The organism is Pseudomonas sp. P65(2024), assembly GCF_057480955.1.
Genome location: NZ_JBLIYX010000004.1, coordinates 227,509 through 284,079, shown reverse-complemented (window position 1 = coordinate 284,079; position 56,571 = coordinate 227,509). Strand labels below are relative to the sequence as shown.

At 64.7% G+C, this 56,571-nt stretch carries 48 protein-coding genes (2 of these 48 cut by a window edge); 20 read left to right on the top strand and 28 right to left on the bottom strand.

Going from position 1 to position 56,571, the window contains the following annotated elements; all coding sequences use genetic code 11:
- The 4 genes in view from tauD to tauA are tightly spaced (at most 45 nt apart) and all read right to left on the bottom strand, a layout consistent with a single transcriptional unit that may run on beyond the window.
- On the bottom strand, window positions 1–532 hold the 5' portion of the coding sequence (gene tauD, locus AC25MA_RS08780) for a taurine dioxygenase (RefSeq protein ID WP_028689224.1). It extends 302 nt beyond the left edge of the window; the window shows 532 of its 834 coding nt (coding positions 1–532); its start codon is at window positions 530–532; its stop codon lies off the left edge, out of view.
- A 45-nt stretch (window positions 533–577) separates the two neighbouring features.
- The gene (tauC, locus tag AC25MA_RS08775; protein ID WP_247283787.1) at window positions 578–1,420 is read right to left on the bottom strand and encodes a taurine ABC transporter permease TauC; all 843 of its coding nucleotides are present in this window, start codon (window positions 1,418–1,420) and stop codon (window positions 578–580) included.
- On the bottom strand, window positions 1,417–2,196 hold the full coding sequence (gene tauB / locus AC25MA_RS08770; RefSeq protein ID WP_279153206.1) for a taurine ABC transporter ATP-binding subunit: 780 nt from the start codon (window positions 2,194–2,196) through the stop codon (window positions 1,417–1,419). Before tauB ends, tauC begins: the two co-directional genes overlap by 4 nt.
- A gap of 13 nt (window positions 2,197–2,209) precedes the next feature.
- On the bottom strand, window positions 2,210–3,181 hold the full coding sequence (gene tauA, locus AC25MA_RS08765) for a taurine ABC transporter substrate-binding protein (RefSeq protein ID WP_349738206.1): 972 nt from the start codon (window positions 3,179–3,181) through the stop codon (window positions 2,210–2,212).
- 539 nt (window positions 3,182–3,720) lie between these two features.
- Here tauA and AC25MA_RS08760 point away from each other — a divergent pair.
- The 8 genes from AC25MA_RS08760 (at window position 3,721) to AC25MA_RS08725 (ending at window position 11,010) form a co-directional block, all read left to right on the top strand.
- Window positions 3,721–5,049: an OprD family porin gene (locus AC25MA_RS08760; protein ID WP_236180570.1), complete on the top strand. Its 1,329-nt coding sequence runs from the start codon at window positions 3,721–3,723 to the stop codon at window positions 5,047–5,049.
- A gap of 164 nt (window positions 5,050–5,213) precedes the next feature.
- Complete coding sequence (locus tag AC25MA_RS08755) at window positions 5,214–5,852, top strand: peroxiredoxin (protein ID WP_028689219.1); 639 nt, start codon at window positions 5,214–5,216, stop codon at window positions 5,850–5,852.
- A gap of 429 nt (window positions 5,853–6,281) precedes the next feature.
- The gene (gene ssuE, locus AC25MA_RS08750) at window positions 6,282–6,875 is read left to right on the top strand and encodes an NADPH-dependent FMN reductase (RefSeq protein ID WP_028689218.1); all 594 of its coding nucleotides are present in this window, start codon (window positions 6,282–6,284) and stop codon (window positions 6,873–6,875) included.
- Between the two features lie 94 nt (window positions 6,876–6,969).
- Window positions 6,970–7,935 (top strand): sulfonate ABC transporter substrate-binding protein, encoded by a 966-nt coding sequence (locus tag AC25MA_RS08745; protein WP_028689217.1) that lies wholly within the window; start codon window positions 6,970–6,972, stop codon window positions 7,933–7,935.
- 60 nt (window positions 7,936–7,995) lie between these two features.
- Window positions 7,996–9,144: an FMNH2-dependent alkanesulfonate monooxygenase gene (gene ssuD / locus AC25MA_RS08740; RefSeq protein WP_028689216.1), complete on the top strand. Its 1,149-nt coding sequence runs from the start codon at window positions 7,996–7,998 to the stop codon at window positions 9,142–9,144.
- An 11-nt stretch (window positions 9,145–9,155) separates the two neighbouring features.
- Window positions 9,156–9,953 carry an aliphatic sulfonate ABC transporter permease SsuC gene (gene ssuC, locus AC25MA_RS08735; RefSeq protein ID WP_028689215.1) on the top strand — a complete coding sequence of 266 codons (798 nt, stop codon included), beginning with the start codon at window positions 9,156–9,158 and terminating at the stop codon, window positions 9,951–9,953.
- Window positions 9,953–10,765 carry an aliphatic sulfonates ABC transporter ATP-binding protein gene (gene ssuB / locus AC25MA_RS08730; RefSeq protein ID WP_028689214.1) on the top strand — a complete coding sequence of 271 codons (813 nt, stop codon included), beginning with the start codon at window positions 9,953–9,955 and terminating at the stop codon, window positions 10,763–10,765. The genes ssuC and ssuB overlap by 1 nt, the downstream gene beginning before the upstream one ends.
- Window positions 10,766–10,794: 29 nt before the next feature.
- Entirely contained in the window at window positions 10,795–11,010 is a 216-nt protein-coding gene (locus AC25MA_RS08725) for a TOBE domain-containing protein (RefSeq protein ID WP_008095172.1), read from the top strand.
- A 51-nt stretch (window positions 11,011–11,061) separates the two neighbouring features.
- On the opposite strand, the gene AC25MA_RS08720 is transcribed toward AC25MA_RS08725, so the two are convergent.
- From AC25MA_RS08720 to AC25MA_RS08700, 5 genes are all read right to left on the bottom strand, one after another.
- Entirely contained in the window at window positions 11,062–16,188 is a 5,127-nt protein-coding gene (locus tag AC25MA_RS08720; protein ID WP_486971960.1) for a dermonecrotic toxin domain-containing protein, read from the bottom strand.
- 71 nt (window positions 16,189–16,259) lie between these two features.
- On the bottom strand, window positions 16,260–16,901 hold the full coding sequence (locus tag AC25MA_RS08715) for a TetR/AcrR family transcriptional regulator (protein ID WP_028689212.1): 642 nt from the start codon (window positions 16,899–16,901) through the stop codon (window positions 16,260–16,262).
- A complete protein-coding gene (gene gshA / locus AC25MA_RS08710; protein ID WP_236180573.1) occupies window positions 16,901–18,478 on the bottom strand; it encodes a glutamate--cysteine ligase in 1,578 nt (525 codons plus the stop codon). The genes AC25MA_RS08715 and gshA overlap by 1 nt, the downstream gene beginning before the upstream one ends.
- Window positions 18,479–18,718: 240 nt before the next feature.
- A complete protein-coding gene (locus AC25MA_RS08705) occupies window positions 18,719–19,102 on the bottom strand; it encodes a PaaI family thioesterase (RefSeq protein WP_186594824.1) in 384 nt (127 codons plus the stop codon).
- Window positions 19,102–21,426 carry a Tex family protein gene (locus AC25MA_RS08700; protein WP_062362703.1) on the bottom strand — a complete coding sequence of 775 codons (2,325 nt, stop codon included), beginning with the start codon at window positions 21,424–21,426 and terminating at the stop codon, window positions 19,102–19,104. The genes AC25MA_RS08705 and AC25MA_RS08700 overlap by 1 nt, the downstream gene beginning before the upstream one ends.
- 229 nt (window positions 21,427–21,655) lie before the next feature.
- Between AC25MA_RS08700 and ompR the strand changes: the two genes are divergently transcribed.
- Both ompR and AC25MA_RS08690 read left to right on the top strand, forming a co-directional pair.
- Window positions 21,656–22,396 carry an osmolarity response regulator transcription factor OmpR gene (gene ompR / locus AC25MA_RS08695; RefSeq protein WP_028689209.1) on the top strand — a complete coding sequence of 247 codons (741 nt, stop codon included), beginning with the start codon at window positions 21,656–21,658 and terminating at the stop codon, window positions 22,394–22,396.
- Between the two features lie 94 nt (window positions 22,397–22,490).
- Complete coding sequence (locus tag AC25MA_RS08690; RefSeq protein WP_028689208.1) at window positions 22,491–23,804, top strand: ATP-binding protein; 1,314 nt, start codon at window positions 22,491–22,493, stop codon at window positions 23,802–23,804.
- Between the two features lie 44 nt (window positions 23,805–23,848).
- Here the strand turns inward: AC25MA_RS08690 and rimK are convergent, their stop codons facing one another.
- Together rimK and rimB are read right to left on the bottom strand one after the other, a co-directional pair.
- On the bottom strand, window positions 23,849–24,754 hold the full coding sequence (gene rimK, locus AC25MA_RS08685) for a 30S ribosomal protein S6--L-glutamate ligase (RefSeq protein ID WP_011531656.1): 906 nt from the start codon (window positions 24,752–24,754) through the stop codon (window positions 23,849–23,851).
- Window positions 24,751–25,233 (bottom strand): retropepsin-like aspartic endopeptidase RimB, encoded by a 483-nt coding sequence (gene rimB, locus AC25MA_RS08680; protein ID WP_028689207.1) that lies wholly within the window; start codon window positions 25,231–25,233, stop codon window positions 24,751–24,753. Before rimB ends, rimK begins: the two co-directional genes overlap by 4 nt.
- 109 nt (window positions 25,234–25,342) lie before the next feature.
- Between rimB and AC25MA_RS08675 the strand changes: the two genes are divergently transcribed.
- Complete coding sequence (locus tag AC25MA_RS08675) at window positions 25,343–25,744, top strand: RNA-binding S4 domain-containing protein (RefSeq protein ID WP_028689206.1); 402 nt, start codon at window positions 25,343–25,345, stop codon at window positions 25,742–25,744.
- A 30-nt stretch (window positions 25,745–25,774) separates the two neighbouring features.
- Here AC25MA_RS08675 and AC25MA_RS08670 read toward each other — a convergent pair whose 3' ends face one another.
- Entirely contained in the window at window positions 25,775–26,575 is an 801-nt protein-coding gene (locus AC25MA_RS08670) for a phosphatase PAP2 family protein (protein ID WP_182322361.1), read from the bottom strand.
- Window positions 26,576–26,683: 108 nt separating this feature from the next.
- Between AC25MA_RS08670 and hslO the strand changes: the two genes are divergently transcribed.
- From hslO to AC25MA_RS08655, 3 genes are all read left to right on the top strand, one after another.
- The gene (gene hslO / locus AC25MA_RS08665) at window positions 26,684–27,586 is read left to right on the top strand and encodes an Hsp33 family molecular chaperone HslO (protein ID WP_028689204.1); all 903 of its coding nucleotides are present in this window, start codon (window positions 26,684–26,686) and stop codon (window positions 27,584–27,586) included.
- 179 nt (window positions 27,587–27,765) lie between these two features.
- Complete coding sequence (locus AC25MA_RS08660) at window positions 27,766–29,307, top strand: phosphoenolpyruvate carboxykinase (protein ID WP_028689203.1); 1,542 nt, start codon at window positions 27,766–27,768, stop codon at window positions 29,305–29,307.
- A 216-nt stretch (window positions 29,308–29,523) separates the two neighbouring features.
- Window positions 29,524–29,958 (top strand): acyl-CoA thioesterase, encoded by a 435-nt coding sequence (locus tag AC25MA_RS08655; RefSeq protein ID WP_028689202.1) that lies wholly within the window; start codon window positions 29,524–29,526, stop codon window positions 29,956–29,958.
- Here the strand turns inward: AC25MA_RS08655 and AC25MA_RS08650 are convergent.
- From AC25MA_RS08650 to fdhD, 5 genes are all read right to left on the bottom strand, one after another.
- Window positions 29,948–30,604 (bottom strand): response regulator, encoded by a 657-nt coding sequence (locus AC25MA_RS08650; RefSeq protein ID WP_028689201.1) that lies wholly within the window; start codon window positions 30,602–30,604, stop codon window positions 29,948–29,950. The two genes, AC25MA_RS08655 and AC25MA_RS08650, sit on opposite strands and share 11 nt — an antisense overlap.
- 118 nt (window positions 30,605–30,722) lie before the next feature.
- Window positions 30,723–31,532, bottom strand: a complete 810-nt coding sequence (locus AC25MA_RS08645; RefSeq protein ID WP_186594820.1) for a CheR family methyltransferase — start codon at window positions 31,530–31,532, stop codon at window positions 30,723–30,725.
- A gap of 209 nt (window positions 31,533–31,741) precedes the next feature.
- Window positions 31,742–32,221, bottom strand: coding sequence for a glycine zipper domain-containing protein (locus AC25MA_RS08640; RefSeq protein WP_028689199.1), 480 nt, complete (start codon window positions 32,219–32,221; stop codon window positions 31,742–31,744).
- 253 nt (window positions 32,222–32,474) lie between these two features.
- Complete coding sequence (locus tag AC25MA_RS08635) at window positions 32,475–34,820, bottom strand: FdhF/YdeP family oxidoreductase (RefSeq protein WP_486971959.1); 2,346 nt, start codon at window positions 34,818–34,820, stop codon at window positions 32,475–32,477.
- An 8-nt stretch (window positions 34,821–34,828) separates the two neighbouring features.
- The gene (gene fdhD, locus AC25MA_RS08630) at window positions 34,829–35,656 is read right to left on the bottom strand and encodes a formate dehydrogenase accessory sulfurtransferase FdhD (protein ID WP_486971958.1); all 828 of its coding nucleotides are present in this window, start codon (window positions 35,654–35,656) and stop codon (window positions 34,829–34,831) included.
- A gap of 175 nt (window positions 35,657–35,831) precedes the next feature.
- On the opposite strand from fdhD, the gene lysM reads away from it, so the two are divergent.
- Window positions 35,832–36,272 (top strand): peptidoglycan-binding protein LysM, encoded by a 441-nt coding sequence (gene lysM, locus AC25MA_RS08625; RefSeq protein ID WP_028689196.1) that lies wholly within the window; start codon window positions 35,832–35,834, stop codon window positions 36,270–36,272.
- 44 nt (window positions 36,273–36,316) lie between these two features.
- Here lysM and yrfG read toward each other — a convergent pair whose 3' ends face one another.
- A complete protein-coding gene (gene yrfG / locus AC25MA_RS08620; RefSeq protein ID WP_036985805.1) occupies window positions 36,317–36,979 on the bottom strand; it encodes a GMP/IMP nucleotidase in 663 nt (220 codons plus the stop codon).
- A 64-nt stretch (window positions 36,980–37,043) separates the two neighbouring features.
- Here yrfG and nudE point away from each other — a divergent pair, with 64 nt between their 5' ends.
- Window positions 37,044–37,610, top strand: coding sequence for an ADP compounds hydrolase NudE (gene nudE, locus AC25MA_RS08615; RefSeq protein WP_028689194.1), 567 nt, complete (start codon window positions 37,044–37,046; stop codon window positions 37,608–37,610).
- A complete protein-coding gene (cysQ, locus tag AC25MA_RS08610) occupies window positions 37,607–38,440 on the top strand; it encodes a 3'(2'),5'-bisphosphate nucleotidase CysQ (protein WP_186594799.1) in 834 nt (277 codons plus the stop codon). Before nudE ends, cysQ begins: the two co-directional genes overlap by 4 nt.
- Before the next feature lie 131 nt (window positions 38,441–38,571).
- Here the strand turns inward: cysQ and AC25MA_RS08605 are convergent, their stop codons facing one another.
- From AC25MA_RS08605 to rfbB, 7 genes are read right to left on the bottom strand one after another with little or no spacing between them, the layout of a single operon-like run.
- Window positions 38,572–39,027, bottom strand: a complete 456-nt coding sequence (locus AC25MA_RS08605; protein WP_182322355.1) for a thioesterase domain-containing protein — start codon at window positions 39,025–39,027, stop codon at window positions 38,572–38,574.
- Window positions 39,024–40,430 carry a sigma-54-dependent transcriptional regulator gene (locus tag AC25MA_RS08600; RefSeq protein ID WP_028689191.1) on the bottom strand — a complete coding sequence of 469 codons (1,407 nt, stop codon included), beginning with the start codon at window positions 40,428–40,430 and terminating at the stop codon, window positions 39,024–39,026. The genes AC25MA_RS08605 and AC25MA_RS08600 overlap by 4 nt, the downstream gene beginning before the upstream one ends.
- Window positions 40,427–42,241, bottom strand: a complete 1,815-nt coding sequence (locus AC25MA_RS08595) for a sensor histidine kinase (RefSeq protein ID WP_062362721.1) — start codon at window positions 42,239–42,241, stop codon at window positions 40,427–40,429. The genes AC25MA_RS08600 and AC25MA_RS08595 overlap by 4 nt, the downstream gene beginning before the upstream one ends.
- A 39-nt stretch (window positions 42,242–42,280) precedes the next feature.
- On the bottom strand, window positions 42,281–43,141 hold the full coding sequence (gene rfbD / locus AC25MA_RS08590; RefSeq protein ID WP_486971957.1) for a dTDP-4-dehydrorhamnose reductase: 861 nt from the start codon (window positions 43,139–43,141) through the stop codon (window positions 42,281–42,283).
- Complete coding sequence (rfbC, locus tag AC25MA_RS08585) at window positions 43,138–43,686, bottom strand: dTDP-4-dehydrorhamnose 3,5-epimerase (protein WP_486971956.1); 549 nt, start codon at window positions 43,684–43,686, stop codon at window positions 43,138–43,140. The genes rfbD and rfbC overlap by 4 nt, the downstream gene beginning before the upstream one ends.
- Window positions 43,683–44,558, bottom strand: coding sequence for a glucose-1-phosphate thymidylyltransferase RfbA (gene rfbA / locus AC25MA_RS08580; protein ID WP_028689187.1), 876 nt, complete (start codon window positions 44,556–44,558; stop codon window positions 43,683–43,685). Before rfbA ends, rfbC begins: the two co-directional genes overlap by 4 nt.
- Window positions 44,555–45,637: a dTDP-glucose 4,6-dehydratase gene (gene rfbB / locus AC25MA_RS08575; RefSeq protein WP_236179343.1), complete on the bottom strand. Its 1,083-nt coding sequence runs from the start codon at window positions 45,635–45,637 to the stop codon at window positions 44,555–44,557. The genes rfbA and rfbB overlap by 4 nt, the downstream gene beginning before the upstream one ends.
- A 167-nt stretch (window positions 45,638–45,804) precedes the next feature.
- Between rfbB and AC25MA_RS08570 the strand changes: the two genes are divergently transcribed.
- Together AC25MA_RS08570 and aguA are read left to right on the top strand one after the other, a co-directional pair.
- Window positions 45,805–48,705 (top strand): aminotransferase, encoded by a 2,901-nt coding sequence (locus AC25MA_RS08570; RefSeq protein WP_486971955.1) that lies wholly within the window; start codon window positions 45,805–45,807, stop codon window positions 48,703–48,705.
- Window positions 48,706–48,947: 242 nt separating this feature from the next.
- Window positions 48,948–50,054, top strand: a complete 1,107-nt coding sequence (gene aguA / locus AC25MA_RS08565) for an agmatine deiminase (RefSeq protein WP_028689184.1) — start codon at window positions 48,948–48,950, stop codon at window positions 50,052–50,054.
- A gap of 473 nt (window positions 50,055–50,527) precedes the next feature.
- Here the strand turns inward: aguA and AC25MA_RS08560 are convergent, their stop codons facing one another.
- On the bottom strand, window positions 50,528–52,618 hold the full coding sequence (locus tag AC25MA_RS08560) for a TonB-dependent receptor (protein WP_486971954.1): 2,091 nt from the start codon (window positions 52,616–52,618) through the stop codon (window positions 50,528–50,530).
- 524 nt (window positions 52,619–53,142) lie between these two features.
- On the opposite strand from AC25MA_RS08560, the gene AC25MA_RS08555 reads away from it, so the two are divergent.
- The gene (locus AC25MA_RS08555; RefSeq protein WP_307943229.1) at window positions 53,143–54,447 is read left to right on the top strand and encodes an OprD family porin; all 1,305 of its coding nucleotides are present in this window, start codon (window positions 53,143–53,145) and stop codon (window positions 54,445–54,447) included.
- A 30-nt stretch (window positions 54,448–54,477) separates the two neighbouring features.
- On the opposite strand, the gene AC25MA_RS08550 is transcribed toward AC25MA_RS08555, so the two are convergent.
- Entirely contained in the window at window positions 54,478–56,145 is a 1,668-nt protein-coding gene (locus AC25MA_RS08550) for an FMN-binding glutamate synthase family protein (RefSeq protein WP_486971953.1), read from the bottom strand.
- A gap of 153 nt (window positions 56,146–56,298) precedes the next feature.
- Window positions 56,299–56,571 carry the final stretch of a type VI secretion system Vgr family protein gene (locus AC25MA_RS08545; protein WP_280092224.1) on the bottom strand. It continues 1,656 nt past the right edge of the window, so 273 of the gene's 1,929 nt are visible here — the last part of the coding sequence; its start codon lies off the right edge, out of view — the gene reads right to left on this strand; it ends in the stop codon at window positions 56,299–56,301.

Below are 56,571 nucleotides of genomic sequence, written 5' to 3'. Positions count from 1 at the left end.
TGCGCCGGGTCGCCTCCCAGCGTGCCAGGTCCTCGGGCGTGGTGCCGAAGCGCTCCAGCGGGAACGACTTGGTGAAATCGTGGGTGGCGGTCAGGCCGTCGAGCATCGTGCGCAGCGGCGCCGACAGCGCCTCGAACGCGGCGATGCCGCTGGCCCACAGGGTGTCGCCGCCAAAGGCCGGCAGTTGCTTGGCGCTGAGCACCGCGCCCAGCGCCGGGGTCGGCAGGAAGGTCACGTCGGTGTGCCAGACGGCGTTGTCGCGCACATCGGTGACCGCGGTGTCGAGGATCAACACCTGCGGCGTCTGCGGCACATTGGGGTAGATCGGGTGGATGTGCAGGTCGCCGAAGCGGGCGGCGAAACGGGCCTGCTGTTCGGGGGTGAGCGGCTGGTCGCGGAAGAACAGCACCTGGTGTTCGAGCAGCGCCTGCTCGATGGCGTCACGCTGTTCGAGGGTGATGTCGTGGCTGATGTCCACGCCGCTGATCTGCGCGCCAAGGGCTGGGCTCAAGGGGGTAACTGTCAGGCTCATGTCTTTTCTCGTTCCAGGTGCCGGGTTGCCGGCGTGGTCATTTGGTCAATGGCTCTGGCCATGCCAGGGCACCAGCTTGCGCTGCAGGGCGCGCAGGCCCATCTCCAGGGCGAAGGCGATCAGGGCGATCAGCAGGATCCCCAGCACCACCACGTCGGTGACCAGGAACTGCGCCGCTGACTGCACCATGAAGCCCAGGCCGCTGGTGGCGGCTATCAGCTCGGCGGCGACCAGGGTCGACCAGCCCACGCCGAGGCCGATGCGAATGCCGGTGAGGATGTCGGGCAGGGCGCTGGGCAGGATCACATGGCGGATCAGTTGCGCCCGGGTTGCCCCCAGCGACTGCGCGGCGCGCAGCTTGGCCGGGTCGACGGTGCGCACGCCGGTGGCGGTGGCGATGGCGATCGGGGCGAAGATCGCCAGGTAGATCAGCAGCACCTTCGACAGCTCGCCAATGCCGCACCAGATGACGATCAGCGGCAGGTAGGCCAGTGGCGGGATCGGCCGGTAGAACTCGATCAGTGGGTCGAGGATGCCGCGGGCCACGCGGTTGTAGCCGATGGCCAGGCCGACGGGGATGGCGGTCAGGGTCGCCGCTACCAGCGCCAGGCCGATACGGCCCAGGCTTGCGCCCAGGTGCTGCCAAAGGCTGGCGTCCATGTAGCCCTGGGTGAGCAGTGTCCAGCCCTTGGCCAGGATGTCGGCGGGCGAGGGCAGGAACAGCGGTTCGATCCAGCCGGCCGCGGTCACTAGCCACCACGCCAGCAACAGGGTGGCCAGGGTGAGGGTGCTGATCCAGCGGGTCGACAAGGGCTTGCGGGGCTTCACCGCAGGAGGTGTGCGTTGTGCCTGCTTGGTGGTGGTGGCCGGCAATTCGATGCTGCTCATGCGGACTCCTGACGTTGCGAGAATACCCGCGCCAACACGTGCTCGCGGGTTTCGATGAAACGTGGATCGGACTTGATCGCCCTGGCCGACTCGCCAGCGGCGTAGCGCTGGCCGAAGTCCAGCTGCAGACTTTCGACCACGCGCCCCGGATTGGGCGCCAGCAGCACCAGTTCGGTGGCGAGGAACACCGCTTCCTCGATGTCGTGGGTGATCAGGAACACCGGCTTGGCGGTGCGCTGCCAGACTTGCAGCAGCAGCTCCTGCATCTGTTCGCGGGTAAAGGCATCGAGGGCACCGAACGGCTCGTCCATCAACAGCACCCGTGGGTCGGCGGCCAGCGCCCGGGCCAGACCCACGCGCTGCTTCTGCCCGCCGGACAACTGCCAGATACGCCGCTCGCCGAAGCCGGCCAGGTCGACCAGCGCCAGCATCTCGCGGGCCTTGGCTTCACGCTGGGCACGGGACACGCCGGCCAACTCGAGGCCGAAGGCGACGTTGCCGAGCACGTCCTGCCAGGGCAGCAGGGCATCGTCCTGGAACACCACGCCACGTTCGGCGCCCGGACCTTGCACCGGCGCGCCGTCGAGGCTGATGCGCCCGCCGCTGGGGGCGACGAAGCCGGCGATCAGGTTGAGCAACGAGGTCTTGCCGCTGCCGGACGGCCCGAGGGCCACCAGCAGCTGGCGCGGGCCCAGGCTCAGGTTGATGTCGGCCAGCACCGGGGTAGCGGCGCCGGGGTACTGTGCGCTGATGCGCTCCAGTTCGAGCAAGGCCATGACGGGCTCCGGATCAGTTGGGCAGGTATTGGGCACTGACGTAGGGCGAGTAGTCGGGCAGCACGGCGTCGACCTTGCCTTGTTGCTTGAGGAAGGTGGCGGTGTCGGTCAGCGCCTGGGTGGTCGGCGCGCCCAGTGCGCTGGCCTGGTCGGCAGCCAGCGGGTAGACGTTACCCTGCAGCAGTACCGGGATATCGGCGGGCTTGGCGCCGGACAGCTTGACCAGTTTGGCGACGTTCTCCTTTTCGGCCAGCCAGGCTTTCGGGTCCTTGCGGTAGTCGGCGTAGGCGTCGAGGGTGACCTTGGCGAACGACTTGACGATTTCCGGGTGCTTGGCGGCGAAGTCCTTGCGCACGATCCAGGCATCGAAGGTCGGCGCGCCTTTCTCGGCCAGCTCGCCCGAGGTGATCAGCACCTTGCCGTTCTCCTTGGCCACGCCCAGAGCCGGGTCCCAGACGTAGGTGGCATCGATGTCGCCGCGTTTCCAGGCGGCGATGATCGCTGGCGGGGCGAGGTTGAGGATCTGTACTTTCGATGGGTCGATGTTCCAGCTCTTCAGTGCGGCCAGCAGGCTGTAGTGGCCGGTGGAAACGAACGGCACGGCGACCTTCTTGCCCACCAGGTCCTGCGGGGTCTTGATGCTGTCGCGGGCGACCAGGGCCTCGCCGGCACCGATCTGGGTGGCGATCAGGAAGGTCTCGACCGGCAGCTTGCGGGTGGCGGCGGCGGCCAGCGGGCTGGAGCCGAGGTAGCCGATCTGCACGTCGCCCGAGGCGACCGCGGTGATCACGTCGGCGCCATTGTCGAACTTGCGCCAGTCGATGCTGGCCTTGCTGTCCTTTTCATAGGTGCCATCGACCTGGGCCACCTTGGCCGGGTCGACGGTGGTCTGGTAGGCGACGGTCAGGTCGGCGGCCTGGGCCAGCCAGCTGGCACTGGCGAGGGTCAGGGCGGCGAACAGGCGCAGCGGAGCGTGCGGGATCATGATTGAACCTCTCGTCAGGCATTCTGGGATGGATGGCGAGAAGACTAGATGATCTAAGAAATAGTAAATAAATAACTTTTTAGAATTAGCTTAAAAGCCAAACGCTCTGAACCTGCGCGGGATGCAGGCTCGTCGTGATCCCTGGCTTGGTTCGTTTCGACAGGACGGTGCGAAGCTGGCGCAATCGCTGAAGACAGCTAGTCTTTATCGATTTCTGCGGGGGGACTGCTGGTCGACAGCTCGGCAAACGTTTGCACATAACCTAAAGGTATGATTGACGGCGTCGATACAACGTTTTGTAGGAATGGTTCCGATGTTATTCCGTAAAAATCTTACAGATTCATAAAACGGTCATTTTGGATTTATAGGATTGTCATTATCCTGTAGCGCAGGTCAGCGGGTTAGACCAAAGTCGCAGATCGACCGTTAGCGATTGACTTGGCGGTCACGCATTGGTGCTAAATCGCCAATCCGGGCGAGTGGGGCAGCAGATCCCGCCGCTTGAGACGCACAAAAATTAGAACGTAGAGGAGCAAAACATGTACAAGTCCAGCCTGGCCCTGGCCGTGGCACTGGGGGTTCTCGCCCAACAAGCAGGCGCTGCCGGTTTCATCGAGGACAGCAAGCTGTCCCTGAGCTCGCGCACCATGTACTTCAACAACGACAACCGTGAAGCGCCTGGTAGCAAGCCACGTCCTGACGTGCGTGAGTCCGGTCAAGGTTTCAAGCTTGACTACATCTCCGGCTTCACCGAAGGCACCGTTGGCTTTGGTGTGGACGCTCAAGCCCTGTGGGGTATTCACCTGGATGGCGGCAAGGGCTACCACCAGAACGGCAGCAGCTTCTTCCCTAGTGACTCCGACGGCTCTGCCGAGAAGCAGTGGGCACGTCTGGGCGCCAATGCAAAGGCTCGTTTCTCCAAGACCGAGGCGCACTTCGGTAGCGCACTGGCACCTAACCTGCCAATCCTCGTGTCCAACGATGGTCGTCTGCTGCCACAAACCTTTGAAGGTGGCACCATCTCTTCGAAAGAGATCGACAACCTGACCCTTAATGCCGGTCAGCTGACCCACGCTATGGGTCGTTCGTCGAGCAACCGCACTGGTCTGTCGGTGCAGGGCGCTACGCAGGAAAGCAACAAGTTCCGCTACGCCGGTGCTGACTGGAAGGTCACCAAGGACCTGACCCTGCAGTACTACTACTCGAACCTGGAAGACTTCTACAAGCAGCACTTCCTGGGCGCGACTCACGTGTTCCAGATCGCTGACGACCAGTCGTTCAAGACTGACCTGCGCTACTTCAAGAGCAGCAAGGACGGCAAGAACGGTGAAGCCGGTTACGAGTTCAAGAACAACAACGGCTACGCCAAGAACCCAGGCGAGGTCGACAACAAGACCTGGTCGGCCATGTTCACTTACACCCTTGGTGGCCATGCACTGATGCTGGGCCACCAGCAGGTCAGCGATGATGGTGGTTTCGTCTGGCTGAACCAAGGCAGCCTGGTCGACGAAGGTGCTGGCGGCGCAAGCTTCTATCTGTTCACCGACAGTATGATCAACCAGTTCGCCAAGGCCGGTGAAAACACCACCTTCGGTCAGTACTCCTACGACTTCGCTCGCCTGGGTGTGCCGGGCCTGAAAGCCTCCGTCGCCTACCTGCGCGGTGAAGATGGCCGTGCCACCAATGGCCATGGCACCTTCAGCGAATGGGAGCGTGACGCACGTGTTGATTACGTTCTGCAAAGCGGCGCCCTCAAAGGACTGGGCTTCAGCCTGCGCCAGGGTGTCTACCGTGGTACTGGTTCGGGTTCCGCAGCCGACCAGGACCAGACTCGCTTCATCGTCAACTACACTTACGCCTTCATGTAAGTCGTAGCGGCATCAAGAAAGCCTCGTCTAGTGCGAGGCTTTTTTGTGTCTGCGAATCCGTATGCTTAATGGTTATAAATAAATCGATATTTATTCTTTTTGTTTTTATTCGGAAGCAGGCACATTGAACCCACAAGGCCAGACACAGCACAGGAGCCGCTTCCATGAGCCTCAAACTCGGCGATATCGCCCCCGATTTCGAACAGGATTCCAGCGCCGGCAAGATCCGCTTCCACGAATGGCTGGGCGACAGCTGGGGCGTGCTGTTCTCCCACCCGGCCGACTTCACCCCGGTGTGCACCACCGAGCTGGGCCTGACCGCCAAGCTCAAGGAAGACTTCGCCAAGCGCGGCGTGAAAGCCATCGCCCTGTCGGTGGATCCGGTCGACTCGCACCACAAGTGGATCGATGACATCAACGAGACCCAGAACACCGTGGTCAACTTCCCGATCATCGCCGACGCCGACCGCAAGGTCTCCGACCTGTACGACCTGATCCACCCCAACGCCAGCGACACCCTGACGGTGCGCTCGCTGTTCGTCATCGACCCGAACAAGAAGGTGCGCCTGACCATCACCTATCCGGCCAGTACCGGGCGCAACTTCAACGAGATCCTGCGGGTGATCGACTCGTTGCAACTGACCGACAACTACAAGGTCGCCACCCCAGGCAACTGGCAGGACGGCGACGAGGTAGTGATCGTGCCTTCGCTCAAGGACGAGGACGAAATCAAACGCCGCTTCCCGAAAGGGTACCGGGCGGTGAAACCCTATCTGCGACTGACTCCGCAACCGAATCGATGAGGTATTCCTCGTTGCATTGCTCTTAGCCAAGCAGGGATCTTCGGGCCGTTTCGACGGCCCTTTTTTATGTCTGGCAGAAAGGCAGGTATTGCCAAATTGAGCCTTGCGCGATCCCTGTGGGAGCGGCCTTGTGTCGCGAAAGGGCTGCTCAGCAGCCCCAGCAATGTCGATGGTGGCTCGGAATCTGGGGCCGCTGCGCGCCCCTTTCGCGACACAAGGCCGCTCCCACAGGGGGATAGTTGCCTGCGCGACAGCGTAGCCCGAAGGGCTGGGTGATCTCTTACAGAGATAAGAATTAATATCTATTTATGGAATAAACAAATGCAAAAATATGATTTATAGGTATATATGACGAACTGTTAATGTCACTTCCATCCAGCGGGGACACCCCCTCGCGGCCCTGCAATCGAATCGAAGGAAGCGCTTTCAATGCTGGTTGTTTCTGTCGGTGGTAGCCCCAGTCTTCGTTCACGCTCCGGCGTGCTGCTAGAACGCTCGCGCGACTGGCTGCAGGAGCGCGGCGTCGAGGTGGTGACCTTCCAGGTGCGGGAATTCCCCGCCGAGGACCTGCTCCACGCGCGCTTCGACAGCCCGCAGGTGCGTCACTTCAACGAACTGGTGGCCCAGGCCGATGGCCTGGTGGTCGCCACGCCGGTGTACAAGGCATCGTTCGCCGGTGCCCTGAAGACCTTGCTCGACCTGCTGCCTGAGCGTGCCCTGGAACACAAGGTGGTCCTGCCGATCGCCACCGGCGGCAGCATCGCCCACATGTTGGCCGTGGACTACGCCCTCAAGCCGGTGCTGTCGGCGCTCAAGGCGCAGGAGACCCTGCAGGGGATCTTCGCCGACGACAGCCAGGTCGCCTACGGCGAAGGCACCCGGCCCGCGCAACTGGCCGCTGCCCTGGAGCAACGCCTGCAGGATTCGCTGGAAACGTTCCACAGCGCCCTGGCGCGCCGGCCTCGGCCGGTGGTGCCGGGCGAGCTCAACGAACGCCTGATCAGTGCCCGTTGGAGCATCTGATTCCTCGCTATACCGCTTGACCGTTGTCCCACCTTACTCGCCCGTCAACGAGGCAAGCAGGTGCTACCCGAACCCACTCGCACAGGAGAGCGCCATGCGCACAATCTTCTTGCGTCGCGGTCTGGTCGCCCTGTTTGCGGCGGCTGTGTCCTTCGGCGCCATCACTCAAGCCCAGGCCGAAAGCCTGCGCATCGGTTACCAGAAGTACGGCACCCTGGTGCTGCTCAAGGCCAAGGGCTCGCTGGAAAAGCGCCTGAAGGAACAGGGCATTGACGTGCAGTGGACCGAGTTCCCGGGCGGTCCGCAACTGCTCGAGGGCCTCAATGTCGGCTCCATCGACTTCGGCGTGACCGGTGAAACTCCACCAGTGTTTGCCCAGGCCGCGGGTGCCGACCTGCTGTACGTCGCCTATGAGCCGCCAGCCCCGCACAGCGAGGCGATCCTGGTGCCGAAGGGATCGACGATCCAGTCGGTGAAGGAACTCAAGGGCAAGAAAGTCGCCCTCAACAAGGGCTCCAACGTGCACTACCTGCTGGTGCGCGCCCTGGAAGACGCCGGCCTCAAGTACACCGATATCCAGCCCGTCTACCTGCCACCGGCCGATGCCCGCGCCGCCTTCGAGCGCGGCAGCGTCGACGCCTGGGTGATCTGGGACCCGTACCAGGCCGCCGCCGAGCAGCAGCTGCAGGCACGCACCCTGCGTGACGGCAAGGACCTGGTCGATAACCACCAGTTCTACCTGGCCACCCGCAGCTATGCCACCCAGCACCCGGCGGTGATCAACACCCTGGTCGAGGAGGTGCGTGCCGTGGGCGAATGGTCCCAGGCCAACCCACAGCAGGTCACCGACCAGGTCGCGCCGCTGCTCGGCCTGCCCGCCGACATCACCCTGACCTCGGTGAAACGCCAGGGCTACGGCGCCGCGCCGCTGACCCCGGAAGTGATCGCCGCGCAGCAGAAGATCGCCGACACCTTCCAGGCCCTGAAGCTGATTCCCAAGCCCTTGAGCATCAAGGACGTGATCTGGACACCCCCGGCCAAGGTCGCCAGCGCGCCTTGAACGATTCGCCTGCGCCGGGGTGCCGCCCCGGCATGAGCCACCCTTGAGGAGACAACTCCAATGAGCCTTAACATCTTCTGGTTCCTTCCCACCCACGGTGACGGCAAGTACCTGGGCACCAGCGAGGGCGCCCGCGCCGTCGATCACGGCTACCTGAGCCAGATCGCCCAGGCTGCCGACCGCCTTGGCTTCGGCGGCGTGCTGATCCCCACCGGACGTTCCTGCGAGGACTCCTGGCTGGTGGCGGCGTCGCTGATTCCGCTGACAGAGCGCCTGAAGTTCCTGGTGGCCCTGCGCCCGGGGATCATTTCGCCGACCGTGGCCGCGCGCCAGGCCGCCACCCTCGATCGCCTGTCCAACGGCCGTGCGCTGTTCAACCTGGTGACCGGTGGTGATCCGGACGAACTGGCCGGCGATGGCCTGCACCTGAACCACCAGGAACGCTACGAGGCGTCGGTGGAATTCACCCGCATCTGGCGCAAGGTGCTTGAAGGCGAAACGGTCGACTACGACGGCAAGCACATCCAGGTGAAGGGCGCCAAGCTGCTTTACCCGCCGATCCAGCAACCGCGTCCGCCGCTGTACTTCGGTGGTTCCTCCGAGGCCGCCCAGGACCTGGCCGCCGAGCAGGTCGAGCTGTACCTGACCTGGGGCGAGCCGCCGGCGGCCGTCGCCGAGAAAATCGCCCAGGTGCGCGAGAAGGCAGCTGCCCAAGGCCGTGAAGTGCGCTTCGGCATCCGCTTGCACGTGATCGTGCGGGAAACCAATGAAGAGGCCTGGACCGCCGCCGACAGGCTGATCTCGCACCTGGACGACGACACCATCGCCCGCGCCCAGGCATCGCTGGCGCGCTTCGACTCGGTCGGTCAGCAGCGCATGGCCGCGCTGCACGGCGGCAAGCGCGACAAGCTGGAAGTGGCGCCGAACCTGTGGGCCGGTGTCGGCCTGGTGCGTGGCGGTGCCGGCACCGCGCTGGTGGGTGATGGCCCGACCGTTGCGGCGCGGGTCAAGGAATACGCCGATCTTGGCATCGACACGTTCATCTTCTCCGGTTATCCACACCTGGAGGAGTCGTACCGAGTCGCCGAGCTGCTGTTCCCGCACCTTGACGTGCAGCGCCCGGAGCAGCCGAAGACCGGTGGCTACGTGAGCCCGTTCGGTGAAATGGTCGCCAACGACATCCTGCCCAAGTCCGTGTCGCAGAGCTGAGGACCGGGGTCATGAGTCGTGCATCCACCACCACCTGGTCCAAGCGCCTGGCGCCCTGGGCCCTGCCGATCCTGCTGCTGGCGATATGGCAACTGGCGGTCAGCGCGGGCTGGCTGTCGACCCGCATCCTGCCGGCGCCGAGCGCGGTGGTCAGTGCCGGTGTCGAGCTGGTGCGTAGCGGCCAGATCTGGACCCACCTGGCCATCAGCGGCTGGCGTGCCGGCCTGGGCTTCGTGATCGGCGGCAGCATCGGCCTGTTGCTGGGCTTCATCACCGGCCTGTCGAACTGGGGCGAGCGCCTGCTCGACAGCTCGGTGCAGATGATCCGCAACGTGCCGCACCTGGCGCTGATCCCGCTGGTGATCCTGTGGTTCGGCATCGACGAGTCGGCAAAGATCTTCCTGGTGGCGCTGGGGACGTTGTTCCCTATCTACCTGAACACCTACCACGGGATCCGCAACGTCGATCCGGCACTGGTGGAGATGGCGCGCAGCTACGGGCTGTCGGGCTTCGCGCTGTTCCGCCAGGTGATCCTGCCGGGGGCGCTGCCCTCGATCCTGGTCGGCGTGCGCTTCGCCCTGGGCTTCATGTGGCTGACGCTGATCGTCGCCGAGACCATCTCGGCCAACGCCGGCATCGGCTACCTGGCGATGAACGCCCGCGAGTTCCTGCAGACCGATGTGGTGGTGCTGGCCATCGTCCTGTACGCGGTGCTCGGCAAGCTGGCCGACCTGGCTGCCCGGGGCCTGGAGCGGGTATGGCTGCGCTGGCACCCGGCGTACCAGGTGGCGAAGAAGGAGGGCGCATGATGACCGTGCTCAAGGAACAGCCGCCACGCCTGCTGCGTGGCATCCCCCTGGCGGCCCGCGATCTGCGTCGCACCTTTGGCCAGCGTGAAGTGCTGCGCGGCATCGACCTGCACATTCCGGCCGGCCAGTTCGTCGCCATCGTCGGTCGCAGTGGCTGCGGCAAGAGCACCTTGCTGCGCCTGCTGGCCGGGCTCGACCAACCCAGCGCCGGCCAACTGCTGGCGGGGGCCGCACCGCTGGCCGAGGCCCGCGAGGATACCCGCCTGATGTTCCAGGACGCGCGTCTGCTGCCCTGGAAGAAGGTGATCGACAACGTGGGCCTGGGCTTGTCCGGCAACTGGCGGCCCCGTGCCCTGGAGGCACTGGAGGCGGTCGGCCTGGTCGATCGCGCCAACGACTGGCCGGCGGCGTTGTCCGGCGGCCAGAAACAGCGGGTGGCCCTGGCCCGGGCGCTCATTCACCAGCCGCGCCTGCTGCTGCTGGACGAGCCATTGGGTGCGCTGGATGCCCTGACCCGCATTGAAATGCAGCAATTGATCGAGCGCCTGTGGCGCCAGCACGGTTTCACCGTGTTGCTGGTCACCCACGACGTCAGCGAAGCCGTCGCCGTGGCCGACCGTGTGATCCTGATCGAAGACGGCGCCGTCGGCCTGGACCTGGTCGTCGACCTGCCCCGGCCACGGGTGCGGGGTTCGCACCGCCTGGCGGCGCTGGAAAGCGAAGTGCTCAACCGTGTTCTGTCCGTCCCGGGCACCCCGCCCGATCCGGAACCTGTAGCCCCCTTGCCCACGCAGTTGCGTTGGGCCCACTGAATCCTCGAAGCCCCAAAAGGAATGACGCCATGACCATCAAAGCCATCAACGTTCGCAACCAATTCAAAGGCACCGTGAAGGAAATCCTCGAAGGCCCGGTACTGTCGGAAATCGACGTGCAGACCGCCTCCGGTATCGTCACTTCGGTGATCACCACCCGCTCCGTGAAGGAGCTGGAGCTGCAGGTGGGCAGTGAAGTGATCGCGTTCGTGAAATCCACCGAAGTGTCCATCGCCAAGCTGTGATGGCTGCAGGGCGCCGTGCGGCCCATCGCAGGCTTGCCCCGCAGTAGCGGTTCAACCCTCGGTCGGTCTCAACCCGCCGAATAACGCGCTGGCCTGGCTTTCGTTGAGGGAGCCTCGCCACGCGTTGGCCCGCTGGTTGCGCTCGCTGGCCAACTTCAAGTGTCCGGCCTCCAGACGGGCGAAGCTGTTGCCGGGCCGTTTCTTGAAGTGGAAGTGGGCGTACCAGAGCGGCTCGCCGGTGCGTGCGTCATCGATGCGGTATTCCTCCAGGTATTCGATCGCCTGCCCCTGTTTGTTCTTCGCCGGCTCGAGCTGGCGGGACCACTTGATATCCACCTCCTCTTGCGCGTGCAGGTACTCCAAGTGGCCGGCTAGCGGCTGCGGCGTGGCTTTCGTCTGCTCGATACGCAGTTGCTTGCCCAGCGTTTGTAGGCCCGTGGCCGCTTGCTCAAGGTTGCGCGCCACGGCGCGTTGCGCCTCGCTCAGGGTGTCGCCGCCCTTGCGCAGGATGTCCTGGGCCAGGTCCTTGAGCGTGGTGGCATAGCCGTCTGCCAGATCCTGCAGGCTGGCCGGTGCCATGTTCAGGTTTTTGTATCGGCGCAGCTTGGCCTGCTGGTTGGCGACATTGCCCAGGCGTGTCCTGGCCGTCGCCATCAGGGACTGCAGGCTCGCCGTCGGCACCGGTGGTGTGGCGCGGGGCGATTGCCAGCGGTTTTCGGGTGTGCGCGAGAAGGTGGTCTGTGACTCCGAAGCCAGCTGGTTGCCGATCTGCATCCGCGGTTGCCCGTCGATGGTGACCTCGCGGCCAATCAGCAGTTGCTGGTCGACGGTTTCGAACAGGCGGGGCCTGCTCGCGCCTCGGTTGATGCGAGCAGGCGTCCTGACCGGTGCCGATGCAGAGAGGGCGGCGTCGACCTCGGCCATCAACGTGGTCAACTCCGCGCGCATCGCTTGGGTGCTCTGCGCAGTGACGAAGTCGGGGAAGGTGTCCTGCCAACTGGTCATCTGGTTGTCGAAGCGCTGATAGCGTGCTTTCACCTGTTGTAGGAAACGGTGCTCCTGCGCCCGACTCAGCCCGGCGGAGGTCATGTCCTGATGGCTGAACAGCATGTTGCGCAGATGGGTGAGCTCCCGGTTTATCTGGCGCAACGCGAGCAAGAAGTCGTAGCCGGCCGTTGCTGGCAACCTGATCACATTGGCCGCCTGGATCGAAAGGCGCACGACCCGGTAGCCGTTCGGGTCCAGCGGCATGCCCAGCTTGTCGAGTTTCAACTGGTAGGTGGTGAGCTGTGGGCCCTGGACGGTGTTCCTGAGGGTGGCTGCGCGGCGGAACTCTGTTTCCAGCTTTTCCAGCGAGTGCGCCATGCGGCCTTGCTCGGCGCGTAGCGCCTTCAACTGCGCAAGCGGGTCGGTGGGGTTGCTGTCCAGCGCATGCTGCAGTCGCCTGACCTCATCGAAATGTCCTTGCATCTGGAACTGGTATTGGCGAATCAGGCTGGGGTGCTGGTGCACCAGGTTGAACGCCAGGCCGTCGCGGAATTGCCTCGGCATCTGGCCCCACAGGGCCCGGCTGCTGCGCAGGCGCGCCAGGCTTTGCTCGTGGAAGATGACGAAGGTTTGCAACTGCTCCGTATAGGCGTGCTGGGCTTGGAGGACTGCCCTGGATTGGGTGATGGGCGCCGCCGAGCTGGCCGTGTGATCGGCGATGGCGCGTTTCAGCTTGTCCAGGCTGGCGGTTACCTTGCCCTGCTGAGTGAGGCGCCCTTGGTCGATATCCAGCGCCACTTGTTGCGGCGAACGCAGCGCAGGCTGGCGGCCAAGGTAGCCACGCAAATTCTCCCAACCCTGCTGGTAGAGGCGGCCGATGAAGGCGCCGCCACCGGCCAGGCCGCCGTCCACCAGGCGCCCGCTCAAGCCCCCATGAGGCTGCCAGCCCCCCAGCTCGTCGAGCCGCACGGGCTGTTTGTAGGTCCGCGATGCGCTGCCCTTGAGACGCCAGGTCAGGTAGGTGGTGTCCCATTCCACGGGGTAATGCGCACCTTGGTGCAGGATATAGTCGTACCCGCTCTCGACATGCCGGTACACGCCTCGGCCGTGGGCATCAGGGTGAGTTGTCCAGCGCCCGACAGGGGCTTCGCTGGCGTATCCCTGGAAGGGCTGGGGGCGCCCTTGGCGGGTCACGGTCGTGGCGCGCAGGCCGGCAAGCTGCTGGCGACTGCGCGTGCGTGCCAGGACCTGGGGGTTGCTGGCCAGGACGCTGGGCGTGAGGTCGAAAACGGCATCGATCAGTGACTGGAACACGCTGTTCAGGTGTTCGACACCCTCGCCAGGGTCACCTCGCAGGAACGCCTCCACGCTGGCATTGGCGGCGTGCCAGCCGTCGTACAGGGCCACCAGCGCACCGACCCCAGGCAGGAAGCCCAGGGCCAGCTTGATGTAGTCGTAGACTCGCCCGTGGCTAATGGCTGCGTTTTCCAGGAACAGGTCCGTTTGGCTGCGGGATGAGGCGCGATGCTCCATGATCAGGCGGCCCATCAACAGGCTGGCCTGCACCTCGGCGATGGGTTCGGAGCGCACGGTGCCCGCCGCGATGAACCCGGAGAACGACTTGAGCAGGGCCTGGTTGATGTAGGACAGGTGGGTTTGGCTGTCCCCGTCGAGGGGGCGGCTGGCGAGGAAGTTGCGCATGGCATCGTCGATGGCCTGCTCTTCCAGGGCCAGGCACGCAGCCTCACGGCTGGCGTGCTGGCTGACGACCCTGCCGTTCGGGGCATCCGGCATCAGCAACAGCACGGGCCCACTGGCCGCTTCGAGGAGGAACAGACCGGCCAGCGGCACGTTGCGGGCGCTGCCGTCGGCCGCAACGCCTGGCCGCAGGTCCAAGCCCAGGTGGCTGACCGTTTTGGTCACGGTAGCGTCGAGCTGTTCCCGGCAGAAGCGCTGGAACATGTCTGCGCCTTCTTCATCGAGGGCCGCAGGCTGGCTGAGGGCCAGGATCTGCAATTGGTGCTCGAACGGTGCGCGCAGGGTTTCCTGACGCCACTGCGCTTCCCAGTCAGACTGCTGCTGGTCACCCTTGAAGGCGCGGAGTATCTGCTTTTCGTAGGCGCCGGCCAGGTCCAGGGTCTTCACCAGGTCGGCGATGTCGGTGTGGGTCAGCGCTTGCAGAGTGGGGGCGAGGGCAGGGGGGGCGAACACGATCCTGGCGTTGCCCAGGCGCCGGCGCAGGCCTTCATCCAGTGCCCAGAGTAGGAAGCGCTCCAGCGCGACGTCGCTGCGCTCGGCGCTGAAGGTGACGACTTCCTTGTAGGCGTTGCTGAAGCCGGATTCGGGCAGCGGCACACGCTGTATGTCCGTGCGATCGGCGATGTTCAGGGTGATCTTGGGGACGATGGTGAGTGCGCAGGTCGTGCGCAGGTGGGCGTACAGTCGGTCATGCGCGAACCGCTCGCGCTCGGGCAGGTCCTTGGCCAGCAGCGCACTGGAGGCGCGCATGGCGGTGCGCAGGGCGTCCAACGCTGCCGCCAGCGCGGCGCGTTGGGGGGCATCGAGGTGCTTCAGGGTTTGCAGGCGTGCGTTCAGGTGGGCGGTGCGGTTGCGTTCGGCGAGCCGTTCGAACGCTTGCGTCCTGGCGGTATTGCTGCTGGCACCGAGCTTCCAGCGCAATTGCAATTGCGTGGTGGTATCGGCCTGGGTGAGCAGGACCAGGTGGGTTTGCACCAGGTAGTCGAAGGCATGGTTGGTGATGGGTGGGTTGACCAGCTTCGGCGTCAGGTCGGGGTCGTCCAAACGCTGGACCAACGCGTTGGTGTCTTGCGGCCAGGCGCTTTCCAGCAGCGTTTCAGGCCAGGCGCCTTGGGCGGTGTTCAGCAGTTGGCGGAACAGTTGCGCCTCATCCTCGAAGCGCATCAGGCCGCCCTCGTGGCCCGGCTTGTAGAGCAGCACCGAGGTGTCGGGCTCGCTTGCGTTGTCTTCGGCGCGGGCCCTGAGGGTGAGGTAGCCGGTCAGGTGCCATGTACGGTCGCCCACCACCAGCTTCAAGGCGCCTGGCACGATGGGGCGCTGCAGGCTGGGTTCAGGCCGCTCCAGCAATGCGTGAACCCACGCCAGGTGCGGCGTGCCAAGCTCGCCCAGCGTGTGCTGAAACTCGGCTTCCTGCAATAAGAGGTTGGCGAAGTGCTGGCTGAGGTGCTCGAAGCGGTTGGCCTCGCCCCAGGTTTGTTCCGTCTGTGTCTCTGGGAGCTTGGCCAGCAGTTTTTGCAGGGCGTTGTCCAGTTCGTCCAGCTTGGCCTGGTGCGTGCGCAAGGTCGCCATGCGTGGGGACTTGGGCTCGGTGTCGCCTCCCAGGTAGGAGGCCAGCAACTGTTCCTGACGGTCGATTCGCTGCTTGCGCCAGCCGAGCGGCAAGCGTTCGTCCAGCACGTCGAAATGAACCTCTTCGAGCGCCAGGGCGTCGTCGTCGCTGACCCGTTGCGTCAGGTCCTGGCTCAATGCCACCGGGAGTTCCGCCTTGAACTCAAGCGGGTGTGCCTGAACGGCCAACAGGCTGTCCAGCAGATCGGTAAAGCCGTCTGCGGACCCGGCGATCACCTCGATGCTGCCGCTGTCGTCCATCAGTGCCACGGGTGGGTTGCGCCACAGGCGCTGGCGGTGCTCGTGCGCCCATTGCTTGAGCGACGCTTCGTCCTGGAAGGCGCGAATGGGGTTGTTGGCATCGGGGCGGTAGAGAACCCAGGGGTTGCCTGGCGCCGTCGGGCGGATCAGCAAGGCCCCTGGGCAGGCGCCGATCGGTGGACCCGGCTGCTGCCAGTGCAGTTGGGCGTACTGGGTGCTGTCACTCAGTTGGCACTGCTCCAGTGCCTTGGCCTGGAGGCGATCGAGGCCGTGGTTGAGCTCGAGCGCGCTCTGGAAATGCACGCGCAGTTGCCGCTGCGCGAACGCCCGGCGCGCGATCGACTGGCCGGGCATGCGGCTGTCCCAATGCTGCTGGAGCGACTGTGCACCTGTCGAAGGGGCTTGCTCGAACAGGCTCTGCAATGCCTTGGCGGCCTGGCGTCGGCGTTGATCCGCCTCGGTCAGGGCGTTACCTCGCCCGGCGGCGATCCAGGTGCTGGGCGGCGTAACGGACTCGGCGAATTCGCCTGGGTTGGTATGAAGGAAAGCAGTGGCTTGCGTCATGGTCGTGGTCCACGTTGGCCTGAGTGCTGATAGAGGCGCTCATTTCAACGTCCGACCTCGGATGGTCTGCGTTACATGTTGCTGCTGTGGCGTTTTGCCAAGAACGGCGGCAAGTACAGCCCCAGGTACGCCTCGAACACCCGCATGCCTTCCTCGGCCATGCGCGCGGTGATTTGCTCGTGCAACTGCATCGAGCGGGCATAGACACGGTCGCTGAGCTCCATGGCCAAGGCGAACACGTCCACCTCGGTGGGCATCGGCGGGAGTTGGAAATGCTGGTCGAACAGCGTGTGCATCAGTTTGCCCAGTTCCAGGTCATGCTGACGGTCGGCCTGGACCACTTCGCTCAACCCGTGCTGGGCGAGGATCAGCTGCCGGGCGGCGGCGTCCTCGTGGTAGATGTCGAGCATGCGCTGCTCGATCAGCCGCGACAGTTGCGGCCAGGTACTGAACGCTGCGCTGTCGATGGGCGCGCTCAGGGCCTCGCGAAAAGCCCGGTGCACGTCGGCGGTCAGCGCCTCCAGCAAGGCCGGCACACTGGCGAAGAAGTGATACACCGACGACGGCGGAATCTGCGCCCGCTCGGCCACGCTGTAGATCGACAGGCCTGCCACCCCGTGCTCGGCCAGCAGCTCGCGGGCCGCGGCCTGGATCGTTTCGATCCTGGCCTGGCTGCTGGCGCGTGGCTTGCGCGGGGAGGCGGGTCGGGTCATCAGTTGCTGATCGCCAGGATGCTGGCTTGGTAGGCCCCGACGAACAGGTCGAAATCACCCACTTCCTGCTGCTCCAGGCGCGACTGCTCGGCCAGGGATTCACGGGCGAGGGTTTCGAAGGCCTGCTGGCGCTCGGCGGGCAGCGGCTGCTCGCGGAAGCTCTCGGCGTGCAGGTGGCTTTGGCGCAGGGAGAACTTGACGAAGCTCTCGTCGTGTTCGGTCATGCGCGCCAGCACCTGGGCCGAAGGCGTCAGCTCGGGGTCGTCGACCTTGGCCTGCTGCGCTTCCAGGGCCTTGGCGTGTGCGTTGCCGCCCTGGGCGCGGTCAAGCAGCCCGGCCAGCTGGCCGATGCGTTCGATCAGTTCGCTCGCCCATGTCTTCAGCGCGACCGGCTGGCCGTCACGGCGTAGCTCAAGGCCAGGGCGCCGGCCCTCCTTGACCACGGTGAGGAAGTTGTCGGTGCACTGGCCGCACTCGCCGTTGTCCAGCTGCGGGCTTTCTTCCAGGGCGCAGAACAGCAGGAAGGCGTCGAGGAAGCGCGCTTCGGTCAGGTCGATACCCACCGGCAGGAATGGGTTGATGTCCAGGCAGCGTACTTCCACGTACTGCACGCCACGGGAGGTCAGGGCCTGGATTGGCCGCTCGCCGGTATAGGTGACGCGCTTGGGGCGGATGTTCGAGTAGTACTCGTTCTCGATCTGCAGGATGTTAGTGTTCAGCTGTACCCACTCGCCATCCTTGTGGGTGCCGACCTCGACGTAGGGCGGGTAGGGCGTGCCGACGGCCTTGCGCAGGCTGTCGGTGTAGCTGGCCAGGTTGTTGTAGCAGGGCGTCAGGCCCGCCTGGGCGTTGCTCTGGTAGCCCAGGTCGCTCATGCGCAGGCTGGTGGCGTAGGGCAGGTAGAGGGTCTCGGCATCCAGCTCTTCGAGCTGGTGCGGGCGGCCACGCAGGAATCCTTTGTCCAGGGCCGGGGAGGCGCCGAACAGATACATCAATAGCCAGCTGTAGCGGCGGAAGTTGCGGATCAGTGCGATATAGGCCGAGGACTGGTAGTCGCGGTCGTCCTGCTCGCCGCCTTCGGCATCGCGCAGCAACGGCCACAGCGCCTCGGGCAGGGAGAAGTTGTAGTGGATGCCGGCGATGCACTGCATGGTGCGGCCGTAACGCAGGGCCAGGCCCTTGCGATAGACGTGCTTGAGCTTGCCGATGTTCGAGCTGCCGTATTCGGCGATCGGGATGTCTTCCTCGGCCGGCAGCGTGCAGGGCATTGACGGGCTCCACAGGTATTCGTCGCCCAGCTTGGTGTAGACGAAGCGGTGGATCTGGTCGAGGCTCTCGAGCACCTTGGCAGGGTCGGCCAGGGCCGGGGTGATGAATTCCAGCAGCGACTCGGAATAGTCGGTAGTGATCTGCTCGTTGGTCAGCGCCGAACCCAGGGCCTCGGGGTGCGGGGTCTGGGCCAGGCGACCGTCGTTGGTCACGCGCAGGCATTCGCGCTCAATGCCGTGCAGGCACTGCTTGAGCAGGTCGATATTGTCGCCGAGCAGGCTCAGGCGGCGGTTGAGGAGGTCGCTCAAGATGGATTCCTTCACGCGTCAGTCGCCCCAATATGGGGGTAGGGATGACGGTCTACAAGGGTAGTTGGGAAAGGAACTGGCGTTGTCGCCTGGTTTACGCGGTTCCGGCGCTGGCCTGTATGCGCCTGATCGCGGGGCAAGCCGCTCCCACGGAGCCTGTGAGCGTGCGTGGGAGCGGGCTTGCCCTGCGATCAGGTGTACAGCATTACGCCGAAAATACCGCAGATGGGGGCCTGTCAGCTAGAGAATCGCGAAGGTTCCCTGGGCCTTGGCCACCAGCTTGTCGTCCTGAAGCACGTCGGCGTCGACCACCAGCGTGCGCCGACCGGCGTGCAGCACCCGGGCGGTGCACAGCACCTCGCCTTCGCTGACGGCGCGCATGTAGTTGATTTTGCACTCGATGGTCACGCTCTGCTGATCGAAGCCATGGCTGGCCGAGCAGGCCAGGCCCATGGCGATGTCCACCAGGCTGAAGATCGCCCCGCCGTGCAGCTTCTGGCCACGGTTGCGCAGGTGCGGCTCAAGCGCCAGGGCCACCTCTGCAACACCCGTTTCCAGGCGTTGCAGGCGGCAGCCCAGGAGCTGGCTGAAGGCGCTCTCGACGTACGCTTTCGGTACGTCCATCACTTCTTCTTCAGCTGCTTGGCGTTGGCGAACAGCGACGCCATGGCGTTGTTGGCCGGCGCGGCGGTGCTGGTCTCGCGCTGGCGCGGCGCCTGATGCTGGCGGCTGCCGCCATTGCCACGGTTGCCACCGCGGTTACCCTCGACCTTCTCGCCTGGGGTGTCGCTCATGCGCATGGACAGGCCGATGCGTTTGCGCGGGATGTCCACTTCCATGACCTTGACCTTGACCACGTCACCGGCCTTGACTGCTTCACGCGGGTCCTTGACGAACTTCTCCGACAGCGCCGAGATGTGTACCAGGCCGTCCTGGTGCACGCCGATATCGACGAAGGCACCAAAGTTGGTGACGTTGGTCACCACGCCTTCGAGGATCATGCCCGGCTCCAGGTCCTTGAGGTCCTCGACGCCATCCTGGAAGGTGGCGGTCTTGAACTCCGGACGCGGGTCGCGGCCAGGCTTGTCGAGCTCCTGAAGGATGTCGGTGACGGTCGGCAGGCCGAAGGTCTCGTCGGTGAACTTCTTCGGGTCCAGGCGTTTGAGGAAACCGCTGTCGCCGATCAGCGAGCGAATGTCGCGGTCGGTGTCGGCGGCGATGCGCTGCACCAGCGGGTAGGCTTCCGGGTGCACTGCCGAGGCGTCCAGCGGGTTGTCGCCGTTCATCACGCGCAGGAAGCCGGCCGCCTGTTCGAAAGTCTTCTCGCCCAGGCGGCTGACTTTTTTCAGCGCGGCGCGGGTGGCGAACGGGCCGTTGGCGTCGCGGTGGGCGACGATGTTCTGTGCCAGGGTCGCGTTGAGGCCGGAGATGCGCGTCAGCAGCGCCACGGAAGCGGTGTTGACATCCACACCCACGGCGTTCACGCAGTCCTCGACCACGGCGTCCAGGCCGCGAGCGAGCTTCACCTGCGACACGTCGTGCTGATACTGGCCGACGCCGATGGATTTCGGGTCGATCTTCACTAGCTCGGCCAGCGGGTCCTGCAGGCGGCGGGCGATGGACACCGCGCCACGGATCGACACGTCCAGGTCCGGGAACTCGCGAGCGGCCAGTTCGGAAGCCGAGTACACCGAGGCACCGGCCTCGGAGACCATGATCTTGGTGATCTTCAACGCTGGGTATTTCTTGACCAGCTCGGCCACCAGCTTGTCGCTCTCGCGGCTGGCGGTACCGTTGCCGATGGCGATCAGCTCGACCGAGTGCTTGGCGCACAGCGCGGCCATGATGGAAATGGTGCGGTCCCAGTCGTTCTTCGGCGCATGCGGGTAGACCGTGGTGTGGTCCAGCAGCTTGCCGGTGGCATCGACCACGGCGATCTTGCAGCCGGTGCGCAGGCCCGGGTCGAAGCCCAGCGTTGCGCGCGGACCGGCCGGGGCGGCCAGCAGCAGGTCGTGCAGGTTGTGGGCGAAGACGTTGATCGCCTCGCCTTCGGCGTTGTCGCGCAGTTCGCCGAACAGGTCGGTTTCCAGGTGGGTGTACAGCTTGACCTTCCAGGTCCAGCGCACCACCTCACCCAGCCATTTGTCGGCCGGGCGGTTGCGGTTTTCGATGCCGACATGGTTGCCAATCATCAGCTCGCACGGGTGCAGGGTGCCCGGCAGCTCTTCGCCGACTTTCAGCGAGGCGCTCAACACGCCTTCGTTGCGCCCGCGGAAGATCGCCAGGGCACGGTGCGATGGCGCGGTGCGCAGCAGTTCGTCGTGGGCGAAGTAGTCGCGGAACTTGGCGCCTTCCTCTTCCTTGCCAGCGACCACGCGGGCAGTCAGCACCGCTTCCTGCTTGAGGAAACCGCGCAGCTTGTCGAGCAGGGCGGCGTCCTCGGCGAAGCGCTCCATGAGGATGTACTTGGCCCCTTCCAGGGCGGCCTTGACGTCGGCCACGCCTTTTTCGGCGTCGACGAAACGTGCCGCTTCGCTTTCCGGGTCCAGCTGAGGGTCGTTGAACAGGCCGTCGGCCAACTCGCCCAGGCCCGCTTCCAGGGCGATCTGGCCCTTGGTGCGGCGCTTCTGCTTGTACGGCAGGTACAGGTCTTCGAGGCGGGTCTTGGTGTCGGCCAGCTTGATCTCGCGGGCCAGCTCCGGGGTCAGCTTGCCCTGTTCCTCGATGCTGGCCAGGATGCTGGCGCGGCGCTCGTCGAGCTCGCGCAGGTAGCGCAGGCGCTCTTCCAGGTGGCGCAGTTGGGTGTCATCCAGGCTGCCGGTCACTTCCTTGCGGTAACGGGCGATGAAGGGCACGGTCGATCCTTCGTCCAACAGGCCCACGGCCGCTTCGACCTGTTGTGGGCGCACGCCCAGTTCCTCGGCGATACGGCTGTTGATGCTGTCCATGAAAACCACCTGACAAATAGTGAATGCAAGGCCGCGGGTGGGCGATCTGGCCCGGCGGCGCTGGGTGAAAGCCGCGCATTATACCCATCGCGCCGGGCTTGCGGTGATGGCGCGGCGCCAGCCGACGACGGGGCGACAGTGGCATGCCGGGAAAAATCTGCTAACAATGCACACGGCACGCACTGCAGTGGCTACGCCATAATGCGCGGCGATATCAGAGGAGTTATTCATGACCAGCACCGCAAACGCCGCCGAAGGCGACAAGATTCTCATCGTCGACGACGATCCGGGCCTGAGCAGCCTGCTGGACCGTTTCTTCACCAGCAAGGGCTTCCGTGTCCGCACCGTGCCCAACGTCGAACAGATGGACCGCCTGCTGGCCCGTGAAGTGTTCAACCTGGTGGTCCTCGACCTGATGTTGCCGGGCGAGGACGGTCTGTCCGCGTGCAAGCGCCTGCGCGCGTCGAACAACCAGATCCCGATTATCATGCTCACCGCCAAGGGCGATGAGCTCAGCCGCATCAAGGGCCTGGAACTGGGCGCCGACGACTACCTGGCCAAGCCGTTCAACCCCGACGAACTGGTGGCCCGGGTTAAGGCCGTGCTGCGCCGCCAGTCCCCGAGCGTGCCAGGCGCGCCGGGCAGCGAGGAAGAAACCGTCACCTTTGGCGACTACGAGCTGTCGCTGGCCACCCGCGAACTCAAGCGCGGCGAGGAAACGCACATGCTCACCACCGGTGAGTTTGCCGTGCTCAAGGCCCTGGTCATGCATGCCCGCGAGCCGCTGACCCGCGACAAGCTGATGAACCTGGCCCGCGGCCGTGAGTGGGACGCCCTGGAGCGCTCCATCGATGTGCAGATTTCGCGCCTGCGCCGGATGATCGAGCCCGACCCGTCCAAGCCACGCTACATTCAGACCGTATGGGGTGTGGGCTACGTCTTCGTGCCGGACGGAAACGCCGGCAAATGAGCCTGTCGGCTCGTCAGGGTGCAGCAGGGCGACCCACGCGGGTCGCCCTGTTTTCGTCTGTGACGGCCGGCCTTTTCAGCACAGTAGTTGATCGATGAAAACGCCTCTCTGGTTCCCACAAAGCTTCTTCGCCCGCACCCTCTGGCTGGTGCTGATCGTCGTGTTGTTCTCCAAGGCATTGACGCTCGTGTACCTGCTGATGAACGAAGACGTGCTGGTCGACCGCCAGTACAGCCACGGCGTGGCCCTGACGCTGCGCGCCTACTGGGCCGCGGATGAAGAGAACCGTGACCAGATCGCCGAGGCGGCCGGCCTCATCCGCGTGACCGGCGCCGGCGTGCCGGAGGGCGAGCAGCACTGGCCTTACAGCGAGATCTACCAGCGCCAGATGCAGGCCGAACTGGGCGATGACACCGAGGTGCGCCTGCGCATCCACGCGCCGCCCGCGCTGTGGGTCAATGCCCCCAGCCTGGGCCCGGGCTGGCTCAAGGTGCCGCTGTATCCGCACCCGCTGCGTGGGCAGAAGATCTGGAACGTGCTCGGTTGGTTCCTGGCTATCGGCCTGTTGTCCACGGCTTCGGCCTGGATCTTCGTGCGTCAGCTCAACCAGCCGCTCAAGCGCCTGGTGTTCGCCGCCCGCCAGCTGGGCCAGGGGCGCAGCGTGCGCCTGCCGATCAGCGACACCCCGAGCGAAATGACCGAGGTGTACCGCGCGTTCAACCAGATGGCCGAGGATGTCGAGCAGGCCGGGCGTGAGCGCGAGCTGATGCTGGCCGGGGTGTCCCATGACCTGCGCACACCGCTGACCCGGCTGCGCCTTTCGCTGTCGCTGATAGGCAACGACAGCGACCTCAGCGAGGACATGGTCCGCGACATCGAGGACATGGACGCGATTCTCGACCAGTTCCTGGCGTTCATTCGGGACGGGCGCGACGAACCGGTGGAGGAGGTCGACCTCAACGACCTGATCTACGAAGTGGTGGCGCCCTACAACCAGCACAAGGAGCAGGTGCGGCTGTGCCTGGAGCCGATTCCGCCGTTCCCGCTGCGTCGGGTATCGCTCAAGCGCATGCTGGGCAACCTGATTGGCAACGCCCTGCATCACGCTGGCAAGGGCGTCGAGGTGGCGGCCTATGTGTCGGGCGACCAGAGCGCGCCGTATGTGGTGCTCAGCGTGCTGGACCGTGGCGCGGGTATCGATGAGTCGGAACTGGAGACCATCTTCAACCCGTTCATCCGTGGCGACCGGGCGCGGGGTGGCAAGGGCACCGGCCTTGGGCTGGCGATCGTCAAGCGTATCGCCGCGCAGCATGGCGGCAATGTGGAATTGCGCAACCGCTCTGGCGGTGGCATTGAAGCACGGGTGAGGTTGCCGTTGGGGTTGCTGCTGCCGCGTAACGCCGTGTGATTTCCGGGGCCGCTGTGCGGCCCTTTCGCGACATCATGTCGCTCTCAGCCCTTGCCTTTGGTCCGCGTCTGATTCGGCCCGCTGTTCTTCTCAAGGTGCTCGATGATCATCCCGGCCACGTCCTTGCCGGTGGTCACCTCGATACCCTCCAGCCCAGGCGATGAGTTCACCTCCATCACCAGCGGCCCGTGATTGGAACGCAGGATATCCACGCCCGCCACGCTCAGGCCCATGACCTTCGCCGCGCGAATCGCGGTCATGCGCTCTTCGGGGGTGATCTTGATCAGGCTGGCCACGCCACCGCGGTGCAGGTTTGAGCGAAATTCGCCCGGCTTGGCCTGGCGCTTCATCGAGGCGATCACCTTGTCGCCCACCACGAAGCAACGGATATCGGCGCCCCCGGCCTCCTTGATGTATTCCTGGACCATGATGTTCTGCTTCAGGCCCATGAACGCCTCGATCACCGACTCGGCGGCCTTGGTGGTCTCGCACAGCACCACGCCGATGCCCTGGGTGCCTTCGAGCACCTTGATCACCAGCGGCGCGCCGTTGACCATCTGGATCAGGTCGGGGATGTCGTCCGGCGAGTGGGCGAAACCGGTGATCGGCAGGCCGATACCGCGCCGAGACAGCAGCTGCAGGGAGCGCAGCTTGTCGCGGGAGCGGGCGATGGCCACCGACTCGTTGAGCGGGTACACGCCCATCATCTCGAACTGGCGCAGCACCGCGCAGCCATAGAAGGTGACCGATGCGCCAATGCGCGGGATCACCGCATCGAACCCCTCCAGCGGCTTGCCGCGGTAATGGATCTGCGGCTTGTGGCTGGCGATGTTCATATAGGCCCGGAGCGTGTCGATCACCACCACTTCGTGGCCCCGCTGGGTACCGGCCTCGACCAGGCGGCGGGTGGAATACAGACGCGGATTGCGCGACAGCACAGCGATCTTCATGCAGCACCTGTGACAGGGGAAAGGGTGGCCGGGAAGGCCGGTTTGTCCTGGACGTACTTAAGGCCTGGGTTGACCACCAACTGGCCATGGATGAGCGCCTTCGAGCCGAGCAGCAGCCGATAGCGCATGCTCTTGCGGCAGGCCAGGGTGAACTCGACCTCCCAGACCCGGTCGCCGAGCGCCAGGGCCGTACGGATCACGTAGCGGATCTGGGCCTGGCCGTTGGAGCTCTTGATGGTCTTCATGGTCACCAGTGGCGCCTCGCAACGCCGGTGGCGCAACTGCACCACCGAGCCCAGGTGCGCGGTGAAGCGCACCCATGGCTGGCCATCGCGCTCGAACGGTTCGACCTCGGTGGCGTGCAGGCTAGAAGTGCTGGCGCCGGTGTCGATCTTGGCGCGCAGGCCGGCGACACCCAGCTCGGGCAGGGCGACCCACTCGCGCAGGCCGATCACAGTCAGGTGGTCAAATGTCTTCACGAAGCGTGCCCTGGGGATATGGAGATGAACTGTAATGACGGCACGGATTTTTTGCATCCGTCAGTCACGGTAGTACAGTTCCGTGAAAGACAGAATTCGAGGAAAAACCATGGCACAAAAGCCTGAAGACGATGACAAGGTACGCCTGGACAAATGGCTGTGGGCGGCGCGCTTCTACAAGACCCGCGCCCTGGCCAAGGCGGCGATCGAAAGCGGCAAGGTGCACTGCCGGGGTGAGCGCTGCAAGCCGGGCAAGGAGCCACGGGTGGGCGACGAGTTCGTGCTGCGCACCGGTTTCGACGAGCGCACCGTGGTGGTCAAGGCGCTGTCGTTGGTGCGGCGCGGGGCGCCGGAGGCGCAGCTGCTCTACGAGGAGACGGCTGAAAGCGTGAAGCGCCGCGAGCAGGCGGCCGAGATGCGCAAGGCCGGCGCCCTGGGCATGACCACCGACGGGCGACCGAACAAGAAGCAGCGGCGGCAGATTCATCAACTGCATGGCAGCTTCGAATGAGAGGGGCCGCAAAGCGGCCCCTGTGATCAATCAGGCAGCGCGAACCACGCTCATCCGTCCGACCAGCGGCAGCTTGCCGAGCCAACCGAACAGTGGCGACGTCCACCGCACCAGCGCCGCGCTGGCCATGGCCGCCAGGGGTGTGTGGCAGCTCCAGCCCAGCGCCAGGACCGCCATCAACAAACCGCCGATGTAGTCGTCCTGCCCCCAATGGGCGCCGGCCACCAGGCGCGGCAGCATGAACAGCAAGGCCAGCGCCCAGATCACCAGGTGCTGCGCCAGGCGGCGGCTGAACAGGCTCATGAACAGCGCCCAGATCAGCAGCACCGAGGCGTGGTCACCCGGGAAGCTCTGGCTGGAGCGGTCCTTCAATTCCCACTTCGCTTCCAGGTGCGGGTAGAAGTCGCTCAGGTGCACGGCGTTGTCGAACACCATCGATGGGCTGTTGTGTTGCCAGCCCATTGCGCTGACCCACTTGGAAAACAGCGCGCGAATCACCACTAAGAGGAGTAGGGTGACCAGGAAGCCGAAAAACGCCTGGCGCACCTGGGTGGCCTTGAATACCCAATCACCGCGAATCAGCAGCGACAACATGATCAGCCCGACCAGGATGTCGAACGGGCGTAGGCTGCCGACTGCCCAGATCGACCGCCAGATCAGGTTGTCGGCCAGTGGCGCATTGAGGCTGTGGAACAGCCACTCGTCGAAAGTCAGGCACAGGATCTGGCCAACGGGCCACAACCAGAAACACAGTAGTGCGACGGGCAACAGGGTGCAGGCTGCCAACGGTCCCCAAGACCACCTTGCTTGGAACAGTGGTCGATTATCCATAAAATACCTCGATATCCAGCGGGTTATGAGTGCTTTCTGAGCGCTCTGCGACGGACCTTTCAGTCTCCTGTAATTATTTTGTAATCATTTTTAGAAAGCCAGACAACCATGAGCGACTTGCCAGATACCGATTTCACCCAACGCTTCCTGTTCGACGACCGCGATGTGCGCGGCGAGATGGTCGCGCTGGAACGCAGCTACGCCGAGGTGTTGGCCAAGCACGACTACCCGCAGCCGGTAAAGCATCTGCTCGGTGAACTGATGGCCGCCGCCGCGCTGTTGGTCGGCACCCTGAAGTTCGACGGGTTGCTGGTACTCCAGGCGCAGTCCCAGGGCCCGGTGCCGCTGCTGGCCATCGAGTACACCAGCGAGCACGACATCCGTGGCCTGGCGCGCTACGAGGCCGATCAGATCAAGGCGGATGCCGGCCTTGCCGACCTGATGCCGGGCGGTCACCTGGTGTTGACCATCATTCCGGTCAACGGCCAGCGTTACCAGGGCACTGTCGAGCTGGACGGCAAGGACCTGTCGGAGTGCTTCACCAATTACTTCGTCATGTCGCAGCAAGTGAACACCTGCATCTCCCTGGCCGCCGATGGCGCCCGCGCCCGTGGTCTGCTGGTGCAGCAGCTGCCGGCCGAGATCCACAAGGACAGCGAGGAGCGCGAGGAAAGCTGGGCCCATGTCAAGGCCCTGGCCAACACCGTGAAGGTCGATGAACTGCTCGGCCTGGACAACGAAACCGTGCTGCACCGCCTGTATCATGAGGACGCGGTTCGCCTGTTCGATATCCAGCCGCTACGCTTCCGTTGCAGTTGCTCGCGCGAGCGTTCCGGCAACGCCCTGGTCAGCCTCGGCGAGCAGGATGCCAAGGCGCTGGTGGCCGAATGCGGCGGCCGGGTCGAGATCGATTGCCAGTTCTGCAACGAACGCTATCTCTTCGATGCAAGCGATGTGGCGCAATTGTTTGCCGGTGGCGGCACCGAGGCCCCATCAGAAACTCAGCACTGAAACGGTTCACTACAGGATAATCTCCTGTCGAATTGCGCAAAAACGCAGTTCTGACAGGAGGGGCCTACTTTTTTTGGGCGTTTCTGGCATAATCCGGCCACTTTTTTCGCTGTAGTAGTTTTTTCGAGACGACTACAAAACGTTTGGAGCACTCGGCCTCGGGCCGGATGGGGTATCTCATGACGCAAGCCAACAACACCGTGTACACCGACCTGAGCGTCGATGAGCTGGTAAAAGAAGCGCTGTCCCGCGGTGAAGGCGTGCTGGCCGATACTGGCGCGCTGGTGGTGGAAACCGGTCACCGCACCGGCCGTTCGCCGGCTGACCGTTTCATCGTCGAAGAACCTTCCACCCAGGACCAGATTGGCTGGGGCCCGATCAACCGCAAGTTCCCGGCCGACAAGTTCGATGCCCTGTGGGACCGCGTCGAGGCGTTCAACAACGCCCAGGATCACTTCGTTTCCTACGTTCACGTAGGCGCTGCGGCCGAACACTACCTGCCGGTCAAGATGACTACCCAGACCGCCTGGCAGAACCTGTTCGGCCGTTGCCTGTTCATCAACCCCGAGCAGTACAACCCGGCTGGCCGTGGCGAATGGCAGATCCTCAACGTCGCCAACTTCGAGTGCGTACCTGAGCGTGACGGCACCAACTCCGATGGCTGCGTGATCATCAACTTCGCCCAGAAGAAGGTGCTGATCGCTGGCATGCGTTACGCCGGCGAAATGAAGAAGGCCATGTTCTCGGTGCAGAACTTCCTGCTGCCGGCCGCCGACGTGCTGCCGATGCACTGCGCCGCCAACATCGGCGAAGCGGGTGACGTCACCCTGTTCTTCGGTCTGTCCGGCACCGGCAAGACCACCCTGTCGGCCGACGAAAGCCGTTACCTGATCGGTGACGACGAGCACGGCTGGGGCGAGGGCGTGGTCTTCAACATCGAAGGTGGTTGCTATGCCAAGTGCATCGACCTCTCCGAGAAGAACGAGCCGGTCATCTGGAAAGCCATCAAGCACGGCGCGGTACTGGAGAACGTCGTGATCGACGCCAACAAGCACGCCGACTACGCCGACGTTAGCCTGACCCAGAACAGTCGTGCCGCCTACCCGCTGGCGCACGTCGAGAAGGTCTCGGCAGAGAACCTGGGCGGCGAGCCGAACGCGGTCATCTTCCTGACCTGCGACCTGACCGGCGTACTGCCTCCGGTGTCGATCCTGAACAACGAGCAGGCGGCCTACCACTTCCTGTCCGGCTACACCGCGCTGGTCGGTTCCACCGAAATGGGTTCGGGCGGCGGCATCAAGTCGACCTTCTCTACCTGCTTCGGCGCACCGTTCTTCCCGCGCCCAGCCGGTGTCTACGCCGAGCTGCTGATCAAGCGCATCAAGGCGTTCGGTTCGAAGGTCTACCTGGTCAATACCGGCTGGACCGGTGGTGGCTACGGCGTCGGCAAGCGCTTCAGCATCCCGACCACCCGTGGCGTGATCGCTGCCATCCAGAGCGGCGCCCTGATCGGTGCCGAGACCGAGCACCTGGACATCATCAACCTGGACGTGCCGAAGGCTGTTCCAGGCGTCGAGACCGAGCTGCTCAACCCGCGCAACACCTGGGCTGACAAGGCTGCCTACGACGAAGCCGCCAAGGGCCTGGCCACGCTGTTCACCGAGAACTTCAAGAAGTTCGACGTTTCCGACGCCATCAAGGCCGCTGGTCCGCAGCTGTAAGCTGGAGCCGGTTCGGATGAAAAGCCGCCCTTCGGGGCGGCTTTTTCGTATTTGAAAGCCTGCTTTGGGTGCTGTGTCTACTGAGGCTATCGCAGGGAAAGCCAGGTTCTATAGGATTTACACGCCGTTCCTGAAGATCTGCTGGATTGCTGCATCAATACAGCAAGGCCAGAATCTGTTTCACTTGCAGGGCACCCACCAGAAAGCAGATGCCTTATGACAGAATCCCCCCAACGCTCCGCCTTCTCCCATTTCCACCCCATCCTCACCCGTCCGCAGGATAACGACCACAACGGTCACCTCGCCGGCGCCACCGTGCATGCCTTCTTCGAAACCGCCATCCAGGCCTTCCTGGTCGAACAGGCCGAACTGGACCTGCGCGACGGTGAGCTGGCCGGCTTCGTCGTGAGTTCGGCGGCGGACTTCTTCGCCTTGCCGGGATTTCCCGACGTGCTCGAGGTGGGCCTGGGCGTGACGCGCCTGGCAGGCAGCACCGTGGAGTTCCGCCTGGCGCTGTTCCGCCCGGGCGAGGCCGAAGCCTGCGCGGCGGGGAGCGTGGTGCAGGTATTCGTCGAGCGGGCCTCGGGACGTCCGGTGGCGCTGTCGGAGACGCTGCAGCTGATCCTCGCCGGGCTGTCGCTCAATCGTTGAGGCGAATGATCCCCTCGCGCACGGCGAACAGCACCAGGCCGGGCACGTCGTGGATCTGCAGGCGGTGCATGATCTGCGAGCGATGGGCCTCGACGGTCTTGATGCTAAGGCCCAGCCCGTCGGCGATGGAGCGGGTGGTCTCGCCACGGGCGATCAGGCGCAGGATCTCCAGCTGGCGGTTGGTCAGCGGCGGTGTCTGCACCTGGCTGACGACGCGCTTGCGGCTGTGTTTCAGGGCTTGGCCGATGACCATCGGCAGTACCGCCGACGACAGGTACTGGCCGCCTCCGCGCAGGGTCTGCAGGGCTTGTTCCAGCTCGCTCACCGTGGCGCTCTTGAGCAGGAAGCCATGGGCGCCCAGCTGCAGGCAGCTCATCACATGCTCGAGCTCCGAGCGTGGCGAAAACATCAGTACCCGGCAGGCAGGCGCGCGGATGAACAGCTCCTGCAGGGCCTGCTGGCTGTCCAGCTCGCCGCTCATGTCGAGCACCACGATGTCCGGCTTGAGTTTTTCCGCGAGGCTCACGGCTGTCATGGCATCGCCGGTGTCGCCCACCACGACGAAATCTTTCTTCTGTTCAAGCAGGGCACGCAGGCCGGCGCGGAAGAGCGGCGAGTGATCGGCAAGCAGGATTCGGCAAGGCATGAATAAGGGCCTGTTTCGCAAGGGAAGGGGGGCGGCAGGCCTGCTCGATCCGGAAGCGCACTGCCGCGCGGTTGCGCGATCAGTCCTTGTCTGCCGATGGGCACGGCAGTGCCTCTTATCATAGGCGTTCGAACACCGACGGCAGTAGTGGACGCAGGGGCAGGCCCAGGGCATGGACGCTCTCGCTGTGACCGATGATCATCAGGCCACCGGGGCGCAGGTGTGCCAGCAGGCGCTGGAGTACCTCGTTCTTGTACCGTGGCGCCAGGTTCGACAACAGGTTGCGCAACAGGATGACGTCGAAGCTGCCGAGCTGTTTGGGCAGGGGCCGGATCAGGTTGAGCGCTTCGAAGCGCACCTGCTTGCGCAGGGCCGCCGAGACCCGCAGTCGACCGGTCATCTCGCCTACCCCGCACAGGCCGTGGCGGGCCAGCCAGCCTTCGGGAAAGTAGCGTGCCTGGGCGATGTCGTAGATGCCGGCAGCGGCGGTTTCCAGCAGTTGCGCGTTGAAGTCGCTCGCCAGCACCTGCCAGTCGGGATGGCGGGCGTTTTCGGCGGCGACCATGGCCAGGCTCCAGGCTTCTTCCCCGGTGGCGCAGGCAGCGCTCCACAGGCGTGCGGGGTGGTCGAGCTCCGCCAGCCAGCGGGCCAGGCATTCGAAATGACGATGCTCGCGAAAGAAGTAGCTGTCATGGGCGACCAGCAGGCGCAGCAGGTGCTCGCGTTCGCCCGCGCCGTGGGGGCCGTCGAGCAGGGCGAGATAGTGTTCGAAGTCGGGAAGGCCCAAGGCCTTGAGGCGCTTGTGCAGGCGTGCCGCGACCACGGCACGGCGGTCGTCGGCCAGTTGCACGCCGGTGGCCTGCACGACCCGTTGGCGAATCGACGCAAAGCTGGCTTCGCCGAGCAGTGGCGGGCGGCGGCCTGGCATCCTTCAGCCTCTCCTGGCCCGTGGCAGACAGATGGGGGCGGTAATGATCGTGCGCATTCCCTGCGTCCTGTGCTTGATCGAAACGACGATGATAACTAGTGGCAAGTGGCCTCCATATCGGGGCAGCCCCTAATCCTCTGGCGGGTATACAAACGAAAAGACCCTGCCGATGAGGGCAGGGCCTTAGGTTTCAGGCGTAAGCCTGGCGATCAGTCGTGGCGCCAGTGGCGCTTGTGCTTGCGATGGCCATAGTGGTGGCCACGGTCGTAGTAGCGGCGATCGTCGTAGTCGCGACGGTAGCGACGCTCGTGGCGTTCGTCTTCGTCGGCCTTGTTGCCCATGTAGTTGCCCAGTGCGCCACCGGCGCCACCACCGGCGGCCGCGCCGATGTAGCTGCCGGTGGTGCCGCCCATGGAGCGACCCACCACGTTGCCGCCGGCTGCACCCAGCGCGCCACCGATGGCGGCCTCGCCGCGCTGGCGCTTGTCGGCGCCCAGCGCACCGCCGGCCGCGCCGCCCAGGCCGGCACCGATGGCGCCGCCGGTGCTACCGCCGATGGAGTTGCCCACCACGGAGCCCAGTACCCCACCCAATGCGCCGCCAATGCCGGCTTCGGTGGTGCCGCCTGCCATGGCAACGCCGCTGAGCAGACCAAAAGACAACAACAGAATCGAGGAGTACTTCTTCATCAAGAGAGCCTCAGAGGGATGACGAAGCGGAATTTGAGGCTCGCCGAGGCGGCTGGCAATCGGAATCCGACGAGTAGCACGAGTTGTACACAATTCTCTAAGTTATTGAATTATGTATGAAACTTTTGCGAATTTCGGCTGTCTGAGCTATTTATGACGAAGCCCTGAACCATTGCGGAACAGGGCTTTTTTGTGGGCAGGTGCTCGGGATCTGCGCTTGCCCCCTGTAGGAGCGCGCCTAGCCCAATCTTGCTCAGATGATGCGCCCGTCGTCCCGCGCTCGTTCCAGCTTGATGGCGATGAACTTCGACGTCGGCGTATGGCTGCCGTCGCCGATGCTTTCCAGCGGCACCAGCGGGTTTACCTCGGGGTAGTAGGCCGCCGCCTGGCCGGCGGGAATATCGAACGCCAGCAGGGTGAAGCCCTGCACCCGGCGTACATGGTCATCGCCCCACAGCGACACGATGTCGACTTTCTGCCCCGGTTGGAAGCCCAGGCGGATGATGTCGGCTTCGTTGACGAACAGCACGTCGCGCTGGCCGCGCACGCCGCGGTAGCGGTCGTCCATGCCATAGATGGTGGTGTTGTACTGATCGTGCGAACGCATCGACTGCATGATCAGGTCCGGCACCTGGCCGCTGGCGCGCACGCGTTCGTCGAGCAGGCTGTCGGGCAGCAGGTTGGCTTTGAAGTTGGCACGGCCGCTGGCGGTCTTCCACTGGCGGCTGCCGGCGCTGTTGCCCAGGTAGAAGCCGCCGGGCAGGCGCAGGCGTTCATTGAAGTCGGCAAAGCCGGGAATGGTGTCGGCGATCAGGTCGCGGATGCGGTCGTAGTCGGCCACCAACCAGTGCCAGTCCACCGGTTGCTTGCCAAGGGTGGCGGCGGCGATACCGGCGACCACGGCCGGCTCCGAGCGCATCTGCCGCGACAGCGGCTTGAGCTGGCCGTTGGAGGCGTGGACCATGCTGAACGAGTCCTCCACCGTTACCGCCTGCGGGCCTTCGCCCTGCAGGTCGATATCGGTACGGCCCAGGCACGGCAGGATCAGCGCCTGCTTGCCGTGGACCAGGTGGCTGCGGTTGAGCTTGGTGCTGATGTGCACGGTCAATTCGCAATTGCGCAGCGCCTGCGCGGTGCGTTCGGTGTCCGGCGTGGCCTGGGCGAAGTTGCCGCCCAGACCGATGAACACCTTGGCTCGGCCGTCGAGCATGGCGTGGATCGCCTCGACGGTGTTGTGGCCGTTGTGGCGCGGCACCGGGAAGCCGAAGCGCTTTTCGAGGGCGTCGAGCAGGAACACCGGCGGGCGTTCGTTGATGCCCATGGTGCGGTCGCCCTGGACGTTGCTGTGGCCGCGCACCGGGCACAGGCCGGCGCCCGGCACGCCGAGGTTGCCGCGCAGCAGCATCAGGTTGACGATTTCCTGGATGGTCGGCACCGAATGGCGGTGCTGGGTGATGCCCATGGCCCAGCACATGATCACCCGTTTGCCCTTGCAGTACATGCGCGCCGACAGTTCTATGTCGGCGAGGGTCAGGCCCGATTGCGCCTGAATCTGCTCCCACGAAGTGGCATCGACCACCGCCAGGTACTCGTCCACGTCATGGCCGTGCTCGGCGATGAAGGCGTGGTCGAAGATCGCCGGCTCGCCCTTAACCTGGGCTTCACGCTCCCACTGCAGCAGGAACTTGGCCATGCCGCGCAGCAGCGCCATGTCGCCGCCCAGGGCCGGTCGGAAGAATGCCGTGTTGGTCGGGCGGTCAGTGTTGGTCAGCATTTCCAGCGGGTTCTGCGGATGCTGGAAGCGCTCCAGGCCACGCTCCTTGAGCGGGTTGACACAGACCACCTGGGCGCCGCGTTTGACCGCGTCACGCAGCGGGTCGAGCATGCGCGGGTGGTTGGTGCCAGGGTTCTGGCCCCAGACGAAGATCGCGTCGGCGTGCTCGAAGTCGTCGTAGGTGACCGTGCCCTTGCCCACGCCGACGCTCTGGCCCAGGGCCACGCCGCTGGCTTCGTGGCACATGTTCGAGCAGTCGGGGAAGTTGTTGGTGCCGTAGGCGCGCACGAACAGCTGGTACAGGTACGCCGCCTCGTTGCTGGCCCGGCCGGAGGTATAGAACTCCGCCTGGTCAGGGCTGGACAGGTTGTTCAGGTGCCGGGCGATCAGGGCGAATGCCGCGTCCCAGTCGATCGGGCGGTAACGGTCGGTGACCGGGTCGTAGACCATCGGCTCGGTCAGGCGGCCCTGGTATTCGAGCCAGTAGTCGCTCTGTTCGAGCAGCGCGCTGACGCTGTAGCGGGCGAAGAACGCCGCATCGACGCGGCGCTTGGTGGCCTCCCAGTTGACCGCCTTGGCGCCGTTCTCGCAGAACTTGACCATGCCGCTCTCGGGCGAGTCACCCCAGGCGCACCCAGGGCAGTCGAAACCGCCGTTCTGGTTGGTCTTGAGCAGGGCGCGGATGTTCTTCAGGGCGTTGTCGCTGCCCACCCAGGCCTTGGCCACGCTGCGCAGCGCCCCCCAACCGCCGGCGGGGCCGGGGTAGGGCTTGTAGCGAGGGGTGGAGGCGGGGGCGTTGTCTGGCAGTTTTTCGTAGGAGGTCACGGCTGTTGCTACTCCGCCGCTGGGCTGAACACCCGCGGTGCGCTGTGTTTGGGCAGATGGATGAGGTTGAGGTTGTGCTTGCGCGCCCATTGCAGGGCCAGGCCCGTGGGTGCCGAGAGGCTGACCAGGGTCTGGATGCCGGTGCGAAGGACTTTCTGGATCAGCTCCAGGCTGCAGCGGCTGGTGACGATAGCCAGGCCGCCTGCGGTGTCGATGCGCTGGCGTAGCAGGGCGCCGATCAGCTTGTCCAGGGCGTTGTGCCGGCCGATGTCTTCGCGGCCCAGCAGCAACTGGCCTTCGCGGTCCATGAACAGCGCAGCGTGTACCGCGCCACAATGCTGGCCAAGGGGCTGGAAGGCATCGATGCGCTGGCGCAAGTCTTTCAGCCAGTGCGCGGGCGGCAGCGGCGCCCCGGGCAGCACGTCCAGCTCGGGCAAAGCCTGCTCCAGGGCCTCGACGCCGCACAGGCCGCAGCCGCTGGTGCCGGCCAGTTGACGGCGCTGGTTCTTCAGGTTCCAGAAGGCACGGCTGGAGATCTCCAGGTCGGCATACAGCGCTGAACCGCTGCCGGAGAGCTTCACATCGTAGATTTCCTCGGTACCGGCGACGATGCCGCTGCCCACGCTGAAACCGACGGCGAAGTCTTCCAGGTCGGTCGGGCTGACCAGCATCACCGCCTGGTTCAGGCCGTTGTAGACGATGGCCAGCGCTACTTCCTCGGCCAGCGGGGTGCTGTCGTGGGCCGTGTCGGTTAGCTGGACGTAGTCATAGGTGTTGCTGGCGGCGGGCAGGGCAAGAGGCGTGGACGCCGCGCAGACCGGTGGCTTGCTGTTCATCGGGGCGAATACCGGCTGGCAGTTTGACCCCACAAGCCTAGGCCCCTGTGCCGATGGCGTCTAATCGCTAGCGTCTATATCGTGATAGAGCGCGTCGATTGGTCGCAGCGGGGCGGGATGGATGATCCTGGCCTAGACTCCTGCTTTCATGGATTCACCATCAAAGGAGCGCCACATGAGCCTGTTCAGTTTCGTGAAGGAAGCCGGCGAGAAGTTGATCGACCTGCTGACGCCGGGCAATGCCAATGCCGAGGAACAGTTGAAGAAGCATGTCCAGGACGTGGGTCTGGGCAACCCGAACATCTCGGCCACTGTAGAGGGTGACAAGGTCATTCTCAAGGGTGAGGTTGCCAGCCAGGAGGAGAAGGAGAAGATCATCCTGGCTGCCGGCAATATCGCAGGGGTGGCCTCTGTGGATGATCAGATCACCGTCACCGGCCCGGTGGCCCAGGCTGCCCGGTTCGTTGAGGTCGAGAAAGGTGACACCCTCAGTGCCATTTCCAAGCGGGTCTATGGTGATGCCAACAAGTACCAGAAGATCTTCGAGGCGAACAAACCGATGCTGAAGGACCCCAACAAGATCTATCCGGGGCAGGTGCTGCGTATTCCTGATTGATCACATCTTGGGGCAAGCCCGCTCCCACGCTGGTGGGCGCGGGCCTATAGCCCCGCCAGCAACGCCCGATAGTCCTCAACAGCGGCAAATTCCTGTGTGTCCCTCGGCCCGGCCTGACTGTCAGGCTGGCGTACAGCCAGCAGGTGCCCAACACCAAATCGCCGGGCACTGCGCAGAATCGCCAAAGTGTCATCGATGAACAGGCTGCGCGCCGGTTCAAAACCGATGTCCGCCTGCAAGGCATCCCAGAACTGCGGACTCTCCTTCGGATAGCCGTAGTCATGTGAGCTGATCAGCCGTTCGAAATACGGCGCCAGTTCCACCCGCTCCAGTTTCAGCGACAGCGAGTCGCGGTGCGCATTGGTGATCATCACCACCCGCTTGCCCGCCTTGCGCACGGCTGCCAGGAAAGTGTCGGCATCCGGCTTGAGGGCGATGAGGTCGGCGATCTCCTGTTTCAGCTCGCGGATCGGCAGGCGCAGTTCACGGCTCCAGAAATCCAGGCAGTACCAGTTGAGCGTGCCGGCATGCCGCTCGAACAGCGGGTGCAGCTCGAGCTCGGCCATGGCCCGGCTCACGCCGTGCAGCTCGGCGTAGCGCTGGGGCAGGTGGTCCAGCCAAAAGCGGTTGTCGTAGTGCAGGTCGAGCAGAGTACCGTCCATGTCCAGCAGGACGGTATCGATGGCGGACCAGGGAAGAACGGGCATGGGAAATTCTCGATCAGTCGGCTAGCCACGGTATAGTAACCCGTTCACGCCAAGGAGCCGCCCCATGCGCCAGAAACCCACCGTTCTCAGCCGCGAGATCGTCGCCAGCAGCCGCCTGTTCCGGGTCGAAGCCGTGCAGTTGCGCTTTTCCAACGGCACCGAGCGCACCTACGAGCGATTGGTCGGCCGTGGCAACGGTTATGGCGCGGTGATGATCGTGGCCATGCTCGATACCGAGCACGCGGTGCTGGTCGAGGAATATTGCGGCGGCACCGATGAGTACGAGCTGTCCCTGCCCAAGGGCCTGATCGAGCCGGGCGAGGACGTGCTGGCTGCCGCCGACCGGGAGCTCAAGGAAGAGGCTGGGTTCGGCGCGCGCCAGCTGGAGCACCTCACCGAGCTGTCGCTGTCGCCCGGCTACATGAGCCAGAAGATCCAGGTGGTGCTGGCCTCGGACCTGTACGAAGAGCGCCTGGAGGGCGACGAGCCCGAGCCGATGCGGGTCGACAAGGTCAACCTGCGTGAGCTTTCGGCGTTGGCCATGCACCCGCAGTTCACCGAAGGTCGGGCGCTGGCGGCGTTGTACCTGGCCCGCGACCTGCTGATCCAGCGTGGGGTATTGAGCGTATGAACGATCGGCAGTTGATGCAGGACGTGGTGGCGCTCGCCCGCTTGGCCGGCGAGGCGATCCTGCCGTTCTGGCGCGCCGATGTGGCGGTAACCAGCAAGGCCGACGATTCGCCGGTGACTGCTGCCGACCTGGCGGCTCATCGAGTGATCGCGGATGGTTTGCAAGCGCTGGCACCGCAGATACCGGTGCTGTCCGAGGAAGACTGCGAGATCCCGCTGGCCACCCGCCAAGGCTGGCAGCGCTGGTGGCTGGTCGACCCGCTGGATGGCACCAAGGAGTTCATCGCCGGGAGCGAGGAGTTCACCGTCAATATCGCGTTGATCGAGAACGGTGAGGTGGTATTCGGGGTGGTGGCAATGCCGACCAATGGCCGCTGCTATTTCGGTGGCCGCGACCTGGGGGCCTGGCGTATGGAGCCTGAGGGTGTCGCGCAGCCGATCCAGGTGCGCAACGCGCCGGCGCAGGGGGCGAAGTTCACAGTCGTCGCCAGCCGCCGGCATTCCAGCCCGCAACAGGAGGCCCTGCTGGCCGGGCTGAGTGGCGCAGTGGGTGAGCTGGAACTGGCCAATATCGGCAGTTCACTGAAGTTCTGCCTGCTGGCCGAAGGCAGCGCCGACTGTTATCCGCGCTTGGCGCCGACTTCTCAGTGGGATACCGCAGCTGCGCAGGGCGTGCTGGAAGGGGCCGGGGGCGAGGTGATCGGGCTGGATGGGTTGCCGTTCCGGTATCCGGCGCGGGAGTCGTTGCTCAATCCGTTTTTCCTGGCGTTGCCCAAGGCTGCCGGCTGGCGGCAGGCGCTGGTCGAGCTGGCAGGCGCGATCCGAGTTTGAGATAGCCGCGGGCTGCTTTGCAGCCCATCGCGACACAAGGCCGCTCCTACAGGGGATCACGTTTCCCTGTACGAGCGGCCTTGCCGAGGCGTCGGACCGGTCGGAAAGGGGTGTGAAGCGCTCCCAAGCCTTCAGCGATGCAAAACGTACTGGCCACTGAATTTCACGGCAGGCTCGTCGTTCCCCTCGTTGCTCACCACCGTCTCCAGTGTCAGCCGCGCCCGCCCGCGACGCTGGTACATCGTCAGGAACCGCGCCCAGGTTTTCTCGTCCGGCGCCGGGCACTGTGCCACCGCTGTGCCGGTCACCGGCAGCGGATAACTGATCTGCCCTTCCTGGATGACGATATGCCCGTCATCGATCCCCAGCTCGCGCAGGCGCAGGTGCAGCCAGCCCCAGCCGACCAGCACCGCGCCGCAGTACAAGCTGCCGCCGAACATGGTGCTCTTGTGGTTGACGTTGGGCGCCAGCGGCAGCTTCAGGCGCAGGCAATGCTGTTGCCAATCGAGGACTTCCATCCCCATTTCGCGGGTCAACGGAATATCACTGTGCAATACCGATTGCAGGTACTGGCTGTCGGTGCTCATGGACGGTTTTCCTCCTGGTCGTCGTGCCCTCCACCGCCGTCGAAGCTCAGGCCGTGCTTGCGCAGTTTGTCGTGCAGGGTCTTGCGCGGGATGCCGAGGGCTTCGGCGAGGCTGCGCATCGAGTTGTGCGGTTGGCCCAGTTCGGCGGCGATCAGCGAGCGTTCGAACTGCTCGACCTGTTCGCTGAGATTGCCGGTCGGCACGGCCACCTGGATGTCAGGGGGCGCCATGGGCACCTGGCCATCGAGGGCCAGCTCCAGGCCCAGGGCGAAGCGTTCGGCGGCGTTCTGCAGTTCGCGCACATTACCCGGCCAGTCGTGGCGCAGGAGCATGGCGCGCTGCGCCGGTTGCAGGCTGTGGGGCGGCAGGCCGTGGCGCTCGCTGGCGGCGTCGGCGAAGTGCTGGAACAACACGAGGATGTCGTCGCCGCGCTCGCGCAACGCGGGGATGCGCAGCGGCGCGACATTGAGGCGGTAGTACAGGTCGGCGCGGAAGCGGCCCTGGTCGGCGGCCTGGCGCAGGTCTTCCTTGGTCGCGGCGATGATGCGGATATCCAGCGGGATCAGTTGGTTGCCGCCCAGGCGTTCGACCACCCGTTCCTGCAGCAGGCGCAGCAGCTTGACCTGCACGTCCAGGCTCATGCTCTCTATCTCGTCGAGGAACAGCGTGCCGCCGTTGGCGAACTCGAACTTGCCGATCCGGCGTTTCTGCGCGCCGGTGAACGCCCCGGGCTCGTGGCCGAACAGCTCGCTCTCGACCACAGACTCGGCCAGGGCGCCGGCGTTGATCGCCACGAACGGGCCGTCGCGGCGGCTCGACAGGTCGTGCAGGGCACGGGCCACCACCTCCTTGCCGGCGCCGGTCTCACCGAGGATCAACACGTCGGCGCGGGTGCCGGCGAGGGCGCCGATCTGCTCGCGCAGGCGCTGCATGCCCGGCGACTGGCCGACCAGGCGCGTGGCCAATTGCTGGCGGTCGCTCAGGGCCAGGCGCAGGCTGCGGTTGTCCAGCACCAGGCGGCGCAGGGCCAGGGCGCGGCGCACGCTGTCGAGCAGGGCGTCGCTGGCGAAGGGTTTTTCGAGGAAGTCGTAGGCCCCGGCGCGCATGGCCTGCACCGCCAGCGGCACATCGCCGTGGCCGGTGATCAGCAGCACCGGCAGTTCGCTGTCGCGGGCATGCAGTTGTTCCAGCAGTTGCAGGCCATCGATGCCGGGCATGCGGATATCGCTGACCACCACTCCCGGCCAGTCTTCCTCGATGCGCCCGGCCAGACCCTGGGCGTCGGCCAGGGCCACCACCTTGAGCCCGGCCAGGTCCAGGGTTTGGCTCAGCGCCTGGCGCAGGTGCGGGTCGTCGTCGACCAGGAGCACCTGGGCGCGGCTGTCGATCAGTGTCTCGGTCATGCCGAGGTGTCCTCCGAAGATTGCAGATTGGCGCCAGGCTTGGCCACGCGCAGTTTCAGCGTCAGCAGGGCACCGCCTTCCGGGTGGTTGCCCAGCAGCAGCTCACCGCCCAGTGCATGCATCAGGCTTTCGCAGATGGCCAGCCCCAGCCCAAGGCCCTGGGTGCGGGTCTTGGTGGTGAAGAACGGCTCCTTGGCATGCTCCAGGGCCTGGCGGCTGAAACCGGGGCCATTGTCGCGGATGTACAGGTAGACGCAGTCATCCTGGCGTTCGGCACTCAGCCACAGCCGGCGTGGGTTGGCCTTCTCGGTGAGGGCATCGAGGGCGTTGGCCAGCAGGTTGCCCAGCACCTGGCGCAGGCGTGTTTCGCCCGCTTGCACCCACAGAGTGGCTTCCGGCAGGTCGCGCACCAGCTCGACGGCCATGGCCCGGCGGCGCTTGGCCAGCAGCGCGAGGGCGTCGTCCAGGGCCGGTTGCAGGGCCACGCTTTCCGGTGCGTGCTGGTCGCGGCGGGCGAAGGCGCGCAGGTGGGCGATGATCGAGGCCATGCGCCCGGTCAGCTCGCCGATCAGCTTGAGGTTGCCGCGTACGTCCTCGGTGCGCTGATGATCGAGGAGGATCTCGGCATTCTCGGCGTAGCTGCGGATGGCCGCCAGCGGCTGGTTGAGCTCGTGGCTGATGCTCGCCGACATGGTGCCGAGCACCGACAGCTTGCCGGCCTGGACCAGCTCGTCCTGGGCGCGTACCAGCTCCTGCTGGGCGTTTTCGCGTTCGAGCACCGCGCTCTTGAGCCGGGTGTTGAGGCCTTCGAGGTCGGCGGTACGTTCGATCACGCGGTGCTCCAGTTCCTGGCGGGCACGGGCCTCGAAGTCGATGCGGTCGATGTAGTGGCGGCGGCGCTGCATCACCAAGCCGGCCAGGAGCATGGTCACCAGCAGCGCGCCGCCGCCGATGGCCATGACCGTCTGCACCGAGCGATCGACCAGCAGGCGCGGGGCAAGGATGCTCACCTGCCAGCCGGTTTCCTTGATGTCGCGGGTCTGGATCAGCCAGGCGGCCTGGTCGAGGGTCAGCGGCTGTGGCGCCTGGGTCGGGTAGGGCTGGATGGCGACGATGGCCTGGCGCTCGGCCGCGGTCAGCTCGCGGGTGGCGCGGAACCGCCAGTCCGGGCGCGAGGTGAGCACCACCACGCCGTTCTGGTCGGTCAGCAGCAATTGTTCCGGGGTGCGGCCCCAGAGGGTCTCGGTGTGGTCGAGGTCGACCTTGACCACCAGCACGCCGATCACCTTGTCGCGGTCGTGCACGGCGGCAGCGAAGAAGTAGCCGCGCTTGGCCGAGGTGGTGCCCTGGCCGAAGAAGCGTCCCAGGTGGCCTTCCATTGCTTCGATGAAGTAGGGGCGGAACGAGAAATTGCGGCCGACGAAACTGTCCTGCTTGTCCCAGTTGGAGGCGGCCAGGGTGTTGCCGCTGACATCCATCAGGTACATCACCTCGGCGCCGGTCTGCTGGGTGATGTGCTTGAGCAGGCGGTTGGCGTTGGTCACCGCCTCGAGACGAAACGGGTCGGCCAGCACGCCACGCAGCGCTGGCAGGTCACCGAGGATTTGCGGCAGGGTCTCGTAGCGGTGCAGGGTGCCCAGCAGGTTGGCGACGTAGAGGTCGAGGGTCTGGCGGTTCTGCGACGCCAGTTCGTCCTGGTAGTAGCGCTCGGCCAGGTGGTGCAATGGCCACAGCAGCGGGGCCAGGCACAGCGCCAGCAGGGCCAGGCTGCGCCAGCGGGGGCGGCGGGGAGGCGTGGGTCTTGGGATCATTACGATAAGGGCGCCAGTAGGGTCTGGCGCAATTATGCGCTACTTGAGGCAGTCGATGAGTGCATCGTGCCAGTGCGATTGGCTGACCTGCCATTCGCGGGCCAGACGCGAACAGTCCAGGCGTGAGTTGAGCGGTCGCTTTGCCGGTGTAGGGTAGTCGCGGGAAGGGATCGGCAGCAGTTCGGCGCAGGGCAGGCCGCGGGCCTTGAGCTGTTCGCCGATGGCCTGGGCGAAGCCGAACCAGGAGGTTTCACCCTGGGCGGTCAGGTGGTAAGTGCCCCAGGCGCCGGCCTGGCCGCTCTGCCAGCGCTCGATCAATGCACGCGTACTGGCGGCAATGGTGGCTGCCCAGGTCGGTGCGCCGACCTGGTCGTCCACCACTTTCAGTTGAGCGCATTGCTGAAGCAGGCGCTGCATGGTCAGCAGGAAATTACGCCCATGCAGCGAATAGACCCAGCTGGTGCGCAGGATCAGGTGCTCCCCGGCGACAGCGGTGATGGCCAGTTCACCTGCCAGCTTGCTGCGGCCATAGGCACTCAGCGGGCTGGGGGTGTCGTCTTCGTCGTAGGGGGCTGACTTGCTGCCGTCGAAGACATAGTCGGTGGAGTAGTGGATTAGCGGTGCGCCGAGCCGTGCTGCTTCTTCGGCCAGCACCCGGGGTGCTTCGGCGTTGATGGTGTAGGCTTGCCGCGTCTCGCTTTCAGCCTGGTCGACCGCGGTGTAGGCGGCGGCGTTGATGATCAGCGCCGGGGCAATCTGGCGCAGCGTGGCGCGCAGTTGTTCCGGGTGAGCCAGGTCGAGCCCGTCGCGACCGACCCGCTGCACATCACCCAGGCCGCTCAGGGCGTCCTGGAGTGCCAGCGCGACCTGGCCATGGCGGCCACAGACGAGGATCCTCATGGGAACAGCTGCGCATCGGCAAATGATGTGGCGGCCTGGTCCTTGGCCGACAGCAATGGTTGCAGGCCGTCCAGCTGCCAGTCGATGGCCAGTTGAGGGTCGTCCCAGCGAATGCTCTGCTCGGCGTCGGGGTTGTAGTAGTCGGTGGTCTTGTAGAGCACCTCGGCCGACTCGCCCAGAACCCGGAAGCCATGGGCGAAACCGGGTGGCAGCCACAGCTGGCGGTGGTTGTCGGCGGACAGCCTCACCGCTACCCACTGCCCTAGGGTCGGCGAGCGGCTGCGGATGTCCACCGCAACGTCCAGGATCTCGCCCTGCAGCACGCGGACCAGCTTGCCCTGGGCATTTTGCAACTGGTAGTGCAGGCCGCGCAGCACACCTTGACCTGAGCGGGAGTGGTTGTCCTGGACGAACGGCGTGTCGATGCCGGTTTGCAGGGCGAAGTCGCGGGCGTTGTAGCTTTCGTAGAAGAACCCTCGGCTGTCACCGAACACCTTGGGTTCGACGATCAGGACCTCCGGGAGCGCGGTGGCAATGATGTTCATGGGTACTCTTCGGCCAGCTGGCTCAGGTATTGGCCGTAGCCGGTTTTTTGTAGTTCGCAGGCCTTGGCCAGCACCTGCTCGCGGCTGATCCAGCCCTTCTGGAAAGCGATTTCTTCTAGGCAGGCCACCTTCAGCCCTTGGCGATGTTCGAGGGTCTGCACATACTGCGAGGCCTCAAGCAGGCTGTCGTGGGTGCCGGTGTCGAGCCAGGCGAAGCCACGACCAAAGCGTTCGACGCGCAGGTCGCCGCGTGCCAGGTAGGCATTGTTGATGTCGGTGATCTCCAGTTCGCCGCGGGCTGATGGACGAATGCCCTTGGCGATGTTCACCACGTCGTTGTCATAGAAGTACAGGCCGGTCACGACGTAGCTGGACTTGGGGTGTAGGGGTTTCTCCTCGATCGACAGCGCTCGGCCATCGGCGTCGAACTCAATCACGCCGAAGCGCTCCGGGTCCTTGACCCAATAGCCGAACACCGTGGCGCCCGAGGGCTGTTGCACCGCGCGCTGCAATTGTTCGCTGAAGCCCTGGCCGTGGAAGATGTTGTCACCGAGGATCAGGCACACGGCATCGTCGCCGATGAACGATTCACCGATCAGGAACGCCTGTGCCAGCCCGTCGGGTGAGGGTTGTTCGGCATAGCTGATGCGGATCCCGAACGGGTTGCCGTCGCCGAACAACTGGCGGTACTGCGGCAGGTCCTGAGGCGTGGAGATCAGCAGGATGTCGCGGATGCCGGCGAGCATCAGCACAGAGATCGGGTAGTAGATCATCGGCTTGTCGTAGATTGGCAGCAGCTGCTTGGAGACGCCGAGGGTGATGGGGTGCAGGCGGGTGCCGGTGCCGCCGGCCAGGACGATACCCTTGGTCATGCGATCAGGCCCTTGAAGTCGGCGTTGCCCAGGCGCTGGCCCCGATAGCTGCCGTCCTGGACCTGGCGGCACCACTCGAGGTTGGCCAGGTACCACTGCACGGTCTTGCGCAGACCCGAAGCGAAAGTCTCTTGGGGCATCCAGCCGAGATCGCGCTCGATCCTGCCGGCATCGATGGCGTAGCGCAGGTCATGGCCCGGGCGATCGCGGACGTGGGTGATCAGGTCGGCGTAGCGGGTCACGCCGGCCGGATGGTCGGGCGCCAACTCTTCCAGGAGGGTGCACAGGGCATGCACCACGTCGATGTTGCGCTGCTCGTTGTGGCCGCCGACGGTGTAGGTCTGGCCGACTTCACCCAGGGTCACGACCTGAAGCAGGGCGCGCACGTGATCCTCGACATACAGCCAGTCGCGGACCTGCTGTCCATTGCCATAGACCGCAAGCGGCTTGCCGGCCAGGGCGTTGAGGATGGTCAGCGGGATCAGTTTCTCTGGGAAGTGATATGGACCGTAGTTGTTGGAACAGTTGCTGATCACTGTCGGCAGGCCATAGGTGCGGTGCCAGGCGCGGACCAGGTGATCGGCTGCCGCCTTGCTGGCCGAGTAGGGGGAACTGGGCGCGTATGAGCTGTTTTCATTGAACAGGTCACCGGTGTCCTGCAGATCGCCGAAGACCTCGTCGGTGGAAACGTGATGGAAGCGGAATGCTCCACGGGCGGGCTCGTTCAGCGTGCTCCAGTAGCCTCGGGTGGCTTCCAGCAGGCTGTAGGTACCGACAATGTTGGTCTGGATGAAGTCCGCCGGGCCGTCGATGGAGCGGTCGACATGCGACTCCGCGGCCAGGTGCATGATGGCGTCCGGCTGGAACCTGGCAAGCACGGCGCTGACGCCGGCCTGGTCGGCGATATCGGCCTGGACGAATTCATAGCGGCTGTTGCCGGCGACTCGCAGCAGCGATTGCAAGTTGCCCGCGTAGGTCAACTTGTCGAGGTTGAGCACCTCATGATCGGTGTGATCGATCAGGTGACGAACCAGGGCCGAGCCGATGAAACCGGCGCCGCCGGTGACGAGAATGCGCATGTGCGGGTGCCTGTTTGGAAAGCGTATTGCCAGGAGCGTAGCTTGTTGGCTGGCATCGCTTGTGGCAAGTCGTGAATGCAGGACGGCCTGTCGTCTGTGCAGGGATGCCACTTGCTTATCGGCAGCCGCGATGGCGATATAGGCGACAAAAAACGAGGTTCCCGTCCATGCCCCTGAGTACCCTGATCCAGCGTTCCAGCCAGCCCGGCCCCTCCCTCGGCGAGGCCCATGCTCATGCCTTGTTGCGCTCGCATTACGATCTGCAAGGCAGCCTGCAGGCGCTAGGCAGCCAGCAGGACCTCAATTTTCGCGTGGACAGCGTTCAGGGGCGGTTTGTGCTCAAGGTCTGTCATGGCAGCTATGCGGCGATCGAACTGCAGGCGCAGCATGCGGCCCTGGCTTTTCTGCGCGGGCAAGGCGTGCCGGTGCCGGTGGTGCGCCCGGCGAACACGGGCGAGCTGCTGCTGGAACTCGAGATCGATGGCCAGCCATTGCGCGCCCGTCTGCTCGATTATATCGATGGTCAGCCTCTGACCCGCCTGGGACACCTGCCGGCGCGGGTGATGGCCGAGCTCGGCACGCTCTGCGCCGAGGTCGACAAGGCGCTGGCCGGCTTCGACCACCCGGGCCTTGAGCGTACCCTGCAGTGGGATCCACGGCACGCCTCGGTGCTGATCGAGCACCTGTTGCCGGTGTTGCAGGATATCCAGCGTCGCGAGCAGGTGGTACAGGTCGCACGGTTGGCGGCCGCTCGCCTGCAACCGCTGGTCGGGCAATTGCCGGTCCAGGCCGTGCACTTGGACATCACCGACGACAACGTGGTCTGGGCCCGCGACGACCAGCGCCAATGGCAGGTGCAGGGTGTCATCGACTTCGGCGACCTGCTGCGGACCTGGCGTATCGCCGATCTGTCGGTGACCTGCGCGGCCCTGCTGCACCACGCCGAGGGCGACCCGTTGCGCATCCTGCCGGCGATCAGCGCCTACCACGCGGCGAATCCGCTGCAGGAGGCGGAGCTGCGTGCCTTGTGGCCGCTGGTGCTGAACCGCGCCGCGGTGCTGGTGCTCAGCAGCGAACAGCAGCTGGCGGTCGATCCGGACAACCAGTACACCCGCGACAACATCGCCCATGAATGGGAGATCTTCGATACCGCCTGCTCCGTACCCGCCGCGTTGATGGAGGCGGCGATCCTGAACGCGGTGGGCCAGGTGCCCGTGATGCCGGACATGAGCGGTTGCGTCGCGTTGCTGCCGAGCCTTGCCGGGCAGCCGGTCGCCCGGGTCGACCTGGGCGTGCTCAGCCCCCTCTGCGAAGCGGGCAACTGGGAGCAACCGGGCTTCGACCAGCGTATGCTCGCCGCCCAGCCGGGCCCTGCGTGCAGCCTCCATGGACAGTACCGCCTGTCTCAAACCCATATCGATCAGCCTGAAGAGCCGGCCACCTGTGCCCTGGGCGTGGAGCTGAACCTGTTGCCCGGCAGCCCGCTGCAAGCTCCCGAGGCCGGTGTCTGGCAACGCATCGGAGATGGCCGCGGTTGCCTGCGGACCGCGCACTGGAGCCTGTGGCTCGCCGGCCTGGAAGAGGCGCCGGCCGATGGCCAGGCGCTGCTCAAGGGGCAGGCGCTGGGTGCGACCTGCGGCTTCCTCAGTGTGCAGCTGTGCCTGGATGCCGATACCCGCCCACCGTTCTTTGCCACGCCGTCCCACGCCGCAGCCTGGCTGGCCTTGTGCCCGTCACCGCGCTCCCTGCTGGGCTTTGACTGCGATGCCGAACCACTGGCCGACCCACAGGCCCTGCTGGCCCGACGCGATGCCAGTTTCGCCCGCTCGCAGAAGCATTACTACGCCCAGCCGCCGCACATCGAGCGCGGCTGGCGCAACTACCTGATCGACATGCAGGGCCGTTCGTACCTGGACATGCTCAACAACGTCGCGGTGCTCGGCCATGGCCATCCGCGCATGGTCGCCGAGTCGGCGCGCCAGTGGTCGCTGGTCAACACCAACTCGCGCTTCCACTACGCGGCCATTGCCGAGTTCTCCGAGCGTCTGCTGGAAGTGGCTCCGGAAGGCTTCGACCGGGTATTCCTGGTCAACAGCGGCACCGAAGCCAACGACTTGGCGATCCGCCTGGCCTGGGCCTACAGCGGCGGGCGCGACCTGCTCAGCGTGCTGGAGGCCTACCACGGCTGGTCGGTGGCCACCGACGCGATCTCCACCTCCATCGCCGACAACCCCCAGGCCCTGGAGACCCGCCCGGACTGGGTGCACCCGGTGGAGGCGCCGAACACCTTCCGCGGGCGTTACCGGGGCGCTGACAGTGCCGCCGACTACTTGCGCGATGTCGATGCCAAGCTGGCCGACCTCGACACCCGTGGCCGCCAGCTGGCCGGGATGATCTGCGAGCCGGTGTACGGCAACGCCGGGGGCATCTCGTTGCCGCCGGGCTACTTGCGCGAGGCCTATGCCAAAGTGCGACAGCGCGGCGGGGTGTGCATCGCCGACGAGGTGCAGGTCGGCTATGGGCGCCTGGGTGAGTACTTCTGGGGTTTCGAGGAGCAGGGCGTGGTACCGGATATCATCACCATGGCCAAGGGCATGGGCAACGGCCAGCCGCTGGGCGCGGTGATCACCCGGCGCGAGATCGCCGAGGCGTTGGAGGCCGAGGGCTACTTCTTCTCCTCGGCCGGGGGCAGCCCGGTCAGTTGCCGCATCGGCATGGCGGTGCTGGATGTGATGCGCGACGAAGGACTGTGGGACAACGCCCGTGACGTCGGCCGCCACTTCAAGGCACGCCTGCAGGCGTTGGTCGATAAATATCCGCTAGCTGGCGCCGCCCACGGTTCCGGGTTCTACCTGGGGCTGGAACTGGTGCGCGATCGCCAGACCCTGGAGCCGGCGACCGAGGAGACCATGATCCTGTGCGATCGCCTGCGCGACCTGGGGATCTTCATGCAGCCGACCGGCGACTACCTGAACATCCTCAAGATCAAGCCGCCGATGTGCACCACGCGGGCGAGCGTGGACTACTTTGTCGACTGCGTGGAGCGGATTCTAGGTGAGGGCTTATAAAATCGATTCTTATCGATTTTCAATGGCGCCTTATGCGAAAACGGTCTCGTGACTTGCTTTAAAAGTCGATATTTATCGGATATAAGTGTTCGCCATTGAACAGCCGGGACCGCTTTGCGGTCCTTTCGCGACGCAAGGCCGCTTCTACAGGGATAGCGTTCGACCTGTGGGAGCGGCCTTGCGTCGCGAAAGGCGCGCGTAGCGGGCCCCGGACCACCGACAGTTGCCATTAGAGGTCATCGATGAAAACGCTCAACTCGACCCCCCGCGCCGACGGTTTCCACATGCCCGCCGAGTGGGCCCCGCAAACCCAGGTGTGGATGGTCTGGCCGGAGCGCCCGGACAACTGGCGCCTGGGTGGCAAGCCGGCGCAGGCCGCGCACGTGACCCTGGCCAAGGCTATCGCCCGTTTCGAGCCGGTTACCGTGGCGGTGTCCGCCGGCCAGTACGCGAACGCCCGTCGCCAGCTCGACCTGCCGAACATCCGTGTGGTCGAGATCAGCAACGACGATGCTTGGGTGCGTGACACCGGTCCGACCTTCGTCATCAACGACCACGGCGAAGTGCGTGGCGTGGACTGGGGCTTCAACGCCTGGGGCGGCTTCGACGGTGGCCTGTACGCCCCCTGGAACCGCGACGAGGAGTTGGCTGCCAAGGTCATGGAAATGGAGCGTGTGCAGCGCTACCACACCGAGGGCTTCGTGCTCGAGGGCGGTTCGATCCATGTCGACGGCGAAGGCACCCTGATCACCACCGAGGAATGCCTGCTCAACCGCAACCGCAACCCGCACCTGAACCGCGAGCAGATCGAGGAGATCCTGCGCGAGCACCTGGCGGTGGAGACCATCGTCTGGCTGCCGGATGGCCTGTACAACGACGAAACCGATGGCCACGTCGACAACTTCTGCTGTTACGTCAGCCCCGGCGAAGTGTTACTGGCCTGGACCGATGATTCCAATGACCCCAACTACGCGCGTTGCCACGCCGCCTACGAGGTGCTGAAAAACACCCGTGACGCCAAGGGGCGCGAGTTCGTGGTGCACAAGATGCCGATCCCGGGCCCGCTGTATGCCACCCAGGCAGAATGCGACGGCGTCGATCACGTGGTGGGCAGCCAGGAGCGCGATCCTTCGGTACGCCTGGCCGGTTCCTATGTGAACTTCCTGATCGTCAACGGCGGCATCATCGCCCCGAGCTTCGACGACCCGGCCGATGCGCAGGCCAGAGCGATCCTGGCCAAGGTCTTCCCGGATCACGAAGTGGTGATGATCCCGGGGCGTGAGCTGCTGCTTGGCGGTGGCAATATCCACTGCCTGACCCAGCAGCAGCCGGCGCCGGTAAAACGTTGACCGGCCAATGAATGAAAAACCCGTCGAGCGACGGGTTTTTTTATGCTCGCGATAGTCGGTCGTGCGGCATGGCACAGCAATTGTATTGATTTTTCCTCGTGCTTCAGACGAATGGGCCTACGCCAATCTGTAACGCGTCTGAAGTAACTTAGCCGCTCACTAGGCCCGGGGAGTACGTGAGGAAATGAACGCAGCAAGTGAGTCGGCTTTGCCCGCAACGGCAGCCTGTCACCAATCGCTCAGAATCCTGGCTCAGTGGTTGAAACGTCATGGAGACAATCGGGTCAGGACGACCGACCCACGACGCCTGCTGGATGGGCGATACCCTCAAGGTCTGATCAGCGAGGAAGAGCTCGAAGCTCTGCTGGCTGTCTGGCATTGATCGGGAAGGAACCCGCCGCAGAAAAAAACGCCACCGCTTTTGCGGTGGCGTTTTCGTTTTGGGGCCCGAATGGCCTGATGGGCGCTGACGATCAGAAACTGTAGGTCCCGGTCACCACCAGGCTGCGCGGATCGCCCACCTGGATCTGCGCCGCGCTCGTGGCCGAGCTGTAGTAGGTCTTGTCGGTGATGTTGCTCAGCGCCGCACGCACGTCCCAGTCGTGGGTGCGATAGCCCGCCAGCGCGTCCCAACGGCCGTAGCCCGGCAGGATCACGGTGTTCTGGTTGTCGGCGTAGCGGTCGCCGACCAGGGTCAGGCCGGTTTCGGCGTACCAGCCAAGCTCCGGCTTCCAGGTGACGAACAGGCTGGCGTTGCGCTTGGCCACATCGTTGATGCGGTTGCCTTGCTGGCCGTTGTTGTCCTTGACGATGGTCGCGTCCTGCAGGCCGATGCCGCCGCGTACATACCAGTTGCCCACGACGTTGCCGGTGGCGGTCAGCTCGATGCCGCGCGAGCGTTGCAGGCCGCTGAGCTGGATCAGGTCCGGGATGATCGGGTCGCGGGTACGGCGGTTATACAGCTCCAGTTCGTAGATCGCGAGGGTGGTGCTCAGGCGCTGGTCGAACCATTCGCTCTTGACCCCGATCTCCTTCTGCCGGGTCTGTTCCGGGTCGGTCTGGTTGGTGTTGCCGGCAGCGCCTGGGGTGATGCCGATCAGGCCACCACCGACAGGGGAGTACGTCTTGCTCCAGGAGGCATAGAAGGAGTGATCTTGCCAGGGCGTGTACACCACGCCGATGCGTGGACTGAAGCTGTTGTCCTTCTGTTTTTCCGAGAGGTTGCGCAGCTTGTTGGTGGTATCCACCTCGAACTGGTCGAAGCGTACGCCTGCCAGCAGTTGCCACTGGTCGTTGAGGCGGATCTGGTCCTGCAGGTAGATCCCGGTGCTCTCGACATCGGTGTGGTTGTTGCTGGACACCCGCATGGTGCCATTGTGCTGCTGGCGGGCCGTTGCGCCCTGCAGGGGCACCGAAGGCACACCAACGCCCTGGTGCAGCAGCGAGTTGCGGCGCTGTTCGCCCATTTCCAGGCCAACCAGCAGGGTGTGCTCAAGGCCGAAGGTCTCTACATGGCCTTCCAGTTCGACGGTGTTGTACAGGTTGCGGGTGCTCAGGTCCTGTTGCCAGCGCTGGCGGTCCACCAACCCCGTGGCGGGGCGGTAGGCGGTCAGGTAGGTGTTGTCGAAGTCGCTTTCCAGGGTGAACAGACTGATGGTGTGGCGCAGTTGCCACTGGTCGTTCAGCTCGTAGTTCAGGCGCGAGCGCAGCGATTCGGCGCGGTCGTTGATGTAGTCGCGCTGGGTGTCGCCATAAGTGGTCTTGCGGCTGACGTCGGTCGGGCGTCCGGTGAGCGGGTTGCCGGGGATGCCGCGATCGGGGGTGCGGTCATAGCGGCTGTATTCGTACTGCACCAGCCAGTTCAGCTCGGGGGTGATCTGCCAGCTCATGGACGGTGCGAACAGTTGGCGGTGGTTGCCGTCGATGCCGTCGCGGAAGCTGTTCTTGTCCTCGTTGCCCAGGTTCAGGCGCAGGCTGAGGGTGTCGCTGGGGTCGGCGCTGAGGTCGGCGTACAGGCTGCGCAGGTCCTGGCTGCCGCCCTGGGCCTCGATGGTCGAGCGGCGGCCGTGCTCCGGCGCCTTGCTCACCCGGTTGACGATGCCGCCCTGGCTGCCACGGCCATAGAGCACCGCCGCCGGGCCCTTGAGCACCTCGACCCGCTCGATGTTGTGCAGGTCGCGGGTGTACTGGCTATCGTCGCGGATGCCGTCCAGGTAGAAGTCGTTGCTGGCGTCGAAGCCGCGGATGCGCAGGCTGTCGAAGCGGGTGTCGGCGCCGCTGCTGACGTTGGGGATGCCTTCCAGTGCCTTGCCCAGGTTGCTGCTGCCGTAGTCCAGCACGTTGCGGGTCTTCACCGAATCGATGGCCTGCGGCACATAGCGCGCCGGGGTCGAGGTACGGGTCGCGGTGGTCACGTCCTTGACCCGCGGGTTGTCCTCTTCGCGGGTGCTGTCGGCGGTCACCGAGGTTTCCGGCAGGGTCGTGGTGGCGGCACTGGCCAGGCCGGCGCTGAACAGCAGCGACAGGCCCAGGGTCACGGGGGAAAGGCGGCAGGGGGCAGGCATCGAAGGCGTCCAATGAATGGAGTGAGAAATTGGGCGCGAATGGTAATGCTTGCTATTTGCTGTTGCATCGACATTTGTAAAGGGTTGTCTTTACATGTGTTTCAAAATGTTGCTATTCATTTGAATGTGTTGAGCCTTGGTTGGCTGTTGTACGGATGCGTCAGGTGACGGGAAGCGGGAAGGGGCATGGGCGTATGACGTTTTTATGGATTTCGCCCGTTTTCCACAAAAGAGACAAATTTGCGCTGACCCACGGCATATATGCATGGAAATGCACCAGCGCCGACCTTGTTTTTGGTTATATCAACCTGTATTTCACGTTTTTTTGACATGTCTAAGCAGGCAGGGCTAGGATTCGGGCTCTACGCCTGCTGGCCATGATCTGGCCATGCGGCTGCAAGGCCCGTTGCAGACCATTGGCGGGCCTTTCGGCTTGGATCCGCATAGCGTCGAACCTACGAAGGGGCGTTGGTTCCTGGCGTTCTAATGCAGAGCGTTTTTGAATACGAAATAAGGAAAACAACATGTTGAAAACCAGGATCAGCCTGGTCGCCCTGGCGATGATCGCCGCGACCCAGGCACAGGCCAATGAGCAGGCCGAAAGCAAGGGCTTCATCGAGGACAGCCACGCCAACGTCCTGCTTCGCAACGCGTTCATCAACCGTGACAAGAAGCACCACACCAACGACCAGTCCCAGTGGGGCCAGGGCGTCATCGCCAACTTCTCCTCCGGCTTCACCCAGGGCACCGTTGGCGTGGGTGTCGACGCCTTCGGTCTGTACGCCCTGCGCCTGGATGGCGGCAAAGGCCGTAACGGCGGTGGCGGTATCGATTTCTTCAAGCGTGAAAACACGGTCAACGAGCGTAAACGCAGCGATGCTGCCAATGACCTCGCCCGCGCCGGTGCGGCGATCAAATTCCGCGTCTCCAACACCGTGCTCAAGTACGGTGACCAGATGCCGGCCCTGCCGGTCCTGCAGTACGACGATTCGCGCCTGTTGCCAGAAAGCTTCAGCGGGACTTCGATCACCTCCAAAGAGATCAAAGGCCTGGAGCTGAACGCTGGGCGTTTCACCAGCGAAGTGCAAAAGAGCGCCCAAGGTCACGACAGTGGTCGTTTGAAGGCAATCAACGTACTGGGCGGTAGCTACAAGTTCACTGACAACTTCACCGCGTCGCTGTACACCGCCGACAACGAAGACGTGATGAAAAAGCACTACCTGGGCATGAACTACGTCTACCCGATCGCGGCAGACCAGTCCCTGACCTTGGACTTCAATGGCTATAAGTCCAAGCTCGACAAGAAGTTCATCGAAAAATGGGGCATGCGTGAGGGCGATCAGGACAACACTATCTGGAGCCTGGCGGCTACCTATGCGTACGGTCCTCACTCGGTAACCATCGCGCACCAACGCAGTACTGGCGATACCGGCTACAACTACGGCGGTTACCAGCGTGATGGCGGCTTCGGCGATGGTGGTTCGACCATTTACCTGGCCAACTCCTACTGGTCCGACTTCAACGCAGAAGACGAGCGCTCCTGGCAGATCGGCTACGGCCTGGACTTTGGCGCATTCGGCGTCCCTGGCCTGACCTACAAAGTTGCCTACGTGCGTGGTGACAACATCAACACCCACGGCAATGGTGAAGGTAAAGAGCGCGAAATCTTCAACCAGCTGCGTTACGTCGTACAAGAAGGCCCGGCCAAGGACCTGTCGGTCAAGCTGCGTAGCTCCTTCCTGCGTACTTCGCGCAACGTCGCCGACTTCTACATGGATGACGGCAACGAAGTCCGCGTATTCGTCGAGTACCCGATCAGCATCTTCTGATCCTGATCCCGCGTCACCCGCAGCCCCGGCCTATGCCGGGGCTGTTTCTTTCCGGCGCACGTTGACCGCCGCCGCCACCTCGATTTCACCCGTCTGCGGCGCGAAGCTGTCGCTGCGCGCCATCCGCCACATCCGTGCATAGAACTCGCTGTCGATGGCGCCGCTGAGCAGTTCGCCCGGCTTGAGGAAAGTGTGCAACTGCGAAAACAGGCTGATCTCGCTGGCGCTGATACGCCGCGCCAGGTGCTTGGGCTTGAGTTCAGAGGGGTGGTCCAGGCCGGCGGCGGCAAGCATCTCGGCCAGGGCATGCAAGGTATTGCGGTGGAAGCTGGCGACCCGCTCGGCTTTCTCCGGCACCACCAGCGCGCGCTGGCGCAGCGGGTCTTGCGTCGCCACCCCGGTCGGGCACTTGTTGGTGTGGCAGCTCTGCGACTGGATGCAGCCGATGGCGAACATGAAGCCCCGCGCCGAGTTCACCCAGTCCGCGCCGATGGCCAGTACGCTGGCGATGTCGAAGGCGCTGACCAGCTTGCCCGCTGCACCGATGCGGATGCGCTCGCGCAGGTTCAACCCCACCAGGGTGTTGTGCACGAACATCAGGCCCTCGCGCAGGGGCACGCCCATGTTGTCGGAGAACTCCCGGGGCGCCGCGCCGGTGCCGCCTTCCTTGCCGTCGACGACGATGAAGTCCGGGGTGATGCCGGTGGCCAGCATGGCCTTGGCGATGCCCATGAACTCCCACGGGTGGCCCAGGCAGAACTTGAAACCCACCGGCTTGCCGCCAGACAGCTCGCGCAGCCGGGCGACGAACTGCAGCAACTCCCGTGGCGTGCTGAAGGCACTGTGGGCGGCCGGCGAGATGCAGTCCTCGCCTTCGCGCACGCCCCGGGTGTTGGCGATCTCGGCGCTGACCTTGTGCCCCGGCAGGATCCCGCCATGGCCCGGCTTTGCGCCCTGGCTGAGCTTGATCTCGATCATCTTCACCTGAGGCGAGCGTGCCTGTTCGGCGAAGCGATCAGGGTCGAAGTGGCCGTCTTCGGTACGGCAGCCGAAATAACCGCTGCCGATTTCCCAGATCAGGTCGCCGCCGTGTTCGCGGTGGTAGGGGCTGATGCTGCCCTCACCGGTGTCATGGGCGAAGCGGCCCAGGCGCGCGCCCTTGTTCAGCGCGGCGATGGCGTTGGCGCTGAGGGCGCCGAAGCTCATGGCCGAGATATTGAAGATCGACGCCGAGTACGGCTGACGGCACTGCGGGCCGCCGATGCGGATGCGGAACGAGGCCGGGTCGGGCATCGGCACTGGCAGCATCGAATGGCTGATGAACTCGAAGCCTGGTTTATAGGCGTCGTTGAGGGTGCCGAAGGCTTTCTCGGCGCTTTCGTTCTTGGCCCGGGCGTAGACCAGCGAACGCTGGGCGCGGGAGAACGGCAGCTTGTCGTCGTCGCCTTCGATCAGGTACTGGCGGATCTCCGGGCGGACGGTTTCGATCAGGTAGCGGATGTTGCCCAGGATCGGATAGTTGCGGCGCACCGCGTGGTGGCGTTGGCGCAGGTCGTTGAGGCCGACCAGGCTGAGCAGGGCGCTGATGACGGTGAAGGGCCAGAGCCCGTCGTGCCGGGCGAGGAAGGGTAGGCTGGCGAGGGTGAACAGCAGGCACAGGGTCAGGCAGGCGTAGCGGCTGGGGAGTGCGTCTTTCATGGGGCCATCGCAGACAGGGTGACCGGCCTAGGATAGGCAAAGCGCAGCAGCGGAAAACCAGGGCGATTGGTAAAACACTATTACCTGGGTGGGACCAAAAGCTTGTCGGTTTCGGGCCCATCGCGGGGCAACTCCGCGATGAGGCCCTCGGTGTTACTGTTTGAACACCTGCTTCACCCGGCCGTCGATTTCGCCCTTGTCGCCCTGGCCCGAAGCCTTGGCCTGCGGACCGCCGCCCAGGTTCAGGTCGAGCTTGCCATCGGTATTGATGATCCCGTCCGCCGTTGCATGGATATTGAACTTGGCGCAGCTGATATTGATGGTGCCGTCGGACTTCAATTCGATCACGCTGTCGCCACAGACCAGGCGGATCTGGTCGCCGGCATCCATCACATAGTTGCCGTGCACACTGTCGCGCTTGTCGCC

Excerpts from the sequence above, each read along its gene's own strand:
- tauC (WP_247283787.1), bottom strand. The coding sequence starts at position 1,420 with ATGAGCAGCATCGAATTGCCGGCCACCACCACCAAGCAGGCACAACGC.
- tauB (WP_279153206.1), bottom strand. The coding sequence starts at position 2,196 with ATGGCCTTGCTCGAACTGGAGCGCATCAGCGCACAGTACCCCGGCGCC.
- tauA (WP_349738206.1), bottom strand. The coding sequence starts at position 3,181 with ATGATCCCGCACGCTCCGCTGCGCCTGTTCGCCGCCCTGACCCTCGCC.
- AC25MA_RS08760 (WP_236180570.1), top strand. The coding sequence starts at position 3,721 with ATGTACAAGTCCAGCCTGGCCCTGGCCGTGGCACTGGGGGTTCTCGCC.
- AC25MA_RS08755 (WP_028689219.1), top strand. The coding sequence starts at position 5,214 with ATGAGCCTCAAACTCGGCGATATCGCCCCCGATTTCGAACAGGATTCC.
- ssuE (WP_028689218.1), top strand. The coding sequence starts at position 6,282 with ATGCTGGTTGTTTCTGTCGGTGGTAGCCCCAGTCTTCGTTCACGCTCC.
- AC25MA_RS08745 (WP_028689217.1), top strand. The coding sequence starts at position 6,970 with ATGCGCACAATCTTCTTGCGTCGCGGTCTGGTCGCCCTGTTTGCGGCG.
- ssuD (WP_028689216.1), top strand. The coding sequence starts at position 7,996 with ATGAGCCTTAACATCTTCTGGTTCCTTCCCACCCACGGTGACGGCAAG.
- ssuC (WP_028689215.1), top strand. The coding sequence starts at position 9,156 with ATGAGTCGTGCATCCACCACCACCTGGTCCAAGCGCCTGGCGCCCTGG.
- ssuB (WP_028689214.1), top strand. The coding sequence starts at position 9,953 with ATGACCGTGCTCAAGGAACAGCCGCCACGCCTGCTGCGTGGCATCCCC.
- AC25MA_RS08725 (WP_008095172.1), top strand. The coding sequence starts at position 10,795 with ATGACCATCAAAGCCATCAACGTTCGCAACCAATTCAAAGGCACCGTG.
- AC25MA_RS08720 (WP_486971960.1), bottom strand. The coding sequence starts at position 16,188 with ATGACGCAAGCCACTGCTTTCCTTCATACCAACCCAGGCGAATTCGCC.
- AC25MA_RS08715 (WP_028689212.1), bottom strand. The coding sequence starts at position 16,901 with ATGACCCGACCCGCCTCCCCGCGCAAGCCACGCGCCAGCAGCCAGGCC.
- AC25MA_RS08705 (WP_186594824.1), bottom strand. The coding sequence starts at position 19,102 with ATGGACGTACCGAAAGCGTACGTCGAGAGCGCCTTCAGCCAGCTCCTG.
- AC25MA_RS08700 (WP_062362703.1), bottom strand. The coding sequence starts at position 21,426 with ATGGACAGCATCAACAGCCGTATCGCCGAGGAACTGGGCGTGCGCCCA.
- ompR (WP_028689209.1), top strand. The coding sequence starts at position 21,656 with ATGACCAGCACCGCAAACGCCGCCGAAGGCGACAAGATTCTCATCGTC.
- AC25MA_RS08690 (WP_028689208.1), top strand. The coding sequence starts at position 22,491 with ATGAAAACGCCTCTCTGGTTCCCACAAAGCTTCTTCGCCCGCACCCTC.
- rimK (WP_011531656.1), bottom strand. The coding sequence starts at position 24,754 with ATGAAGATCGCTGTGCTGTCGCGCAATCCGCGTCTGTATTCCACCCGC.
- AC25MA_RS08675 (WP_028689206.1), top strand. The coding sequence starts at position 25,343 with ATGGCACAAAAGCCTGAAGACGATGACAAGGTACGCCTGGACAAATGG.
- AC25MA_RS08670 (WP_182322361.1), bottom strand. The coding sequence starts at position 26,575 with ATGGATAATCGACCACTGTTCCAAGCAAGGTGGTCTTGGGGACCGTTG.
- hslO (WP_028689204.1), top strand. The coding sequence starts at position 26,684 with ATGAGCGACTTGCCAGATACCGATTTCACCCAACGCTTCCTGTTCGAC.
- AC25MA_RS08660 (WP_028689203.1), top strand. The coding sequence starts at position 27,766 with ATGACGCAAGCCAACAACACCGTGTACACCGACCTGAGCGTCGATGAG.
- AC25MA_RS08655 (WP_028689202.1), top strand. The coding sequence starts at position 29,524 with ATGACAGAATCCCCCCAACGCTCCGCCTTCTCCCATTTCCACCCCATC.
- AC25MA_RS08650 (WP_028689201.1), bottom strand. The coding sequence starts at position 30,604 with ATGCCTTGCCGAATCCTGCTTGCCGATCACTCGCCGCTCTTCCGCGCC.
- AC25MA_RS08645 (WP_186594820.1), bottom strand. The coding sequence starts at position 31,532 with ATGCCAGGCCGCCGCCCGCCACTGCTCGGCGAAGCCAGCTTTGCGTCG.
- AC25MA_RS08640 (WP_028689199.1), bottom strand. The coding sequence starts at position 32,221 with ATGAAGAAGTACTCCTCGATTCTGTTGTTGTCTTTTGGTCTGCTCAGC.
- fdhD (WP_486971958.1), bottom strand. The coding sequence starts at position 35,656 with ATGAACAGCAAGCCACCGGTCTGCGCGGCGTCCACGCCTCTTGCCCTG.
- lysM (WP_028689196.1), top strand. The coding sequence starts at position 35,832 with ATGAGCCTGTTCAGTTTCGTGAAGGAAGCCGGCGAGAAGTTGATCGAC.
- yrfG (WP_036985805.1), bottom strand. The coding sequence starts at position 36,979 with ATGCCCGTTCTTCCCTGGTCCGCCATCGATACCGTCCTGCTGGACATG.
- nudE (WP_028689194.1), top strand. The coding sequence starts at position 37,044 with ATGCGCCAGAAACCCACCGTTCTCAGCCGCGAGATCGTCGCCAGCAGC.
- cysQ (WP_186594799.1), top strand. The coding sequence starts at position 37,607 with ATGAACGATCGGCAGTTGATGCAGGACGTGGTGGCGCTCGCCCGCTTG.
- AC25MA_RS08605 (WP_182322355.1), bottom strand. The coding sequence starts at position 39,027 with ATGAGCACCGACAGCCAGTACCTGCAATCGGTATTGCACAGTGATATT.
- AC25MA_RS08600 (WP_028689191.1), bottom strand. The coding sequence starts at position 40,430 with ATGACCGAGACACTGATCGACAGCCGCGCCCAGGTGCTCCTGGTCGAC.
- AC25MA_RS08595 (WP_062362721.1), bottom strand. The coding sequence starts at position 42,241 with ATGATCCCAAGACCCACGCCTCCCCGCCGCCCCCGCTGGCGCAGCCTG.
- rfbD (WP_486971957.1), bottom strand. The coding sequence starts at position 43,141 with ATGAGGATCCTCGTCTGTGGCCGCCATGGCCAGGTCGCGCTGGCACTC.
- rfbC (WP_486971956.1), bottom strand. The coding sequence starts at position 43,686 with ATGAACATCATTGCCACCGCGCTCCCGGAGGTCCTGATCGTCGAACCC.
- rfbA (WP_028689187.1), bottom strand. The coding sequence starts at position 44,558 with ATGACCAAGGGTATCGTCCTGGCCGGCGGCACCGGCACCCGCCTGCAC.
- rfbB (WP_236179343.1), bottom strand. The coding sequence starts at position 45,637 with ATGCGCATTCTCGTCACCGGCGGCGCCGGTTTCATCGGCTCGGCCCTG.
- AC25MA_RS08570 (WP_486971955.1), top strand. The coding sequence starts at position 45,805 with ATGCCCCTGAGTACCCTGATCCAGCGTTCCAGCCAGCCCGGCCCCTCC.
- aguA (WP_028689184.1), top strand. The coding sequence starts at position 48,948 with ATGAAAACGCTCAACTCGACCCCCCGCGCCGACGGTTTCCACATGCCC.
- AC25MA_RS08560 (WP_486971954.1), bottom strand. The coding sequence starts at position 52,618 with ATGCCTGCCCCCTGCCGCCTTTCCCCCGTGACCCTGGGCCTGTCGCTG.
- AC25MA_RS08555 (WP_307943229.1), top strand. The coding sequence starts at position 53,143 with ATGTTGAAAACCAGGATCAGCCTGGTCGCCCTGGCGATGATCGCCGCG.
- AC25MA_RS08550 (WP_486971953.1), bottom strand. The coding sequence starts at position 56,145 with ATGAAAGACGCACTCCCCAGCCGCTACGCCTGCCTGACCCTGTGCCTG.